Origin of the sequence: Oceaniglobus trochenteri, assembly GCF_020529025.1 — a bacterium.
In the GTDB taxonomy this organism is placed as follows: domain Bacteria; phylum Pseudomonadota; class Alphaproteobacteria; order Rhodobacterales; family Rhodobacteraceae; genus Oceaniglobus; species Oceaniglobus trochenteri.
Map to the genome: position 1 here is coordinate 390568 of NZ_JACNMM010000003.1, position 55200 is coordinate 445767.

General features: G+C 67.0%; 55 protein-coding genes and 1 riboswitch (2 of these 56 cut by a window edge). Of the genes, 24 read left to right on the forward strand and 31 right to left on the reverse strand.

The features are described 5' to 3' along the window. The 5 genes in view from H7828_RS06160 to H7828_RS06180 are tightly spaced (at most 1 nt apart) and all read left to right on the forward strand, a layout consistent with a single transcriptional unit that may run on beyond the window. Nucleotides 1–241, forward strand: the end of a protein-coding gene (locus tag H7828_RS06160) for a branched-chain amino acid ABC transporter permease (protein WP_226780128.1). Its footprint begins 686 nt before the window's first position; the window shows 241 of its 927 coding nt (coding positions 687–927); its start codon lies beyond the left edge, outside the window; it ends in the stop codon at nucleotides 239–241. Beyond that, the gene (locus H7828_RS06165) at nucleotides 241–1176 is read left to right on the forward strand and encodes a branched-chain amino acid ABC transporter permease (protein ID WP_226780129.1); all 936 of its coding nucleotides are present in this window, start codon (nucleotides 241–243) and stop codon (nucleotides 1174–1176) included. Before H7828_RS06160 ends, H7828_RS06165 begins: the two co-directional genes overlap by 1 nt. Continuing rightward, nucleotides 1173–1871 (forward strand): ABC transporter ATP-binding protein, encoded by a 699-nt coding sequence (locus H7828_RS06170; protein ID WP_226780370.1) that lies wholly within the window; start codon nucleotides 1173–1175, stop codon nucleotides 1869–1871. The genes H7828_RS06165 and H7828_RS06170 overlap by 4 nt, the downstream gene beginning before the upstream one ends. Further along, entirely contained in the window at nucleotides 1864–2559 is a 696-nt protein-coding gene (locus H7828_RS06175) for an ABC transporter ATP-binding protein (protein WP_226780130.1), read from the forward strand. The genes H7828_RS06170 and H7828_RS06175 overlap by 8 nt, the downstream gene beginning before the upstream one ends. Before the next feature lies 1 nt (nucleotide 2560). After that, the gene (locus H7828_RS06180) at nucleotides 2561–3724 is read left to right on the forward strand and encodes an amidohydrolase family protein (protein WP_226780131.1); all 1164 of its coding nucleotides are present in this window, start codon (nucleotides 2561–2563) and stop codon (nucleotides 3722–3724) included. A 148-nt stretch (nucleotides 3725–3872) separates the two neighbouring features. On the opposite strand, the gene H7828_RS06185 is transcribed toward H7828_RS06180, so the two are convergent. Then, nucleotides 3873–4160 (reverse strand): HU family DNA-binding protein, encoded by a 288-nt coding sequence (locus H7828_RS06185; RefSeq protein WP_226780132.1) that lies wholly within the window; start codon nucleotides 4158–4160, stop codon nucleotides 3873–3875. 128 nt (nucleotides 4161–4288) lie between these two features. Beyond that, nucleotides 4289–5773, reverse strand: coding sequence for an AMP nucleosidase (locus H7828_RS06190; protein ID WP_226780133.1), 1485 nt, complete (start codon nucleotides 5771–5773; stop codon nucleotides 4289–4291). Between the two features lie 138 nt (nucleotides 5774–5911). Between H7828_RS06190 and H7828_RS06195 the strand changes: the two genes are divergently transcribed. From H7828_RS06195 to H7828_RS06205, 3 genes are all read left to right on the forward strand, one after another. After that, nucleotides 5912–6895 (forward strand): DNA topoisomerase IB, encoded by a 984-nt coding sequence (locus H7828_RS06195; RefSeq protein WP_226780134.1) that lies wholly within the window; start codon nucleotides 5912–5914, stop codon nucleotides 6893–6895. A gap of 86 nt (nucleotides 6896–6981) precedes the next feature. Then, nucleotides 6982–7878: a DMT family transporter gene (locus H7828_RS06200; RefSeq protein ID WP_226780135.1), complete on the forward strand. Its 897-nt coding sequence runs from the start codon at nucleotides 6982–6984 to the stop codon at nucleotides 7876–7878. Between the two features lie 69 nt (nucleotides 7879–7947). Beyond that, complete coding sequence (locus H7828_RS06205) at nucleotides 7948–8319, forward strand: PRC-barrel domain-containing protein (RefSeq protein ID WP_226780136.1); 372 nt, start codon at nucleotides 7948–7950, stop codon at nucleotides 8317–8319. 34 nt (nucleotides 8320–8353) lie between these two features. Here H7828_RS06205 and aroC read toward each other — a convergent pair whose 3' ends face one another. Further along, nucleotides 8354–9457, reverse strand: a complete 1104-nt coding sequence (gene aroC, locus H7828_RS06210) for a chorismate synthase (RefSeq protein WP_226780137.1) — start codon at nucleotides 9455–9457, stop codon at nucleotides 8354–8356. Between the two features lie 68 nt (nucleotides 9458–9525). Continuing rightward, entirely contained in the window at nucleotides 9526–10374 is an 849-nt protein-coding gene (locus H7828_RS06215) for a DMT family transporter (protein WP_226780138.1), read from the reverse strand. Nucleotides 10375–10472: 98 nt separating this feature from the next. Beyond that, nucleotides 10473–10579: riboswitch (TPP riboswitch) on the forward strand. 57 nt (nucleotides 10580–10636) lie between these two features. Here H7828_RS06215 and thiB point away from each other — a divergent pair. Genes thiB through H7828_RS06230 form a run of 3 tightly spaced genes read left to right on the forward strand, consistent with a single transcriptional unit; the run spans nucleotide 10637 to nucleotide 13896 of the window. Continuing rightward, nucleotides 10637–11614, forward strand: a complete 978-nt coding sequence (gene thiB / locus H7828_RS06220) for a thiamine ABC transporter substrate binding subunit (RefSeq protein WP_226780139.1) — start codon at nucleotides 10637–10639, stop codon at nucleotides 11612–11614. A gap of 4 nt (nucleotides 11615–11618) precedes the next feature. After that, nucleotides 11619–13217, forward strand: a complete 1599-nt coding sequence (locus H7828_RS06225; protein WP_226780140.1) for an ABC transporter permease family protein — start codon at nucleotides 11619–11621, stop codon at nucleotides 13215–13217. Further along, nucleotides 13204–13896 (forward strand): thiamine ABC transporter ATP-binding protein, encoded by a 693-nt coding sequence (locus tag H7828_RS06230; RefSeq protein WP_226780141.1) that lies wholly within the window; start codon nucleotides 13204–13206, stop codon nucleotides 13894–13896. Before H7828_RS06225 ends, H7828_RS06230 begins: the two co-directional genes overlap by 14 nt. Nucleotides 13897–14068: 172 nt before the next feature. On the opposite strand, the gene H7828_RS06235 is transcribed toward H7828_RS06230, so the two are convergent. The 17 genes from H7828_RS06235 to H7828_RS06315 all read right to left on the reverse strand — a co-directional run bounded on the left by H7828_RS06235 (nucleotide 14069) and on the right by H7828_RS06315 (nucleotide 28192). Continuing rightward, nucleotides 14069–15421, reverse strand: a complete 1353-nt coding sequence (locus H7828_RS06235; protein ID WP_226780142.1) for a lytic murein transglycosylase — start codon at nucleotides 15419–15421, stop codon at nucleotides 14069–14071. Nucleotides 15422–15488: 67 nt separating this feature from the next. Then, on the reverse strand, nucleotides 15489–17741 hold the full coding sequence (rnr, locus tag H7828_RS06240) for a ribonuclease R (RefSeq protein ID WP_226780143.1): 2253 nt from the start codon (nucleotides 17739–17741) through the stop codon (nucleotides 15489–15491). A gap of 31 nt (nucleotides 17742–17772) precedes the next feature. Next, the gene (locus tag H7828_RS06245) at nucleotides 17773–18345 is read right to left on the reverse strand and encodes a TIGR04282 family arsenosugar biosynthesis glycosyltransferase (RefSeq protein ID WP_226780144.1); all 573 of its coding nucleotides are present in this window, start codon (nucleotides 18343–18345) and stop codon (nucleotides 17773–17775) included. After that, a complete protein-coding gene (locus H7828_RS06250; protein WP_226780371.1) occupies nucleotides 18342–18758 on the reverse strand; it encodes a GNAT family N-acetyltransferase in 417 nt (138 codons plus the stop codon). The genes H7828_RS06245 and H7828_RS06250 overlap by 4 nt, the downstream gene beginning before the upstream one ends. Next, on the reverse strand, nucleotides 18758–19909 hold the full coding sequence (gene dapE / locus H7828_RS06255; RefSeq protein ID WP_226780145.1) for a succinyl-diaminopimelate desuccinylase: 1152 nt from the start codon (nucleotides 19907–19909) through the stop codon (nucleotides 18758–18760). The genes H7828_RS06250 and dapE overlap by 1 nt, the downstream gene beginning before the upstream one ends. Nucleotides 19910–19971: 62 nt before the next feature. Further along, nucleotides 19972–20340: a hypothetical protein gene (locus H7828_RS06260; RefSeq protein ID WP_425354937.1), complete on the reverse strand. Its 369-nt coding sequence runs from the start codon at nucleotides 20338–20340 to the stop codon at nucleotides 19972–19974. A gap of 9 nt (nucleotides 20341–20349) precedes the next feature. Further along, the gene (locus tag H7828_RS06265; RefSeq protein ID WP_226780146.1) at nucleotides 20350–20595 is read right to left on the reverse strand and encodes a GlsB/YeaQ/YmgE family stress response membrane protein; all 246 of its coding nucleotides are present in this window, start codon (nucleotides 20593–20595) and stop codon (nucleotides 20350–20352) included. Between the two features lie 82 nt (nucleotides 20596–20677). Then, the gene (gene dapD / locus H7828_RS06270) at nucleotides 20678–21505 is read right to left on the reverse strand and encodes a 2,3,4,5-tetrahydropyridine-2,6-dicarboxylate N-succinyltransferase (protein ID WP_226780147.1); all 828 of its coding nucleotides are present in this window, start codon (nucleotides 21503–21505) and stop codon (nucleotides 20678–20680) included. A gap of 150 nt (nucleotides 21506–21655) precedes the next feature. Then, nucleotides 21656–21835 carry a Trm112 family protein gene (locus tag H7828_RS06275; protein ID WP_226780148.1) on the reverse strand — a complete coding sequence of 60 codons (180 nt, stop codon included), beginning with the start codon at nucleotides 21833–21835 and terminating at the stop codon, nucleotides 21656–21658. Further along, nucleotides 21832–22476, reverse strand: coding sequence for an LON peptidase substrate-binding domain-containing protein (locus H7828_RS06280; protein ID WP_226780149.1), 645 nt, complete (start codon nucleotides 22474–22476; stop codon nucleotides 21832–21834). The genes H7828_RS06275 and H7828_RS06280 overlap by 4 nt, the downstream gene beginning before the upstream one ends. A gap of 27 nt (nucleotides 22477–22503) precedes the next feature. After that, nucleotides 22504–23424, reverse strand: coding sequence for a thioredoxin (gene trxA / locus H7828_RS06285; protein ID WP_226780150.1), 921 nt, complete (start codon nucleotides 23422–23424; stop codon nucleotides 22504–22506). Nucleotides 23425–23493: 69 nt separating this feature from the next. Continuing rightward, a complete protein-coding gene (locus tag H7828_RS06290; RefSeq protein WP_226780151.1) occupies nucleotides 23494–23799 on the reverse strand; it encodes a hypothetical protein in 306 nt (101 codons plus the stop codon). Further along, nucleotides 23789–24835, reverse strand: a complete 1047-nt coding sequence (locus H7828_RS06295) for a hypothetical protein (protein ID WP_226780152.1) — start codon at nucleotides 24833–24835, stop codon at nucleotides 23789–23791. Before H7828_RS06295 ends, H7828_RS06290 begins: the two co-directional genes overlap by 11 nt. Next, nucleotides 24832–25233 (reverse strand): hypothetical protein, encoded by a 402-nt coding sequence (locus tag H7828_RS06300; protein ID WP_226780153.1) that lies wholly within the window; start codon nucleotides 25231–25233, stop codon nucleotides 24832–24834. The genes H7828_RS06295 and H7828_RS06300 overlap by 4 nt, the downstream gene beginning before the upstream one ends. Next, nucleotides 25230–26717 carry an FAD-binding oxidoreductase gene (locus H7828_RS06305; protein ID WP_226780154.1) on the reverse strand — a complete coding sequence of 496 codons (1488 nt, stop codon included), beginning with the start codon at nucleotides 26715–26717 and terminating at the stop codon, nucleotides 25230–25232. The genes H7828_RS06300 and H7828_RS06305 overlap by 4 nt, the downstream gene beginning before the upstream one ends. Nucleotides 26718–26724: 7 nt before the next feature. Then, nucleotides 26725–27513, reverse strand: coding sequence for an exodeoxyribonuclease III (locus H7828_RS06310; RefSeq protein ID WP_226780155.1), 789 nt, complete (start codon nucleotides 27511–27513; stop codon nucleotides 26725–26727). 253 nt (nucleotides 27514–27766) lie between these two features. After that, on the reverse strand, nucleotides 27767–28192 hold the full coding sequence (locus tag H7828_RS06315; RefSeq protein WP_226780156.1) for a hypothetical protein: 426 nt from the start codon (nucleotides 28190–28192) through the stop codon (nucleotides 27767–27769). A gap of 207 nt (nucleotides 28193–28399) precedes the next feature. Between H7828_RS06315 and H7828_RS06320 the strand changes: the two genes are divergently transcribed. Further along, a complete protein-coding gene (locus H7828_RS06320; protein ID WP_226780157.1) occupies nucleotides 28400–28693 on the forward strand; it encodes a hypothetical protein in 294 nt (97 codons plus the stop codon). Continuing rightward, a complete protein-coding gene (locus H7828_RS06325) occupies nucleotides 28665–29369 on the forward strand; it encodes a winged helix-turn-helix domain-containing protein (protein ID WP_226780158.1) in 705 nt (234 codons plus the stop codon). The genes H7828_RS06320 and H7828_RS06325 overlap by 29 nt, the downstream gene beginning before the upstream one ends. A gap of 8 nt (nucleotides 29370–29377) precedes the next feature. Here the strand turns inward: H7828_RS06325 and H7828_RS06330 are convergent, their stop codons facing one another. After that, nucleotides 29378–30325 (reverse strand): magnesium transporter CorA family protein, encoded by a 948-nt coding sequence (locus tag H7828_RS06330; protein ID WP_226780159.1) that lies wholly within the window; start codon nucleotides 30323–30325, stop codon nucleotides 29378–29380. Nucleotides 30326–30494: 169 nt separating this feature from the next. Between H7828_RS06330 and H7828_RS06335 the strand changes: the two genes are divergently transcribed. Continuing rightward, nucleotides 30495–31385 (forward strand): metallophosphoesterase, encoded by an 891-nt coding sequence (locus tag H7828_RS06335; protein ID WP_226780160.1) that lies wholly within the window; start codon nucleotides 30495–30497, stop codon nucleotides 31383–31385. 3 nt (nucleotides 31386–31388) lie between these two features. After that, complete coding sequence (locus tag H7828_RS06340) at nucleotides 31389–32564, forward strand: acetyl-CoA C-acyltransferase family protein (RefSeq protein ID WP_226780161.1); 1176 nt, start codon at nucleotides 31389–31391, stop codon at nucleotides 32562–32564. Between the two features lie 146 nt (nucleotides 32565–32710). Here H7828_RS06340 and pbpC read toward each other — a convergent pair whose 3' ends face one another. Genes pbpC through H7828_RS06355 form a run of 3 tightly spaced genes read right to left on the reverse strand, consistent with a single transcriptional unit; the run spans nucleotide 32711 to nucleotide 40720 of the window. Then, nucleotides 32711–34741, reverse strand: coding sequence for a penicillin-binding protein 1C (gene pbpC, locus H7828_RS06345; protein ID WP_226780162.1), 2031 nt, complete (start codon nucleotides 34739–34741; stop codon nucleotides 32711–32713). Next, on the reverse strand, nucleotides 34731–35291 hold the full coding sequence (locus tag H7828_RS06350) for a putative glycolipid-binding domain-containing protein (protein WP_226780163.1): 561 nt from the start codon (nucleotides 35289–35291) through the stop codon (nucleotides 34731–34733). Before H7828_RS06350 ends, pbpC begins: the two co-directional genes overlap by 11 nt. Continuing rightward, nucleotides 35288–40720 carry an alpha-2-macroglobulin family protein gene (locus H7828_RS06355; RefSeq protein ID WP_226780164.1) on the reverse strand — a complete coding sequence of 1811 codons (5433 nt, stop codon included), beginning with the start codon at nucleotides 40718–40720 and terminating at the stop codon, nucleotides 35288–35290. Before H7828_RS06355 ends, H7828_RS06350 begins: the two co-directional genes overlap by 4 nt. Before the next feature lie 152 nt (nucleotides 40721–40872). Between H7828_RS06355 and H7828_RS06360 the strand changes: the two genes are divergently transcribed. Continuing rightward, nucleotides 40873–43335: a PAS-domain containing protein gene (locus tag H7828_RS06360; RefSeq protein WP_226780165.1), complete on the forward strand. Its 2463-nt coding sequence runs from the start codon at nucleotides 40873–40875 to the stop codon at nucleotides 43333–43335. Here H7828_RS06360 and yaaA read toward each other — a convergent pair. From yaaA to H7828_RS06375, 3 genes are all read right to left on the reverse strand, one after another. Next, entirely contained in the window at nucleotides 43320–44093 is a 774-nt protein-coding gene (gene yaaA, locus H7828_RS06365; RefSeq protein ID WP_226780373.1) for a peroxide stress protein YaaA, read from the reverse strand. The genes H7828_RS06360 and yaaA overlap by 16 nt on opposite strands. 49 nt (nucleotides 44094–44142) lie before the next feature. Next, complete coding sequence (recQ, locus tag H7828_RS06370) at nucleotides 44143–46191, reverse strand: DNA helicase RecQ (protein ID WP_226780166.1); 2049 nt, start codon at nucleotides 46189–46191, stop codon at nucleotides 44143–44145. Between the two features lie 164 nt (nucleotides 46192–46355). Continuing rightward, nucleotides 46356–46643 (reverse strand): YggT family protein, encoded by a 288-nt coding sequence (locus H7828_RS06375; RefSeq protein ID WP_226780167.1) that lies wholly within the window; start codon nucleotides 46641–46643, stop codon nucleotides 46356–46358. A 168-nt stretch (nucleotides 46644–46811) separates the two neighbouring features. Between H7828_RS06375 and H7828_RS06380 the strand changes: the two genes are divergently transcribed. Then, on the forward strand, nucleotides 46812–47342 hold the full coding sequence (locus H7828_RS06380; protein WP_226780168.1) for an acyl-CoA thioesterase: 531 nt from the start codon (nucleotides 46812–46814) through the stop codon (nucleotides 47340–47342). Here the strand turns inward: H7828_RS06380 and H7828_RS06385 are convergent, their stop codons facing one another. Beyond that, nucleotides 47343–47708: a hypothetical protein gene (locus H7828_RS06385; RefSeq protein WP_226780169.1), complete on the reverse strand. Its 366-nt coding sequence runs from the start codon at nucleotides 47706–47708 to the stop codon at nucleotides 47343–47345. Between the two features lie 108 nt (nucleotides 47709–47816). Between H7828_RS06385 and H7828_RS06390 the strand changes: the two genes are divergently transcribed. The 7 genes from H7828_RS06390 (at nucleotide 47817) to H7828_RS06420 (ending at nucleotide 54674) form a co-directional block, all read left to right on the forward strand. Beyond that, entirely contained in the window at nucleotides 47817–49154 is a 1338-nt protein-coding gene (locus H7828_RS06390) for an MFS transporter (protein WP_226780170.1), read from the forward strand. Then, nucleotides 49151–50068, forward strand: coding sequence for a penicillin-insensitive murein endopeptidase (mepA, locus tag H7828_RS06395; protein WP_226780171.1), 918 nt, complete (start codon nucleotides 49151–49153; stop codon nucleotides 50066–50068). Before H7828_RS06390 ends, mepA begins: the two co-directional genes overlap by 4 nt. Next, a complete protein-coding gene (locus H7828_RS06400) occupies nucleotides 50044–50928 on the forward strand; it encodes an esterase-like activity of phytase family protein (protein ID WP_226780172.1) in 885 nt (294 codons plus the stop codon). Before mepA ends, H7828_RS06400 begins: the two co-directional genes overlap by 25 nt. A gap of 120 nt (nucleotides 50929–51048) precedes the next feature. Continuing rightward, a complete protein-coding gene (locus H7828_RS06405; RefSeq protein WP_226780173.1) occupies nucleotides 51049–51669 on the forward strand; it encodes a queuosine precursor transporter in 621 nt (206 codons plus the stop codon). A gap of 271 nt (nucleotides 51670–51940) precedes the next feature. Then, on the forward strand, nucleotides 51941–52417 hold the full coding sequence (smpB, locus tag H7828_RS06410) for an SsrA-binding protein SmpB (protein WP_226780174.1): 477 nt from the start codon (nucleotides 51941–51943) through the stop codon (nucleotides 52415–52417). A 215-nt stretch (nucleotides 52418–52632) separates the two neighbouring features. Next, nucleotides 52633–53487: a 3-mercaptopyruvate sulfurtransferase gene (gene sseA / locus H7828_RS06415; protein WP_226780175.1), complete on the forward strand. Its 855-nt coding sequence runs from the start codon at nucleotides 52633–52635 to the stop codon at nucleotides 53485–53487. Between the two features lie 2 nt (nucleotides 53488–53489). Then, nucleotides 53490–54674, forward strand: coding sequence for an amino acid aminotransferase (locus tag H7828_RS06420; RefSeq protein ID WP_226780176.1), 1185 nt, complete (start codon nucleotides 53490–53492; stop codon nucleotides 54672–54674). On the opposite strand, the gene H7828_RS06425 is transcribed toward H7828_RS06420, so the two are convergent. Both H7828_RS06425 and truB read right to left on the reverse strand, forming a co-directional pair. After that, the gene (locus H7828_RS06425; protein ID WP_226780177.1) at nucleotides 54671–55186 is read right to left on the reverse strand and encodes a DUF1643 domain-containing protein; all 516 of its coding nucleotides are present in this window, start codon (nucleotides 55184–55186) and stop codon (nucleotides 54671–54673) included. The two genes, H7828_RS06420 and H7828_RS06425, sit on opposite strands and share 4 nt — an antisense overlap. Then, nucleotides 55183–55200, reverse strand: partial view of a tRNA pseudouridine(55) synthase TruB gene (gene truB / locus H7828_RS06430; RefSeq protein WP_226780178.1) — the final stretch only. The gene runs 885 nt beyond the window's last position; 18 of the gene's 903 nt are visible here — the last part of the coding sequence; its start codon lies off the right edge, out of view; it ends in the stop codon at nucleotides 55183–55185. The genes H7828_RS06425 and truB overlap by 4 nt, the downstream gene beginning before the upstream one ends.

Consider the following 55200-nt stretch of genomic DNA (forward strand, 5'->3'; position numbering starts at 1 on the left):
GATCCAGCAGGCCCATTACCTGATGGGGGCCGATCCGCTGCTTCTGTCCTTCATCGTGGTGATCATCGGCGGGCTCGGGTCGCTGCCCGGCACGGTGATTGCCGCCATTCTGATCGGGATGAGCGACGGCGTGATCTCGGTCTTCTTTTCCCCCACGCTGGCCAAGATCCTTGCCACGCTGGCGGTGGCCATGGTGCTGGTCTTCCGGCCCCAGGGCATTCTGGGCAAGAAGGCGCACTGATGGGACGGGGGCTGGTTCTGCATCTCTGCACCATCGCGCTGCTGGCGGCGGCGTTCTTCGTGTTGCCGGCCTATCATTCGGGCAACCTGGCGCGGATCATGGTGCTGGCGATCTATGCCATGGGGTACAATCTGGCCTTCGGCTATACCGGGCTGCTGTCGCTGGGCCACGCCTTGTTCTTTGCCGCCGGGATGTACGGGCTGTCGCTGGCCATGACGCATCTTGCCATCCCCGCCCTGCCGGCCCTTGGGCTGGCGCTGGTGGCCGCCGGAGTGGTGGCGGGCATCACCGGGGCGCTGGCGCTGCGCACGCGGGGGGTGGCCTTCATGATCGTGACGCTGATGTTCGCGCAGGCGGGATACCTCACCGCGCTCTATTTCAGCGAATGGACCAGGGGCGAGGAAGGCTTCGTCATTCCCCAGGCCATGCGCAACATCGCCGGCATCGACCTGAGCGGCGAGACGGGGCGCTATTTCGCCGCGCTGTTCCTGTTTGCGGTCGTCCTGCTTCTGATCGGTGCGCTGGTGCGTGCACCCTTCGGGCGCACCCTGATCGCCATCCGCGAGAACGAGGCGCGGGCGACCATGCTGGGCTATGACGTGCAGCGGCTGAAGTGGATCGCGCTGGTGGTCTCGGGGATGATCTCGGGGCTGGCGGGGGCCGCCTATGCCCTGCTGTTCGGCTATGCCGGTGCCAGTTTCGCCGCCGTGCCCTATTCGATCTTCCCGCTGCTCTATGTCCTGCTGGGCGGGGCGGGCACCACCCTTGGGCCGCTGATCGGGGCGGTGTTCATGTTCTACCTGATCGACCTGTCCAGCGGTCTGACCGACGCCTACATGCTCGTGGCGGGCGTGGTGCTGGTGGCGCTGACGTTGTTCCTGCCCCAGGGCATTCTGGGCACGCTGCGCAAGAGGGGGCTGCCGTGGCTTCCGTGATCCTGCAAACCCGTGGCCTGACCAAGACATATGCCGGTGTCACCGCCAACACCGACGTTGATTTCGACCTGCCCGCCGGGCAGATCCGCGCGCTGATCGGGCCGAACGGGGCGGGAAAATCCACCTTCGTCGGCATGCTCTGCGGGCGGATCGAGGCGACGCGCGGCACGGTTTCCTTTGACGGGCAGGACATATCGCACCTGCCCGCGCACAGGCGTATCGCCCTTGGCATTGCCTATACCTTCCAGATCACCTCGGTCTTTGCCGGGCTGTCGGTGCATGAAAACGTCGCCCTTGCGGCACGGCGCGCGGGGGGCAGCGCGGCGCGGGTGGCCGATGTGCTGAACCGGGTCGGTCTGGCCGACAGGGCCGGGCAGGTGGCGGGCGATCTGTCCTACGGCCATCAGCGGATCCTCGAGATCGGGATGGGCCTGGCCCAGAACCCCCGGCTGTTCATCCTGGACGAACCCACCCAGGGCCTGGCCGAATCCGAGATCGCGGATTTCAAGGCGCTGATCACCGGGCTGAAGGATACCACCATCCTGCTGATCGAACACAACATGTCGGTGGTCATGGAAACCGCGCAGTATATCACCGTGCTGAACCAGGGGCAGATTCTGGCCGAGGGCACCCCCGACCAGATCCGCGCCGACACCCATGTGCAGGCCGCCTACCTGGGAACCGAGGATGCTTGAACTTGCCGACATCCACGCCGCCTATGGCCGGGTGAACACCCTGTTCGGCGTATCGCTGACGGCGAAACCGGGGGAAATCACCTGCCTGCTGGGGCGCAATGGGGCCGGGAAAACCACCGTCATGCGGGCCATCATGGGGCTGCTGCCGGTCAGCGCCGGAACGATCACGCTGGACGGGGCGCCGCTGCATGGCCTGCCGCCCGAACGGATCGCGAAACAGCGGGTCGGCTATATCCCCCAGGGCCGCCGTTTGTTCGCCGAACTGAGCGTGGCCGAGAATATCGACATCGGCCTGATGACCTGCGGCGAAGGGCGCGACACCCGCGACTGGGTGCTGTCGATCTTTCCCCGGTTGCGCGAACGCCTGTCCCAGCGGGCCGAAACCCTGTCGGGCGGTGAACAGCAGATGCTGGCCACCGCCCGCGCCCTGTGCCTGCGCCCGCGCGTGTTGCTGCTGGACGAACCCACCGAAGGGCTTCAGCCCAGCATGATCGACCAGATCCGCCAGGTGGTGCTGCGGATGAAATCCGAAGGTGTTGCCGTGGTGCTGGTGGAGCAGCGGATGGAGGCGATCCTGTCGCTGGCCGATCTCGCGGTCTTCATCGAAAGCGGGCGCACCATCGAAACCCTGCGCGGCGATGCCCTGCGCGCGAACCCCGAAACCCTGACCCGCCACCTGGGAGTGTGACATGTCCGAAAAGCTCGTCATCAAGAACATCGGCCTGATGCTGTCCGGCAAGATGGAGCAACCGATCTACGAGGCCGACACGATCATTGCGGTGGATGGCAAGATCACCGAATGGGGCCGCGAAAAGGACATGGACCTGGAGGGCGCGACAACCACGGTCGATGCCAATGGCGTCACCCTGGCGCCGGGCCTGATCGACAGCCACGTTCACCCGGTGGTGGGCGATTACACCCCCCGCCAGCAACAGCTGCACTGGATCGACAGCACGCTGCACGGTGGCGTCACCACCCTGATCTCGGCGGGCGAGGTGCATATGCCCGGCCGCCCGAACGATCCGGTGGGTACCGTGGCGATGGCGATCGCGGCGCAGCGCTGGTACGAGAACCTGCGCCCCTCGGGGATGAAGGTGCATGCCGGGGCGCCCCTGCTTCAGAAGGGGCTGGAGGAACATCATTTCAAGCAGATGGCCGATGCGGGCGTGCGCCTGATCGGCGAGGTGGGTCTGGGCACCATCAAGGACGGCAAGACCGCGAACGAGATGATCGGCTGGGCCCGCGAGTACGGGATGCAAAGCACCATCCACACCGGAGGCCCCTCAATCCCCGGATCGGGGTTGATCGACGCCGACATGGTGCTGGAAACCGGAACCGATGTGGTGGGCCATATCAACGGCGGCCATTCCGCCCTGCCGGATGATCAGATCGTCTGCATCTGCGAAAGCTGCAAGGCGGCGCTTGAAATCGTGCACAACGGCAACGAACGCGCCGCGCTTCTGACCCTGAACACGGCGCGCGAGCTGGACAAGCTGGATCAGGTGATCCTGGGCACCGACGGGCCGGCCGGATCGGGGGTGCAGCCCCTGGGCATCCTGCGGATGATCGCCATGCTGGCGAGCCTTGGCAACGTGCCCGCCGAAATCGCCTTCTGCTTTGGCAACGGCAATACGGCGCGCCAGCGCAAGCTGGATACCGGGTTGATCGAAAAGGGCATGTGCGCCGATTTCGTCCTGATGGACCAGGCCCAGCACGCGCCGGGCAAGACGATCCTTGAATCGGTGCAACTGGGCAACCTGCCCGGCGTGGGGATGACCGTGATCGACGGGCGCATCACCAGCCAGCGTTCGCGCAACACGCCGCCCGCCACGCGCCTGCCGCAAACGGTGTGAGGGTCGCAAGCGCCTGACAATGAGTATTTGGACAAAGAAGAAATCCATGCTGTTTCTCTTTTGCAAAAATACTCACTGCCCCACGCCAGACGAAAACGGGCCGCCCGGTGTGGGGCGGCCCGTCTGACATCAAGCGATGTCGAAAGGCTTATTCGTTCACGCTGTCCTTGAGTGCCTTGGCGATGGTCATCTTCACCACCTTGTCGGCCTCTTTCTTGATCTGCTCGCCGGTGGCGGGGTTGCGCACCATCCGCTCGGGGCGTTCGCGGCAATAGATCTTGCCGACGCCGGGCAGGGTGACAGCGCCACCGCCCGAAACTTCGCGGGTGATGATGGCGATGATGCTGTCCAGCGCGGTGCCGGCGGCTTTCTTGTCGGTTCCCATTTCATCGGCCAGGGCGGCGACGAGCTGGGTCTTGGTCATTGGTTTTGCCATGTATGGTCTCCTCAATATGCCCTCACTAGGCATCATTGGCGCAATTTAGCCCTATATAGAGGGCCGACACAACGACTAGTGGTGCAATTTCCTCATAAAACAGGCATTTTGCGCCGGTTTTTGCCACGTCAGAGAAAAGCCGTTTCCTCAAACGAGCGCAACTTGCGCGAATGTATCCGGTCCAGCGGCATTCCGTTGAGGGATTCCATGGCCCTGATGCCGATGAAAAGGTGTCGCGCCACCTGTGTGCGGTAGAAATCGCTGGCCATTCCGGGCAGTTTCAATTCGCCGTGCAGCGGCTTGTCCGAAACGCAGAGCAGCGTGCCATAGGGCACCCGGAAGCGGAATCCGTTGGCCGCGATGGTGGCGCTCTCCATGTCGAGCGCGACGGCACGGCTTTGCGACAGGCGCTGCACCGGGCCGGACTGGTCGCGCAACTCCCAGTTGCGGTTGTCGAGGCTGGCGACGGTGCCGGTGCGCATGATCCGTTTCAGATCGAAGCCTTCCAGCTCGGTCACCTGGGCGACCGCCTGTTCCAGCGCGATCTGGATCTCGGCCAGGGCGGGGACGGGCACCCAGACGGGCAGGTCGTCGTCCAGCACCTTGTCTTCGCGCAGATAGGCATGGGCCAGCACGAAATCGCCCAGCCGCTGGGAATTGCGCAGCCCGGCGCAGTGGCCGACCATGATCCAGGCATGGGGGCGCAGCACCGCGATATGGTCGGTGGCCGTCTTGGCGTTGCTGGGGCCGACGCCGATGTTGACCAGGGTGATCCCGCCGCCATCCGCCTTTTTCAGGTGGTAGGAGGGCATCTGCGGCAGCTTGGCCGGGGTCGGCATCGGGGCCTCGGGATCGGTGATCTCCTGGTTGCCGGGGCCGACGAAACTTTCGTATCCGCTGTCCGGGTCGGCCAGGACGCTGCGGGCATAGGCCTCGAATTCCTCGATGTAGAACTGGTAGTTGGTGAACAGGACGTGGTTCTGGAAATGCGCCGGGCTGGTGGCCGTGTAGTGGGACAGGCGCGCCAGCGAATAGTCGATCCGCTGGGCGGTAAAGGGGGCCAGGGGCGCCGCGCCGTCGGGATAGGTGAAGCCGAAGCCGTTCACGATATCGTCGTTCGTCGTGGCCAGGTCGGGCACGTCGAAGACATCGCGCAGGGTGAAATCCATGGTCCCTTCGTGCGGAACGGTCACGGTGCCGTCGCCGGCCATGGCGAAATGCACCGGGATCGGCGTGGTCGAGGGGCCGATCTGGACACCGACGCCGTGGTTCTCGATCAGCAGGCCCATCTGCTGGCGTAGGTAGGCCGCGAAAAGATCGGGCCGCGTGATGGTGGTGGAATAGATGCCAGGCCCCGCCACATGGCCAAAGCTGAGCCGGCTGTCCACTCCGGCAAAGCTGGTCGTGGTGAAGCGGATCTCGGGATAGAAGGCCCGATAGCGCGACGTGGGCGCGTCCCCCGAAATCGCGGCCAGGAAATGACGGCCCAGGAACTGGCAGGCCTCGTCGTAAAGTTCCTGCAGGCGCAGGACGGCGGCGGCGGGGTCGGTGAATGTCTCATGCGCCCGGGTTTCGGGCGTGACGATGGGAAGGTTCTTTGTGGGGGCGTACATGGCGCATCCTTTCTTGTTGGTCTTCCCATGGTCCGGGAATGGCATTGCCTATCGCAGAATGCCCCTGTCGGGCAAGATCTGCGGGAACCGCCGCATCGGCCCCCGCGTTCGCCGATGACAGCCGGAAATGACAGCGCCGTGACAGAGCCAGACCTGATCCATTATCCCGATAGCCGCCCGGGCATCACCCGCCACCGGGCCGGGCGCGGATTTTCCTATCGTGCGCCGGACGGCACCCGGATCGAGGATGCGGACGAACGGGCCCGCCTGGCGGCGATGGCCGTGCCCCCTGCCTATGAGGACGTGTGGATGTGCCCGGTTGCGCGGGGCCACCTTCAGGCGACGGGGCGCGATGCCAAGGCGCGCAAGCAGTACCGCTATCACCCCGACTGGACCGCCTTTCGCGCCCGCAAGAAGTTTGACGACCTGCCCCGTTTCGGCGCCGCCTTGCCCGCCCTGCGCCGCCGGATCGCCGCCGATCTGCGCCGTGAAGATGCCGACCGCCCCTTTGCCATCGCCGCCGTTCTGGCGATGATCGACCGGATGTCGCTGCGCATCGGCAATGCCGGGTATGCGCAGGGCAACGGGGCCTATGGCGCGACGACCCTGAGATCGCGCCACATGCGGGTGGACGACGACGGCGCGATCACCCTGCGGTTCACCGCCAAGGGCGGGCAGAAGGTGCGCCGCCCGGTGCATGATCGGACCCTGCAACGCACGCTGCACAGGCTTGACGATCTGTCGGGCGCAACGCTTGTCGGCTGGGTGGACGATGACGGCACGGCCCATTCCGTCAGTTCCGACGCGGTGAACGCCGCCCTGGCCGAGATGACCGGCGAAGAGGGGCTGACCGCCAAGACCTTCCGCACCTGGAACGGCACGGTCGCCGCCCTTCACGCCGCGCTGACCGACGGAAAGCGGACGATCAAGGCCATGTCCGAAGCCGCGGCAAAGCGTCTGGCCAATACCCCCGCCATCGCGCGCAAAAGCTATATCCACCCCAGCGTCATCGCCCTGAGCGAGGCGGATGCGAAGGACATCGACAGCATCCGCGACACCATGCCCGACATTGCCGGCCTGCGTCAGGACGAACGGCGCATGATGGCGCTTCTTGGCGGTTAGGGCGCGCGGCCACGTTTCCTGCTGACGCCGCCCGCCGTTCGGGTTAGCCCTTGCCCCGGGAAGACAGGCGGAACCGGAGCAGCAGCATGGACATCAAGTCAATCGTCATGGGCATGGCCTTTGCCTTCATGTGGTCTTCGGCCTTCACCTCGGCGCGGATGATCGTTGTCGATGCGCCACCGCTGATGTCGCTGTCGCTGCGGTTCCTGGTATCGGGCATCCTGGGGGTGGGCATAGCGCTGGCGTTGGGCCAGACTTGGCGGCTGACGCGCGGGCAGTGGCGGGCGACGGTGGTTTTCGGCATCTGCCAGAACGCGCTTTACCTCGGGTTGAACTTTGTCGCGATGCAGAAGATCGAAGCGGGGCTTGCCTCGATCATCGCATCGTCGCTGCCGCTGATGGTGGCCTTTGCGGGCTGGATGTTTCTTGGCGAACGCACCCGCCCCCTTGGCCTGGCGGGGCTGGCGGCGGGCATGCTGGGGGTGCTGCTGATCATGGGGTCGCGCCTTTCGGGCGGGGTGGATATCGGCGGACTGGCGCTTTGCCTGCTGGGGGCAATGGCGCTGACGGTGGCCACGCTTTCGGTCAGGGGCGCGTCATCGGGGGGCAACCTGTTGATGGTAGTGGGCCTTCAGATGTTCGTGGGCAGCATCTGCCTTGCGCTGGTTTCGGCGGCGACGGAAACCTACGAGGTGCAATGGTCGCTGCGGCTGGTGCTGGCCTTTGCCTATACCACACTGGTGCCGGGGCTGATCGCGACGCTGGTCTGGTTCATGCTGGTGGATCGCATCGGTGCGGTGCGGGCGGCAACCTTCCATTTCCTCAACCCCTTCCTTGGCGTGACCATCGCCGCGCTGTTGCTGGGCGAGACCCTGGGCTGGATCGACCTGCTGGGCGTGGCCATCATCACCGCCGGGATTGCGGCCGTTCAGATATCGAAGGCGGCGCGCGTCGGGGCGGCATCGCCGGGCATCGGCAAATAGGGCCGGATCGGAACAAATTTCATGCCGATACGTTGTTCAGGCAACGCATCCGGAATGGAGGACTTTCCGATGACCACCAACACCGTTACCGACACCGCCTCGACCCATGTATCGTCACGCGACGTGACCGGAACCGAGGTTTACAGCCCCACGGGCGACCATATCGGCACCATCGACCATGTCATGATCGACAAGGAAAGTGGCAAGATCGGCTATGCCGTGATGGGGTTCGGCGGCTTCCTTGGCCTTGGCGAAGAACATATGCCGGTGCCTTGGGCCAAGTTGAGCTATGACACCGACAAGGGCGGCTATGTCACCGACATCACGAAAGAGCAGCTGGAAAGCTTGCCGCCGCGCGAGGACGATTGGGCGCGCGATCGCGACCGTCGGTGGGAAATGCAGGCGCATGGCCATTTCGGCCTGCCCTATTACTGGATCTGATCCAGCGGAACGATAACCCGATAACGGGGGCCGGTCAGCCGATCGGCCCCCTTTCGCCGCCGGTCTGGCCGCGATCCAGAAGCAGGTGATCGAGGATCACGCAGGCCATCATCGCCTCGCCCACCGGAACGGCGCGGATGCCAACACAGGGATCGTGGCGGCCCTTGGTGACGATCTCGGCGGCCTTGCCCGACTTGGTGATCGTCTGGCGGGGCTTCAGGATGCTTGAGGTGGGTTTCACCGCAAAGCGCACCACCACGTCCTGCCCGGTGGAGATGCCCCCCAGGATGCCGCCGGCATGGTTCGACGAAAACACCGGGCGGCCATCGTTGCCCATGAAAATCTCGTCGGCGTTGGCCTCGCCGGTCAGGGCGGCGGCGGCCATGCCTTCTCCGATCTCGACGCCCTTCACGGCGTTGATGCTCATCATCGCGGCGGCCAGATCGGTGTCGAGCTTGCCGTAGATCGGCGCACCCAGCCCGGCGGGAACGCCCCGCGCCACAACCTCGATCACCGCGCCGCAGGAATTGCCGTTCTTGCGCAGGGTGTCGAGGTATCCGGCCCAATAGGCCGCGGCGTCGGCATCGGGGGTCCAGAAGGGATTGCGGGCGATCTCGTCCCAGTCGAACTGTTCACGGTTGATCGCATGGGGGCCCATCTGCACCATGTAGCCGGTGATCGACAGGTCGGGGAGCATCTTGGCCAGGGCGGCGCGCGCCACGCCCCCGGCGGCCACGCGCGCGGCCGTCTCGCGGGCCGAAGACCGCCCGCCGCCGCGCGGATCGCGGATGCCGTATTTCTGCCAATAGGTGATGTCGGCATGGCCCGGGCGGAATTTCTCGGCGATCTCGCTGTAGTCCTTCGACCGCTGGTCGGTGTTCTGGATCGCAAGCTGGATCGGTGTGCCGGTCGTCACCCCCTCGTACATCCCCGAAAGGATTTCCACGGCGTCGGGTTCGCGCCGCTGGGTGGTATACTTGTTCTGCCCGGGCTTGCGCCGGTCCAGCCAGTGCTGAAGCGCCTCGGCGGTGACGGGCACGCCGGGGGGGCAGCCGTCGATGGTGGCGCCCAGGGCGGGGCCGTGGCTTTCGCCCCATGTGGTGACGCGGAACAGGTGACCGAAGGTGTTCAGGCTCATGAGGGCGGATCGCTTTCTTGTCTGGCGCTGTCGTTCCTAACGCCGGGGCGGGCGCAAGGAAAGTGGGTTCAGGCCTTGGGAAGCCGCAGCAGGGCGGCGCCGGCAAGTGTCATCATGGTGGCCGCCACCTTTCCCAGGTTCAGCCTTTCGTTCAGGAAGGCCACGCCGATCACGAGGGCAAAGACGATGCTGGTTTCGCGCAGCGCGACCACGAGGGCGATGGGTGCCTGCGTGAAGGCCCAGATCACGATGCTGTAGGCAACGAACGAGGCGCTGCCCCCGATCAAAAGCACCCCCCGCGCCGAGCCCCATAGCGCGGGAATGCTGCGGCGGGCGGTGATCGCCATGTAGCCCAGAAAGACCGCCGCATCGCCAATCGCGATCACGGCGAAAAACCCGAAGGCCGTTCCCGCCAGCCGCGCCCCGATGCCATCGACGATCGAATACGAGGCGATGAAACACCCGGTGATCAGCGCCAGCCGCGCCGCAGGGCCGTTGCGCAAGCCGTCGCTCTGGCGGACCAGCGCGATGCTCAGGATACCGCAGGCGATCATCGCGATGGCCAGGATTTCAACCGGCGCCAGCACCACTCCCAGCCCGAAGAACGACACGACGGCCACGATCAGCGGCGCCGACCCCCGCGCGATGGGATAGACCTGCGTCAGGTCGCCCCGCCGATAGGATTGCACCAGGAAGATCTGGTATCCCGCGTGCAGGAATATCCCGGCAATGGCATAGGGCCAGCTTTCGGGCGCCGGCACGGGCGACAGCAGCAGCGCCAGCGTGGCCAGCGGAACCGCACCGACGGTGATGGCGCACATGCTCAGCCGCTTGTCTGCTCCGCCCTTGAGCAAGGCGTTCCACGAGGCATGAAGCAGCGCCGCCAGCAGAACGGCGCAAAAGACGAGAAGGGTCATGTGAGGGCCTTGCGATGCAATGTCGGCGCGACGCTAGGCCAAAGCGCCGCCGCGGGCAATGGCCGCCCCTTGCCGCAGGCCCCCCGACCCTTTATGCAGAAGAGACCTCGGGGAGCCCTTGTTTCTGGGCTGAGATGCACATCGCTGCGGACCCGTCGAACCTGAACCGGTTAGGACCGGCGGAGGGAAGGTGAGATCGCATCTCTCCCACTTCCGATCATCAATTCGCCCCGCTTCCGGGGCCAACGAAGGATCGAACACCATGAAATACCTGTTGCCCCTTGCGCTTCTGGCCACCCCCGCCCTGGCCCAGGATCGGCCGGTGCTGACCGTCTATACCTACGACAGCTTCGTCTCTGACTGGGGGCCGGGCCCGGCCATCGAAAAGGCCTTCGAGGCAGAATGCGCCTGCGATCTGCAATTCGTGGCCGCCGGTGACGGCGCCGCGCTGCTGGCCCGCCTGAAGCTGGAGGGCGAACGGACCCGCGCCGACGTGGTGCTGGGGCTTGACACCAACCTGACGGCCGCCGCCGCCGAAACGGGCCTTTTCGGGCAGCACGACCTGGGCGATCTGTCGCTGGACCTGCCCGTCGACTGGGAGGACGACATGTTCGTGCCCTTCGACTGGGGCTATTTCGCCTTCGTCCACAACACCGGCATCACCCCGCCCACCAGCTTTCGCGAATTGGCCGACAGCGACCTGAAGATCGTGATCCAGGACCCGCGCAGCTCCACCCCCGGGCTGGGCCTCTTGCTTTGGGTCAAGGCCGCCTATGGCGACGAGGCGCCCGCGATCTGGGAGGGGCTGGTCGACAACATACTGACCGTGACCAAGGGCTGGTCGGAATCCTATGGCATGTTCACCGAGGGCGAGGCCGACATGGTCCTGTCCTACACCACCTCGCCCGCCTATCACCTGATCGCGGAAGAGGACGACACCAAGGCCGCCGCCCCCTTCACGGAAGGGCATTACCTCCAGATCGAGGTGGCCGCGACGGTGGCTTCTTCCGACCGGATCGACCTGGCCAATGATTTCCTGGCCTTCATGCTGACCGATGGCTTCCAGTCGGTGATTCCCACGACCAACTGGATGTATCCGGCCGTTCTGCCCGCTGCTGGCTTGCCCAAGGGCTTCGAAACCCTGACCGACCCCGAAACCGCCCTGATCTTTCCCGCAGGTGAGGCCGAAGAGGCCCGCGATGTCGCGCTGGCCGAATGGCTGACGGCGCTCAGCCGCTGATCGGATGAAAGCGCGGGCCAAAGCGGCGCCCCCGGTCCGCCGGGATCGGGGGCTGGCGGTCTGGGCCGGGGGGCTGGCGGCGGGGTTCATCCTGCTGCTGACCTTCGGATCGGTCGTTGCCGTGCTGTCGCGGGCCGAGGGCGGCCTTACGCTTGGCGCGGGCGACTGGGCGGCGATCCGGTTCACCGTTTTGCAGGCGGCGCTTTCGGCGGCCCTGTCCGTGGGGCTGGCCGTGCCGGTGGCGCGGGCGCTGGCGCGGCGGCGCTTCGCCGGGCGGGCGGTGCTGGTCACGCTGATGGGCGCGCCCTTCATCCTGCCGGTGATCGTGGCGGTGCTGGGGCTGGTCATGGTCTTCGGGCGCGCGGGATGGGTGTCGCACCTGCTGGCGCTGTTCGGGCTGGCGCCCGTCAACATCTACGGGTTGCACGGGGTGGTCATCGCCCATGTGTTCTTCAACCTGCCGCTGGCCACGCGGCTGATCCTGCAGGGCTGGTTGGCCATCCCGGCGGAACGGTTCCGCCTTGCCGCCACCCTTGGCATGGGGCCGGGCGACATCGCCCGCCACCTTGGACGCCCGATGCTGCGGGCCACCCTTCCCGGCGCCTTCATGGTGATCTTCCTGATCTGCACCACCAGCTTTGCCGTGGCGCTGGCGCTGGGGGGCGGGCCGCGGGCGACGACGGTGGAACTGGCCATCTACCAGGCGTTCCGCTTCGATTTCGACCTGTCCCGCGCCGCGCTTCTGGCGCTGATCCAGCTGGCGATTTCCGGCGCGGCGGCCCTGCTGGCGCTGTGGGTCGCGGTGCCGCAGGCCACGGGCGCCGGGCTGGACCGGACGGTCGAACGTTGGGACGCGGCGACGCCGGGTTTGCGGCTGCTGGATGGCGGGCTGATTGCCCTGGCCGCCCTGTTCCTGCTGCTGCCACTGCTGGCCGTGGCCCTGCGCGGGTTGCCCGAACTGGCCAGCCTGCCGGCGCCGGTCTGGGCGGCGGCCTGGCGCTCGCTCTGGGTGGCGGGTCTGTCGGTGGTGCTGGCGCTGACGCTGGCCATGGCGATGACCCTGGCCATCACCCGGCTGCGTCACCGCCCGGCGCTGTCGCGCGGGGTCGAGGTGACGGGCTATCTCGCCGTGGCGGTTTCGCCGCTGGTCATCGGAACCGGGCTGTTCCTGATCCTCTTTCCTCTGGTGGATCCGGTGGCACTGGCCCTGCCGGTGACGGCGCTGGTGAACGCGGTGATGGCCCTGCCCTTCGCGCTGCGGGCGCTGGTGCCGGCGGCGGCCGAGGTCGAATCGCGCTTCGGTCCCCTGGCCGACAGCCTTGGGATGACCGGCCTGAACCGCCTGCGCCGCCTGACCCTGCCGCGCCTGCGCCGCCCGCTCGGCTTTGCCGCGGCGCTCACCGGGGCGCTCTCGATGGGAGATTTGGGGGTGATCGCGCTTTTCGCCGATCCGGATGGCGCAACCCTGCCGCTGCTGCTGTTTCGCTACATGGGCAGCTACCGGATGGAGACGGCAGCGGGCGTCGCGCTTCTTTTGCTGGGGCTGAGCCTGCTGATCTTCTGGTGCCTTGATCGCGGAGGGCGAGTGAATGCTGACCTTTGACGGGTTGCTGATCGAACAGGGTGATTTCCACCTTGCGGTGGACATGGTCGTGCCATCGGGCGCGCAGGTGGCGATCATGGGGCCCTCGGGCGCCGGGAAATCCACCTTCCTTTCGCTGGTGGCGGGGTTCATGGCGCCGGTGGCGGGCCGGTTGCTCTGGCGGGGCACCGACCTGTTGCCGCTGCCCCCGGCGCAGCGCCCGGTCAGCATGATCTTCCAGGACAACAACCTGTTTCCCCACCTCACCGCCTTCGGCAACGCCGCCCTCGGGGTGCGCCCCTCGGGCCGGCTGGACCGGGGCGAAACCGCGATGGTGATGCGCGCGCTTGCCAGCGTCGGGCTGGAGGGGCTGGAACACCGCAAGCCGGCAACCCTTTCGGGCGGGCAGCAAAGCCGCGCCGCCCTGGCGCGGATGCTGGTCCAGGATCGCCCGCTGGTCCTGCTCGACGAACCCTTCTCGGCCCTCGGCCCGGCGCTGCGGGCCGAGATGGTGGGCCTTGTCTCGGATCTCTGCGCCAAGCGGCGGGCAACCCTGCTGATGGTCACCCACGACCCGGCCGATGCCGCCCGCCTTGACGGCAGCCTCTGCATCGTCGCCGCAGGAAAGGTAAGCGCCCCGGCCCCCGCCCGCGCCACACTGGCCAATCCGCCCGAGGCCCTGCGCAGCTACCTGGGATAGGAAGAAAGAACTTTCCGCCTCCGGCGGGGATATTTCCGGACCAAAGATGGCAGGCAGTGGCGCCCCATCTTTGGTCTTCAAATATCCCCGCCGGAGGCTGCGCCCGAAGGGCGCGTGGGGCGCGCCGAAGGCGCGCCCGGATCGGCGGCGCCAGCCGCCGAAATGGCGGGGGTCAGCGCAACCGGTTCAGGATGGCAAGCGAGGCATAGCCGTCGGGGGCCTGCCCGACCGAGCGCTGGAAATCGCGCACCGCCTGGATGGTCAGCGGGCCGATCCGCCCGTCGATTCCCTTGGTGTCGAACCCCTTGCCGGTCAGCAGCCGTTGCATTTCCTGGCGTTCGTCGAACGTCAGCGCGCGGTCGCCGCGGGGCCAGTCGCTCTGGATCGGGGCGCCCCCGGCGATCCGGTCGGCCAGGTGGCCGACGCCGATCACATAGGCATCGGCGGTGTTGTAGCGTTCGATGACCGCGAAGTTGTCGAAGACCAGGAAGGCCGCCCCCTCCGCCCCGGCGGGCAGCAGGACCGACGCCCTGCCGTGGTCGGCGACCGGCTTGCCATCCATGCCCAGCACCCCAAGCTGCGCCCATTGCGACGGCAGCCTGGTGTTCTCGCGGTTGGCGCTGGCGTAGTCGAAGCCTTCGGGCAACCGCACCTCGACACCCCAGGGCTGCCCCCTGGTCCAGCCGAACCGCGATAGATAGGCGGCGGTGCTGGCCAGCGCATCGGTGGGGTCGTCGCCCCAGATGTCGCGCTTGCCGTCGCCGGTGAGATCGACGGCATAGGTCAGGAACGAGGTCGGAATGAACTGCGTATGGCCCATGGCCCCGGCCCAGCTGCCGGTCATCGCGCGGGGGGGCACGTCGCCGGCCTCGAGGATCTTCAGCGCCGCCACCAGCTGTTCCTCGAAAAAGGCGCTGCGCCTGGCGTCGTAGGCCAGCGTGGCAAGGGATTGGACCACGTCGTTGCTGCCCTTGAAGGTGCCATAGGCGGATTCAAGGCCCCAGATGGCCGTGACCACCTCCTTGTCGACGCCATATTTCGCCTCGATCCGGTCGAGAACAGTGTCGTGCCGGGCCAGGGCCTTCTTGCCGTTGGCGACGCGCAGGTCCGAGGCAGCCGTGTCGAGGTAATCCCAGATCGTCTTGGTGAATTCGCTTTGGTTGCGGTCGCGTTCGATGACCTTGGGGTCATAGCTTATGCCCTGCACCGCCCTGTCGAAGACGGCCCCGCTGATTCCCTGGGCCAGGGCGCGGGCGCGGAAATCGCGCAGCCAGGCCGCGAAGCCGGGTGCCCGCGAGGAGGAATCGACCGTCGCCTCGGCCTGGGCAGGACGGGCACGGGGGGCGCGATGCGATGCCGTCGCGGCCCCCGGCGCGGCAACGGCCCGGGCCAGGACGACATCCGCACGCTTGGCCGGGCGCGGCGATTGTTCGACCGGCGCGGCGCGGGCGGTTGCCGCACCCAGCGCCAGGATCACCCAGATCGCGATCAGCTTGAAACCCATGATCTTCCCCGCCTGTTCCATACCGCTTTATTGTAGCTAAAGATGAAACAATCGCAAAGATCCGGCAGGCCGTATCGGCAAGGACCGGCTATTTCCGGCTGCGTTTGACCTTGCGCTTGATCTTGGCCGCCTTGGCCTTGCCCTTGCCGATCTTGCGGCCCGGCACCCGGCGCCTGCCGCCCGGCTTCGGCCCCTGGGGCAGGGTATCGCCCGCCACGTCAAGCAGTTCCAGCATCAGCCCGCCGGTCACCGGCACCGCTTCGGTCAGGCGGACGGTGACACGTTGCCCGGGCGACAGGATCAGGCCGGTATCCGATCCCATCAGCGTCTGGCTTTCGGCATCGTAGTGGAAATACTCGGCCCCGATGCTGCGCACCGGCACCAGCCCGTCGGCGCCGGTTTCATCCAGCCGCACGAAGGCGCCGAACCGCTGGATGCCCGAGATCCGCCCCGTCAGTTCGGTTCCCACCCGTTCCGACAGGTAGGAGGCCAGGTAACGGTCGGTGGTGTCACGCTCGGCCACCATCGAGCGGCGCTCGGTATCCGAGATGTGCTTGGCGGTCGCTTCCAGGTTCTCGATTTCCGAGACGCTCAGCCCGTCCTTGCCCCAGCCATGGGCGGTGATCAGGGCGCGATGCACGATCAGGTCTGAATAGCGCCGGATGGGCGAGGTGAAATGCGCATAGTTCTTCAGCGCCAGCCCGAAGTGGCCGAAGTTTTCGGGAAAGTAGTAGGCCTGGGTCATGGCGCGCAGGGTCGAGATGTTGATCAACTCGCCAAAGGCGGTGTCTTGGGCCTGTTCCAGCAGGCGGTTGAGCGTTCTCGTCTGCAACACCTGGCCCTTGGCCAGGGTCAGCCCCGAGGCCTGCGCCACCTCGCGCAGCGCGTCGAGCTTTTGCGGGCTGGGTTCCTCGTGCACCCGGAACAGCAGGGGCGTGCGGCGCTTCACCAGTTCCTCGGCGGCGGCGACATTGGCCAGCACCATGCATTCCTCGATCAGGCGGTGGGCGTCCATCCTTTCCTTGAAGGCGACGGTCTTCACCCTTCCGTCCTCGCCCAGCACGATCTGGCGTTCCGGCAGGTCAAGCTCCAGGGGCTGACGCTGGGCGCGGGCCTTTCGCAGGGCGTGATAGGCGGCATAGAGGTGTTCGATGTGATCCATCATCGGCACCAGGCGGTCGGAGACATCGCCGTCGATGGCGGCCTGCACCTCCTCGTAGGGCAGCGAGGCCTGGGAGCGCATCATGGCCCGGTGGAACCGGTGGTCGATCTTGTTGCCCTCGGCGTCGATCCGCATCTTCACGGCGATGCAGGCGCGATCCACGTTTTCGTGCAGCGAACACAGATCGCCCGACAGGATGTCGGGCAGCATCGGCACGACCCGGTCGGGAAAATAGGTGGAATTGCCCCGGTTGCGCGCCTCGCGGTCAAGGGGGCTGTCGGGCGTCACGTAATGGGCCACATCGGCGATGGCCACCCACAGGATATGCCCGCCCTTGTTGCCCGGGTCGTCGTCGGGGGCGGCGAAGACGGCATCGTCGCGGTCGCGGGCATCGGAGGGGTCGATGGTGACAAGGGGCAGATCGCGCAGGTCGGTACGCTCGCCCATGGGGGCGGGGGTGGCGGCATCGGCCTGTTCGATGGCGGCATCGGGGAAGGCATCGGGGATGTCGTGCTGGTGGATGGCGATCAGCGACACCGCGCGCGGCGCCGAGGGGTCGCCCAGCCGCTCCACGATCCGGGCCGAGGGCAGGCCCATGCGCTTGGGTCCGGCCTGTTCCGCCTCGACCAGTTCGCCGTCCTTCGCGCCGTGGGTGGCGCCGGGGGCGACGGTCCATTCCTTGTCGGCACCCTTGTCGATGGGCACAATCCGCCCGCCTTCGCTGCGCGCGCGGAACACGCCCAGAATACGACGCGGGTTGGTGCCGATGCGGCGGATCAGCCGCGCTTCGTAACGATGATCCTCGCCCTTCACCTCGGCCAGGCGCGCCAGGATGCGGTCGCCCTCGCCCAAGGCGGGGTCGCTGTCGCGCAGGACCATCAGGATGCGCGGCTCGGGGCCTTCGCCCTGCCACTCCATCGCCTTGGCGTGCAGGTCGCCGTCGCGGTCGGGGGCCAGGACTGTCAGCACCGACACCGGCGGCAGGCTTTGGGGATCGCGATAGGTCTTGCGGCGCTTTTCCAAATGCCCCTCGGCCTCAAGCTCTTTCAGCAGGCGCTTGAGGTCGATGCGCGCCGCCCCCTTGATGCCGAAGGCGCGGGCGATGTCGCGCTTGGCGGTCAGGGTGGGATTGTCGGAAATCCACTGAAGGATCTCGGGCTTTGAAGGGATCTGGGTCATGCCCGTTGGCTAGCACGGGGCGGGCGGGGCGTCATGGCAAATCGTCTGCGGTATCGACATCGTGCAGTGTCTCCACCACGGCCCAGCGCAGCCCGGGGGCCGAGGCCAGCGTATCGGCCATGGCCTGCGCGCTGGACCAGCGCACGCCGTGAAACAGACCGGCCGGCATTGCGGCGGTACGCTTCAGCCCGATCAGCCAGTATCCGCCATCGGGCGCCGGGCCGATCACCGCGTCGTGGCCCCCAAGGGCGGCGAAGGCGCGGGCGATGTGGGGGCGGGTGATGCCCGGAATATCGGCGCCGATCACCATGGCGGGCCCCGGCGGGGCACCACGCAGGGCGCGCGCCATCCTGTCGCCCAGATCGCCCGCGCCCTGGGGGATGCGGCGCAGGTGGGCCGGCCAGATGCGGCTGGACAGGCCTTCGCGGTCGGGGGCGACGGCCAGCACCGTTTCCCAGCGCGGATCTTCCAACCGCCGCAGCAGGCGCCTTGTCTGGTGGCGAAACCACCAAGCGGCGGCCACCATCCCGATATCGCGCCCCAGCCGGGTTTTCACGCGGCCGGGGCGGGGCTCCTTGACCATGACGATCAGGGTTCGGGTCAAAGGGTGAAATCCATGTCGCGATGATCGATTCCCGCGTCGTCGTAGACGGGGCCATGAGCGGTAAAACCCAACCGTTCGTAAAAGCCGATGGCATGCACCTGCGCGCCCAGCCGCGCGATCCTGATGCCGGGCTGGCGGCGCAATTCATCCAGCGCCGCGCGGATCAGCGCCGCGCCCAGCCCGGTGCCCCGGTGCGACGGCAGCACGCAGACCCGCCCGATCTTGCCCACCTCGCCCTTCGGCAAAAGGCGCGCGCTGCCCACGGGCAGGTCATCGACCCGGGCCAGAAGGTGCAGCGCGACGCCGTCCAGATCGTCAAGCTCGTCCGCTTCGCTCACGCCCTGTTCCTCGATGAACACGGAGCGGCGCAGGGCGTGACAGGCGGCGATATCGTCGGTCAGGGCAATGTGGATCATGCGAAGTAATCGCGCAGGATGCGCCCGTAGATCGCCTTGAGCTGGCGGATGTGTTCCACCTCGACGCATTCGTCCACCTGGTGCATCGTGCGCCCCACCAGCCCGAATTCCACCACCGGGCAATGGGCCTTGACGAAACGCGCATCCGAGGTGCCGCCGGTTGTCGACAGAACCGGGTCGATCCCGGTTTCGGCTTTCACCGCCCGCCCGATGGCATCCGACAGCGGGCCGGGTGGCGTGATGAAGCTTTCGCCCGAAACCTTCAGTGTCATGTCGAAGGTCACGCCCGTCTCGCCGCTGACCCGATCCGCCTCTTCCCGCAGCCAGGCGTCAAGCTTGTCCGAGGTCTGGGCATCGTTGAAGCGGATGTTCACCGTGGCCCGGCATGTGCCCGGAATCACGTTGTTGGCCGGATTGCCGGTGTCGATCGTGGTCACCGCCAGGGTCGAGGCGTCGAAATGCTCGGTTCCGGCGTCAATCTCGTGGCTGGCCAGCCGGTCCATCAGCCGCGCCATGGCGGGCAGCGGGTTTTTGGCGCGGTGCGGATAGGCGGCATGGCCCTGCACGCCGGTGGCGGTGAAATAGGCGGTCATCGAACCGCGCCGCCCGATCTTCATCATCTCGCCCATGGTGTCGGGGCAGGTGGGTTCGCCCACAAGGCAATGATCCATCCGCTCGCCGTTCTCGCCCATCCAGTCAAGGATCGCAGAGGTGCCGTCGATGCCGTCGCCCTCCTCGTCTCCGGTGATGGTCAGAACGACGGCCCCCTCCGGCGGTGTGTCGCGCACAAAATCCACGGCGGCGGCGGCAAAGGCGGCAACCCCCGATTTCATGTCGCAGGCGCCGCGCCCGTACATCACGCCGTCCACCACCGCAGCGCCAAAGGGGTCGTGGGTCCAATCGGCGCGGTTGCCCACCGGAACCACATCAGTATGGCCGTTGAACCCGAAGACGCGGCCATTGCCCTGCGTTCCCCAGCGGGCGTGCAGGTTGGATATGCCGCCCCTCTCGATCCGGGTACAGGTGAAACCCGCCTGTTCCAGAAGCCGCTGAAGAAGGGTGATCGCCCCGCCTTCCTCGGGCGTGACCGAGGGACAGCGGATCAGGTCGGCGGTCAGGGCGACGGCGTCGCAGGGCGTGTGGGACATGATGGCAGGGCTCCTCGCTTTGGCCCTTGGATACCGGGCCGAAGGCGGGGCCGCAACGGGGCTCAGCCCTTGGTCTTGTCCTCGAAGAAGGGGGTCATCTGCGCGACGATCACGGCGTTCTCGGCCCGGGCGCGTTCCATCAGCGCCTGTTCCTCATCGTCGATGTCGTGGCCTTCGTCCAGCCGTTCCTCAAGCGTGCCGTAGCCTGTCACGTCAAGGGGGGCCATGTCGGCCTGTTTCAGGATCGCGACGGTTTCGCGCACCGCCTCGGCCTCGTCCACGCCGCTGGCATAGCACATCAGCGCGGCACCCGTCGCCCCGTCGGGAAGGCCGTCGCCGGTCTTGCGACCGACCTCGACCAGAAGGGTATAGACGTGGTGGATTCTCTCGGATTTTGCCATGGCGCATGTCGTGTCAGGAACATGCGCCATGGGCAAGCCCTATCGTTTGACGGCGCGCCAGACGGCGATCAATCCGCAGGCACCGACAAGCCCGACAATCAGCTGCGGCAGCCAGCTGCGTTCGGCATAGATGCCCAGGGCACCCAGGATCAGGTTCAGAACCACCGCGCCGACGATGCCAAGACCGATGTTCATGATCAGGCCGGTGTCGGCCTTCATGATGATGCTGGCGATCCATCCTGCCAGACCGCCGATGATGATTGCCCCGATCAGACCGATACCCATGTTCGCACTCCCGTTTTGTTTTTCATACCACAAGACAATCCGGTGACGGCGGATTAGTTCCCGTCACCGGTGCCCTGCGGGATCAGTCGCGCAGGAGTTCGTTGATCCCGGTCTTGCTGCGGGTCTGGGCATCGACCCGCTTCACGATCACGGCGCAATAGAGGTTGATGCCGTTCTTGCTGGGCATCGAACCGGCCACGACCACCGAATAGGGGGGCACTTCGCCGAAGGTCACATTGCCGGTCTCGCGGTCGACGATCTTGGTGGACTTGCCGATGAACACGCCCATGCCCAACACGCTGCCCTCGCGCACGATGCAGCCCTCCACGACTTCCGAGCGGGCGCCGATGAAACAATTGTCCTCGATGATGGTCGGCCCGGCCTGCATGGGTTCCAGCACGCCGCCGATGCCGACGCCGCCCGACAGGTGCACGTTCTTGCCGATCTGCGCACAGCTGCCCACGGTGGCCCAGGTATCGACCATGGTGCCCGAATCCACATAGGCGCCAAGGTTCACGAAGGACGGCATCAGTACGACGCCCGGCGCGATATAGGCCGACTTGCGCACGATGCAGTTGGGAACGGCGCGGAATCCGGCCGCTTTCCACTGGTTCTCGCCCCAGCCGGCGAACTTGCTGTCCACCTTGTCCCACCAGCCGGCCCCCTGCGGCCCGCCGGCCTGCATCTCCATGTCCTTGATGCGGAAGCCCAGCAGCACCGCCTTCTTGGCCCACTGGTTCACGTTCCAGTCGCCGTTCTCCTGGCGTTCGGCCACGCGCAGCTTGCCGGAATCCAGCGCGTTCAGCGTGTCCTCGATGGCCTCGCGGGTTTCGCCCTTGGTGGCAGGCGTGATGGTGTCCCGTGCGTCCCAGGCGGATTCGATGGCGGTTTCCAGGGCGGCGTTCGACATGGGGCGGCTCCTTGCTGCAGTGATCGGTTCTCCGCCATAGACACCAAACCGCCAAATTAGGCAATGCGCAGCCCGGGGCACGGCCCCCCGGGTTTCTTCTTTGCCCAAATACTCCCGCCGGAGGCGTCCCGCACCCTCGGGGCCGCGCCATCAGTCAAGCGCGCGCGCCTCGCTTTCCAGCATGACCGGAATCCCGTTGCGGATCGGATAGGCCAGGTGCGCGGCCTTGCTCACCAGTTCCAGGCGCTCGGCATCGAAGGTCAGGGGGGCGCGGGTCTGGGGGCAGACCAGCGCCTCGAGCATGCGGCGGTCGTGAAGGGGGTCGGTCATTGCATGATGTCCTCGGCATCGCCCCGGCGCAGGGCGAATTCGATCAGGGTTACCAGGGTTTCGCGCCGGGTGGTCAGCGACGGTGCCTCAAGCAGGGCCTGCTTGTCCTCGGGTTCGAAGGGGCACAGCATGGACAGCGAATTGATCAGCAGTTCATCCTCGGCCTCGTGCAGGGAATCCCAGTCGGTCTTCAGGTCCTCGGAATCGAAGAACCGGCCCAGCAGTTTCAGAAAGGCGTCGCGGTCAAAGCCGTCATCGCGCTCGGTCGGTCCCATGTCGCGCGAAAAGCCGTCCCAGGACACGTCGCAACGGGTGTAGGGTTGAAAACCCTCGACCTCGCCGGTGACGCGGAACCGGGAAATGCCGGTGAGGGTGACCATATAGCGCCCGTCCTCGGTTTCCGAAAAGGCGGTCAGCCGTCCGGCACAGCCGATGGCATGCAGGCGCGGCTTGTCCGATCCGGGCACGTCGCGCGGCTGGATCATCCCGATCAGCCGCCCGGGGGTCTTCAGGGCGTCGTCCAGCATGGCAAGATAGCGCGGCTCGAAGATGTGCAGCGGCAACCGCGCCCGGGGCAGAAGCAGCGCTCCGGGCAGCGGAAAGACGGGCAACGTGGCGGGCAGGTCTTTAATCGGAAACATGTCCGTCAAGATAGGGCGCGGCCCGCGTTAAGCAAATATCATCGACGACAGTTTCCGCCGCCCGCTCAGCACCACCGGATCCTTTGCGGGCAGGGCGTCGAAGATGGTGAAAAGCTGGGTCTTGGCGGCGGCATCGTTCCATTCGCGGTCGCGGCGGAACAGCTCCAGAAGCTCGGCAACGGCGCCTTCGGCATCGCCCTTGGCGTGCAGGGCGGTGGCCAGGTCGAAACGGGCCTGGTGGTCGTCGGGGTTCGCCTCGACGGCGGCGCGCAGATCGTCGATCGGGCCGGCGCCTTCGGCCTGTCGGGCCAGTTGCAGCTGGGCGGCCGCGGCCTCAAGCTCGGGCGCGTGGGAAATGTCAGCGTCGGCGCCGTTCAGCACGGCCTCGGCCTGGTCCAGATCGCCCAGCGCGATATGGGCGCGCACCATGCCGCCGTAGGCGGCGGCGTTCTTGGGGTCTTCGCCCAGGATGGCGGCGAAGGTCTGGGCGGCGTCGGTGACGGCCCCCTCGGCCAGCATCTGCTCGGCCGCCTCAAGCGCTTCGGCCAGGCCATCGTCGGGGGCGGCACCGCCACCGGCGGCGATCACGCGCTTGACGAAGGCCTCGATCTCGGATTGCGGCTGGGCGCCCTGGAACCCATCGACAGGCTGGCCCTGGTAGAAGGCATAGACTGTGGGAATCGACTGGATGCGCAACTGTCCGGCGATATTCTGGGCTTGGTCGACGTTGACCTTCACCATCTTCACCGCGCCCTTGGCGGCAGTGACGGCGGCTTCCAGCATGGGGCCAAGCGTCTTGCAGGGGCCGCACCAGGGGGCCCAGAAATCGACGATCACCGGCACGTCCTTGCTGGCCTCGATGACATCGGCCATGAAGGTGGCTTCGGTGGTGTCCTTGATCAGGTCGGCGGCGGCGGGGGCGGCGGGGGTCTGGCCGAATTCCAGCATGGCAGGCGGTCCTTTGCGCAAAGTCCTTGTTGCCGTTCTAGATGGCGTAAGCGGCCCCGCGTTGCAAGGTCAGCCCGCGGGTTTGCCGGGCCGGGGCAGGGGCAGGCATCCGGTCAGACCCGCCGGCAGAACCAGGCGCGCCCCGGCGGCATAGAGGGCGCGGGCAAACCGGGGGGTGTCGTTCTTCAGTGTCAGGTGAAGCGGCCCGGCGGCGATGATGCCGGTGCCGTCGGGCAGGCGGGCGGCAAATCCGTCGGGCGGCAGGATCACCACCGCCGCCGGTGCGGCATCGCTGAACAGCATGACCGAGGCCATCACCGCAATCCACCCCGCGAAGAGCAGCGGCAGCGCGATGAGCAGCCGCCTAGTAATCATGGATATGCTCCAGCCGTGCGCCGGGCGGAATATCGCGCAGCAGTGCGGCCAGATCGCGCAGCTTCACGATGAGAAGCGAACGTGTATCGCCATACCCCTGCCGCGCAAAGGCATGCACCGCGCCGGGCAGAGGGGCGGGGGCGGTCAGCGTCAGCAGGATGTCGTCGTTGCCCGCGATCTCGGTGATCTCGGCCCCCCGGGCGGCCAGGTCGGCCAGGATGCGGGTGAAGGCGCGATAGCGCGGCGTTTCGATCTCGATCCCCTCGTCGCGGGTGGCGATCACCGTCACGCCGTCGATCCTGCACAGGGCTTCGGGCGCCAGGCCGGTCACGACGCTGCGGATTGTCAGCCGGTCGGCCCCCACCTGCCCGACGGCCTGTTCGATCAGACCGGCATAGGCGGATTTGGCGCCATATTCCAACCCCACCGCCAGGGCGCGTTCGCGGTCGCGGAACACGGAGGTTTTCGCGTCCTGCAGGGCCGTGGCGTCGCGGGTGAAATCCCACTTGTACCAGGGCACCTGTTGCAGGAAGCGGGCGTAATCGGCCGCCTGGCGCGCGGTCAGGTCGTCCAGCGGTGCGCGGGTGTCGCCGCGTATCCATGTGGCGATGCGGCCCAGGGTTTCCTCATAGGCGGCCTTCAGCGCCATTTCCGCGGTAAAGCTGACCCCGATGGTATAGATCGTCGCCTTGGTTTCGCCGGTCACACCGCCATGCCGTGCCGACAGTTCGTTCAGCGGGCAAAGCGCCTGCCAGAACCCCATGACCGCCTGTCGAAAGTCGAAATCATGGGGGTCGCCGGTGCCAATCACCCGGGCGTAATCGTCATAGGCGTGAACGATGTGCCATTCCGGATAGGTCATCAGGCTGCGCGATTCCGCGCGGTGGTGTTCGGGGGGCAGGATCGCGGGATAGCCGGGGGTTTCGCCGCTGCCGCGACAGGCCAGTTCGACCCAGGCGATGGGCGACAGCAGAACCGCCGCCACCATGAATAGGGCCAGAAGAACACCGCCCAGCCATTTGCCCAGCGTCTTCATCGCCGCGCCAGAAACAGGCCCGACAGCAGGGCGACACCGCCCAGCCCGATATGCGGCAGGTTGGCCAAAATGCGGAAGGTGAGGGGATAATCCTGCACCCCGTAAAAGAAGATCCCGAAATCGAGGTAGCCCACGCCGGTGGCCAGCCCCAGCGCCCCGTCGGCCAGGTAAAGCGCGCCGAAGGTCAGCAGGTAGAACCGCGATGCCCGGTGCGACACCAGCGCCGCCGCCCCTGCCCAAAGCGCCGAGGCCAGGTGAAGCGCATCGTCGAAGGCATCCAGTTCGAATATCCCGAAGGTCAGGCCTTCGCTGTCGCGCACCCCGGGGATGTAGTTCAGCGCCGCGACGATCAGCAACACGACGAAATAACCAAGGCAGATCTTGCGCAGCAGGGTCATAGCGGCTCCAGGTATCTGTCCCACAGGGCGTTGCGGAAGCGCAGGTCGGGGTCGATCTCGCGCTTCTTCGCGGCGAATTCGGGCGCGCGGGGATAGGCGCGCAGGAACTGCTCCTGCGTGGCGTGCAGGCGATAGGGCAGGTAATAGCTGCCGCCGATATCAAGCACGCCGTCGATCAGGGCGCGGGTCATGCGGGCCATGTCCTCTTCGCCGCGGGTCGTCATTTCCTGCGAAAACAGCATGACGGCGGCGATGCGCGGTTCGGGCGCATAGGACAGCCAGGATTCCGTGTCGGCCTGCACATAACGCAGGGTGATGTTCAGAAGCTCCTGATAGCTTGACGGGATGACCCGCTGGCACACCCGCACGAAGTCGGCAAAGCGGTCGGGAGCGATGAAATATTCGTGCAGGATGTCGGTGCGCGACGGATCGCCGTCATCCAGGGTGACGACCGGTTCGTTGATCAGGCTGTTGCGCGTGGCCGCGCCGCCGGTGATGACGGGCGACAGGGTGGATTCCACGAACCAGCGGCCCTTTTTCACCGTCTCGTTGCCCAGCTGCGCGCGGAAAATGTCGCGCGCGATATGGGCCAGGGTGCCTGACCCGCTGGCCGGCGGAAGCTCGGTCTGATCCGCCGAGGGGCGATAGGTGATCAGCAGGGCATCCTGAAAGAACCGGTCACGATCGACGTTCAGGCGGCCATAGGCCATGTCGATGCTGCCGTCGCTCAGCGCATCGGCGAAGGCAAGGCCCAGGTTCTCGCCCGGCAGCTTCACGAAATCGGGTTCCAGCCGCCGGTTGGGGGCCATTTCCACCGTCAGGTCGGTGATGAGGCCGGTCAGCCCGTATCCCCCCATGGTCATCGCGAAAAGATCGGCGTTTTCCTCACGCGAACAGGTGATCCAGTCGCCATCATGGGTCACCATGCGGAATTCGCGCACCGTGCTGCCCATGGGGCCGTGGGGCACGGGCCAGCCGTGGGCGTTGACGGCGAAGGTGCTGCCGACGCCGAAATCGTTGTTCGACTGCATGACCTTGGGGGAAAATCCCAGCGGGTCGAGCGCGGCGATCACCTGGCCCCAGCGGGCACCGGAATGCACGCGGTAGGTGCCGTTCGCCGTGTCGGGTTCGACAAAGCCGTTGTCGCAGGTGATGGCATGGCCGCCGCGCGGGATGGATTGCCCGCCCATGGAGTGGCGCGCCGCCGAAAGGCAGACGGGGCGGCGGCTTTCGCGGGCCTCGTCCAGTTCGCCGCGCAACCGGGCCACCAGCACATCGCCCACGTCATCGTTCAGTGTGACATGGCGGAAGATCGGTGTTTCGTTCAGCCCGCTGGCATCGTTCAGCGTGTCGGCATTGGCCGGCGGGATCAGCGACGTGGTGCCGTCGCGCGTGGGCAGGGCCGGGCCGAAGCGCCCCGCGCCCCAGGCCCCCACGGCGGCCCCGCCCCCGAACAGCAAGGCACGACGCGTCAGTTTCCACATGGCGCCCTCACAGATCGAAGGTGGCGAAGACGGGGGCGTGATCGCTGGGCTTGTCCCAGCCGCGCGCATGGCGCAGCACGCGCGATCCATGGGCCGCCCCGGCAATGTCGGGCGTGGCCCAGAGATGATCGAGCCGCCGGCCCTTGTCGGCGCTGTCCCAGTCGGGCGACCGGTAGGACCACCAGGAATAAAGCTGCCCCTCGGGAATGTCGGCGCGGGTCACATCCACCCATTTGCCGGCATCCTGCGCCGCGCCCAGGTGTTCCACCTCGACCGGCGTGTGGCTGACCACCTTCAGCATCTTCTTGTGATCCCAAACGTCATCCTCGCGCGGGGCGATGTTGAGGTCGCCCACCAGAATCGCCTTTTCGGGCCGTTCGGCATGGAAGGCGTCGCGCATGTCGGTGAGGTAATCCAGCTTCTGGCCGAACTTGTCGTTGATCTCGCGGTCGGGCTTGTCGCCGCCCGCGGGCACATAGAAGTTGTGGATCGTCACGCCGTTTTCCAATTGCCCGGCGATGTGTCGGGCATGGCCCAGCCCGGCGTGATCCAGCGCCGACACCTCGGCAATCGGCAGTTTCGACAGGATGGCGACGCCGTTGTACCCCTTTTGGCCACGGGCGATCATGTGGGTATATCCCAGCGCCTCGAAGGCCTCGCGCGGGATCTTGTCGACCGGGCTCTTGCATTCCTGAAGGCACAGGATGTCGGGGGTTTCCTCTTCCATCAGGCGCAGGACCAGCGGCTCGCGCAGGCGGACCGAGTTGATGTTCCAGGTGGCAAGGGTGAAGGGCATGGATTGATCCGTATCTTGGTGGCGTGGAGGGGCCGGGGAACGGCCCCGGCAAGGGCCGCCGGGCGGCGCGGGGTGTTGCACCACATATGCCCGACATCGGCCGTCATCGCCAGTGCGATGCGCGCGCGATGCGGGTCGCGCGCCGGGTGTCGCCACAGCAAAAAGGGCAGGTGGCGTGATGCCACCTGCCCGACATGCCCTGCCCCGGCTGGAGATGTGCGGATAAGGCCGCGACAGGACAATTCCTGAACTGTCAGCCCCGGCGCCAGCCGTAGCTGTGCAGGCAACGGGGCGAATACCCGTTGTCGCGGCGGTTCTTGTGGCCCCCGCCCACGCGGATTTCACAGGCCGCGGGCAGGCGGTTCGCGTGGCGCATCTTCCGTTGCAGGCAGCGCTTGGCGAAATACCGCTCGGTCCCGTGGCGGGTTTCGGTGCGGCGCAGGCATTCGGAGGGCACGATCTTCACCTCCGGGCGGGGGCGGTAATCGGGGCGTTCGGCCTCGGCCTCGCGCTGGCGCTTGTCACGGAAGTGGTCATAGGTCGCGCCCAGGATGATCACCGTCGCGACGCCCCCCAGAAGCCGCTTGAGGTTGTCGTTGTCCGCTTGTGCGGGGGCGGCGCCCAGGGTGGACAGGGCAAGGGCGGCGGACAGGATCGTGGCGATGAGGGGGCGTGACATGAGAATTTCCTTTCGGCTTCGGATCAGGGTGATGCCGGGCCGGGGAATGCCCGACCTGGCCTGTTCCCAACATCGGCCCGGGGGCGCCAGACAGGCAATATCGCGCCGCGGTTATCGGATAGCGGCGGCGCAAACCCCTGCCGTTATTGAATATCCGCAGCTTTGCGCCCATCGTGACAGCTGTACCCGGAAACCAGAGGTTGCCCCATGTTCCGCCTGTTAGCCCCCTTCGTTCTGGCCCTGTCGATGATCGGCATCGCGGCCGGGGCAGATGCCGCCTGTTACGCCGATTACAAGGCCAAGACCGACGACCCCCTGCGCCTGCATTACGGCGTGATCCGCCTGCCGGCCGAATCCTGTTCGGTGGGGGCCGCGCGTTCGGTCATCGCCGCACGGATCGGGGCCGATGGCTGGACCTTGCTGAACGTGCTGTCGGTTTTCGACGATTCGGGGCTGGAAGAAAGGAAGGCGAATGCCGGGCAATATTTCCTTCGCTACTGATGCGCGGCGCTCGACCGCGCGGATCGTCGCCTTCGGAATCGGGGCCATCGTCGCGATCCTGCTGATCGCGGCGGTGCTGCTGTTCGTGAACCTGCCCGATGCCAACGCCTTCAACGCCCGGGTCGAACAGATATTCGTGAACAACGACGCGCTGACCCAGGGGGGCGACATCAAGCTTCTGGAAATCCTTGCCCAGTCCGGCACCGCCTTTTCCGACGTGCTGAGCAGTTACCGGGTGGTGATCTTCGTGCTGCTGGTCTTTGCCACCGCGCTTCTGATCGCCTCGCTGGTGTTTCTGGTGACGCTGATCGCCCTGAACCGCCGGATGGGCGAAATCGAAAGGGCGGGGATACAGGTGTCATCGCTGCTGATCTCTCGCGAGGAACGCACGGTCTATCTGAACAACATTGAGTTCAAGCTGACCGAGGCCGCCATCGAAACCCTGTCGGCCCTGGCCGAGGCGCGGATGGACGACGACGTTTTGTCCGGCGCCGAGCTTGAATCGGTGATCTCGGGGCGAAAGGCCGCCGATTGCGACGAGGCGGCAGGCGCCACCCGGATAAAGCGGCTGCGCGACACCCTGGGCAACCAGATGGTCAGCGAGCTTCTGGTCAAGAACATCGCACGGCGCGGTTACATGCTGTCGATCGACAAGGGCGTCATACGCATGGTGTGACGCGGCGCCTACAGCCAGCCGCGCCGCTTGAAGAACAGATAGGGTACCACCGCCGAAACCACCATCAGCCCCAGCGCCATGGGATAGCCATAGGGCAGCGCAAGTTCCGGCATGTTGACAAAGTTCATCCCGTAGACCGACGCGACCAGGGTGGGCGGCAGGAACATCACCGCCGCCACCGAGAAGATCTTGATGATGCCGTTCTGTTCGATGCTGATCAGCCCCAGGGTGGCATCCAGAAGGAAAGTCACCTTCTGGGAGATGAAGCCGCAGTGGTCCAGCAGCGAACGGATGTCCTGGCCCAGGGTGCGCAGCGCCTCGTGGCGGGCGGGGCCGGGGCCTTGCAGGCGGGGCTCGAGAAAGGTGGCAAGGCGCGACAGGGTCATCAGGCTGTCGCGCAGGTTCGAGGTAAGATCGCCCTTGCGCCCGATGGTTTCCAGCGTGGTCTTGTAGTCGGGGCTGGGAGCGGTGCCCTTGGGGGCGAAAACCTGGCGCGACACGGCGTCCACGTCATGGCCTGCCCGCTCGAGGATGTCGGCCAGCCGGTCGACCACGCCATCCAGCAAATGCAGCAGCGCGCCCTCGGCATCGACGATATCAAGATCGCCCCGTTCGAACCGCGCCGCGGCAGCGCCGAACACCCGCGGATCGTGATAGCGGATCGTGATCAACCGCCCGGCCGAAAGGATGAAGGTCACCGGTTTCATCAGCAGATCGTCGGTGTCGGTGCGTGACGGGATCAGCGCGGTCATGAAGGCGGCCTTGCCCTCGACGTAGAGACGCGATGAAATCTCGATCTCGACCATGTCATCCAGGGTGGGCAGCGCAAAGCCGCAGGTCTGTTCGACCGCCTCGATCTCGGGGGCGGTGGGTTCGAACAGGTCCAGCCACAGCGCATCGGCCAGGGTTTCGGACTGGCGCAGAAGGGGGCCATCGGGGGCAAAGGCGCGGATCATGGCGTGGCTTTCGGATCTTGTCGCGACAGGGCAATCCCCTGCCTGTCTGACCGCCCGCCGCGCGGCAATCAAGCCCCGCCTTCGCGCGGTTTTCACCCCGACCCTTGGCAAGCAGGACGAAACAACCGATATGAAGAGGGATGAAAACACATGGCCAAGGGCGGTGAGGATGGGCGGACTGCCCCTGAAGGGATTGAATGGACATGTGCGCGCCCGCCGCGGCTGGCGGAGGCTGTTCGTCTTCAGCGGCCTGCCCGATTTCGTGCACCACGACGTGACCACGCCACGGTGGAGCGGCCCGCCGCTTTCCATCGCGCTTCTGTCGGATTTTCACACCATGTCGCCCTGGAACGGTCTGCCCGCGCTCGAGGCGCTGGTGGAGCAGGTGAATGCCCTGCCGGTCGACCTGATCCTGCTGCTGGGCGATTACATCCCGGCGCGCCCCACCCCCGGGCTGGGCGCCACGCCCGAACAGACGGCCGAGGCGCTGGCGGGTCTGAAGGCGCCCCTCGGGGTGCACGCGGTTCTGGGCAACCACGACTGGCGCGACGACGACGTGGCCCGCAACAGCGACTACCGCGAAAGCGGCGTTCTGAACGCCCTGACGGGCGCCGGGCATTCGATGCTGCTGAACGATTCGATCGCGCTTGACCACCACGGGTTCAAGTTCTGGCTGGTGGGCTACGACAGCCAGCAGGGCCACAAGCACTGGCGCGACGGCACCGCGCGCCACGATCCCGAACGCGCCTTCCGCGACGTTCCCGAGGATGCGCCGGCGATCCTCATGGCGCATGAACCCGACTGCTTTGCCCTGCGCAACCCACGGGCATTGCTGCAACTTTCCGGTCATACCCATGGCGGACAGGCCAACTTCTTCGGCTGGCGTCCGCTGACTCCTTCGGAATATTCCGACCGCTATGCCTATGGACATGTGCAGGAAGATGGCCATCATCTGGTGGTGTCGGGTGGCATCGGATATTCCCACGTTCCGCTGCGCATTGCCCAGCCGCCCGAGGTGACACTGGTAACGCTGCGCGGCGACCTGCCCGAAACGGAGTGACCCATGAACGACATCGTGATCCTGTCCGGCGCCCGCACCGCGATCGGCACCTTTGGTGGTGCCTTTTCCGGCACACCCCCCACCGACCTGGCCGCGACGGCAAGCCGCGCCGCGCTGGAAAGGGCGGGGCTTGCCGCTGACAGGATCGGCCATGTGATGTTCGGCCATGTCATCAACACCGAACCGCGCGACATGTACCTGTCGCGGGTGGCGGCGATGGCGGCGGGTGTACCAGACAGCGTTCCGGCGATGAATGTGAACCGGCTGTGCGGATCGGGGGTGCAGGCCGTGGTTTCGGCCATGCAGGCGCTGGCGCTGGGGGATGCCGATTTCGCCCTCGCAGGCGGCGCCGAATGCATGAGCCGCGCGCCCTATATCCTGCCCTCGGCGCGCTGGGGCGCGAAGATGGGCGATCAGCCGGTGGGCGACATGATGCTGGGGGCGCTGAACTGCCCCTTCGGCACCGGCCACATGGGTGTCACCGCCGAAAACGTGGCTTCCGAACACGGGATCAGCCGCGATGATCAGGATGCCTTCGCGCTGGAAAGCCAGCGCCGCGCCGCCGCCGCCATCGCCGAGGGGCGCTTTGACGAACAGATCGTGCCGGTCGAGCTGAAAAGCCGCCGCGAGACGGTGGCCTTCCGCACCGACGAACACCCCAAGGAAACGACAGCCGAAGGGCTGGGCAGGCTGCGCCCCGCCTTCCAGAAGGACGGGACGGTGACGGCGGGCAATGCCAGCGGCATCAACGACGGTGCCGCCGCCCTGGTGCTGGCGCGCCACGATGCGGCCGAAAAGGCCGGCCTTGCCCCGAAGTTCCGCCTGCTGGGCTATGCTCATGCCGGGGTGCGCCCCGAGGTGATGGGCATCGGCCCGGTTCCGGCGGTGCGCGCGCTGTTCGACCGCACCGGCCTTGGCCCCGATGATTTCGACGTGATCGAAAGCAACGAGGCCTTCGCGGCCCAGGCCATTGCCGTCAGTCGCGAACTGGGTCTTGATCCGGCCCGGGTGAACCCCAACGGCGGCGCCATCGCGCTGGGCCATCCGGTGGGGGCCACGGGGGCGATCATCACCGTCAAGGCGATGTACGAACTTGAGCGTACCGGCGGACATCGTGCCCTTGTCACCATGTGCATCGGCGGCGGCCAGGGCATCGCCCTGGCGCTGGAGCGGCTTTAACCCGCAGGCGTCCAAAAGGCGGCGCTGACGCGCCACGTCTTTATCTGATTAGCGCGCCCCTTGGCGGGGCGCCTTTCCATTGTCGCTGCGCGGGCCGCGATGTGCCTCCGGCGGGAGTATTTCGTGCAAGAAAGAGAGGGCGCGGGTCAGTCCAGCCGCACGCTGCTGCGGGCCGAGCGGCCGGCGCCGTCGATCACCGAAAGGGTGACGAAGCCCGCGCCGGGCCGGTCGATCCAGGCCTCGCGTTGATCGAGGCGGCGCACCACCGGGCGGCCATCGGCGAGGATCGTGAAGGGGGGGCGGCCCTCGCGCAGTTTCACCACCAGCGGTGCGCCGTTCAGCGCCAGGCGCGCGCCGTCGGGCGGGAAGGCGATCAGCGGCGCGTCGGGGTCGGGGGCGAAGGCGGCGGCCCGGCTTTTGAAGTGGCGCAGGGGGGCGGGCAGATCGGCGGTGCCCACCATCAGCGTTGCGGGGGGCGGTGCGGGCAGCGGCACCCGACGGCCCGGCAGGCGGCCGAAAGCCTGGAACAGCACCGGCGCGGCGACATCGCCCCCGAAGGCGCCGGGCACGGGTGTGCCGTCGGGGCGGCCCATCCAGACGCCGATCACATGCTGTCCGTCCCATCCCAGCGCCCAGGCATCGCGGTAGCCGTAGGATGTGCCTGTCTTGTAGGCGATGCCCCCCTTCGGTGCGCCGGGGGGCGGGGCCAGGCCCGACAGGATGTCGCCCAGGTGCCAGGCGGCCTCGGGCGAGAGGATGCGCGCGCCCGGCGGGGTATCATCGGCGGTGGCGTGAAGCCGAAGGCCGACCCCGCCCCCCGCGATCATGGCATAGAGTTGCACCATGCCCTCAAGGGTGACGCCGACGCCCCCCAGCGCCAGGGCCAGCCCGGGTTTGCCCGGCAGTTCGGCCTGCATCCCGCTGCGCCGCATGTCCGAGAGAAGGCGGGCGGGGCCGATCGCCTCGGTCAGTTGCACCACCGGCAGGTTCAGCGACAGCTGCAGCGCCTCGCGCAGGGGAAGCGTGCCGCGAAAGTAGCCGTCGAAGTTTTGCGGGGCATAGGTGCCGAAGGTCATCGGCACATCGTCGATCAGGGTTTCGGGATGGGCCAGCCCCTGGTCGAAGGCCAGGCCATAGACCAGCGGTTTCAGGGTCGAGCCGGGCGAGCGCAGGGCCTGGGTCATGTCCACGAAACCCTGCCGCGGGTCGTTGTCATAGCGGGCCGAGCCGACATGGGCAAGGATTTCGCCGCTGCGGTGGTCGGCGACGATGATGGCGATTGACATCCTTTCGCCCCGGGCACGCACCGCCTGGCGGGCCAGATCCTCGATCGCGATCTGGGTGGGGCGGTGCAGGGTTGTCATCCGAACGCCGCCCCCCGCGCCAACAAGACGGTCCGAGAGGTGCGGCGCCAGGGCCGGAAAGGGGCGGCGCGCGCCGGGCACCTGTTCGCGCCGGGCGGTGCGGGCGGTTTCGGCGCCGATCACCCCGGCGGCCTGCATCCGCGCCAGCACCCGGTCGCGGGCGGCGCGGGCGGTTTCGGGGTGGCGGTCGGGGCGGCGGGTTTCGGGCGACTGCGGCAGCGCCACCAGCAGCGCGGCCTGCGCCGGGGTCAGGCGGGCCGGTTCCTTGCCGAACCAGGTCAGCGCGGCGGCGCGCAGCCCCTCGACATTGCCGCCATAGGGCGCGCGGTTCAGGTAGAGCGTCAGGATCTCGTCCTTGCTCAGCCGGCGTTCCAGCGCGAGGGCCAGGCGCACCTGGCGCAGCTTGCCCGCGATTTCGCCGGTCGGGCCGTCTTCCAGCAGGCGGGCCACCTGCATGGTCAGCGTCGAGGCGCCCGAGGTCAGCCGCCCGCGTGCGATGCTTGTGGCCGCGGCGCGCAGAACCGCGCGGGGATCGACGCCGTGGTGGGTGAAGAACCTCTTGTCCTCGTAGGCCAGCAGCATCCGGGTAAAGCTGGGATCGACGGCATCAAGCCCGAGGCGCAGCCGCCAGCGCCCGTCGGCCACGGTATAGGCGCGCAGCAGATCGCCGTTGCGGTCGCGGATCTCGGTGCCGGTTTCGATGGCCAGGGTCGGCAGGGCGGTGGCGTCGATCCAGTCATCGAACCGGTCGCGGGAATAGCCCACCAGCGCCAGCACCAGGGCCAGCGCCAGAAGCCAGCGTTCAGGGCGCATCGACCGTGCCATCCCAGCCGGTGGGATAGTGGGTGACAAAGCCCGAGGGATGGGCGACCAGATCGGCGTCGAACCCCGGCGCCCCATAGCGCAGGGTCTGGGCGTCGATCCGGTGATAGCGTTGCGACAGGGGCTGCACCCGTCCGGCGGGCCAGGAGAGCCAGAGCGCCGTCACCGCCTGTGGCTGATCCAGCGTGGCCTCCAACCGCCGCAGCGGCAGCAGGTTGGTGGCCGGGGTGAAGCCCAGGTCGATGTCGATGCAATCGTCGGTGCCGGGCACCGCTGTGCCGTTCACCGTCCAGGCGCCGTTGCGCTGGAACCGCCAGCCCAGGGCCGAGGCGCCGAAGGTGCCGGTGACATCGGCGCCGGTGGTGTGCCAATGCCGGTCGCAGCGCACCACATAGTCCAGCGCCGCGTTTACCCCCGCCTGCACGAAGCGGGCGTGACCGATCAGCATGTAACCCTCGGGCTCGGCCACCAGGCGGCACTTGTCGTCGCCCTGGCCATCGAGACGACGCCAGTTTGCGGTGGCCAGGACCTGGCCCTTCACTGGGTCACCGTCACTTGCCCGGTTTCGGTGCGGGCGCGGAAACGGGGGCGGTACATGTCCTCGACGCTGGCGGCGGGGTGATGGAAGGTGCCCGGCGAAATGGCCCGCACCACATAGGCCAGCCGGAAGGCGCGGTCGGATTGCCAGTTGATCGCCGTCAGGAAGCGGTCGGTGCGGAATTCGCTGTTCTCGACCTCTTCCACCGTATCCAGCCAGTCGAAGGACCCGACGTCGCCCGAGCGGACGAGGTTGGGGTTGTCGATCTCGAAGCCGGCAGGCAGCGGATCGTTCACCATCAGGCGGGCGCTGGTTTCGGCGAAGGGCTGCACCGTCAGCACGGTGACAAGGCGGGTGCCCACCGGCACATTCGCCGGGTCTGCCGGGCTTCCCTCAAGGGTGAAATAGGTGCGTTCGATGGCATAGCCTTCGCCGCCCTTGGGCTCGGGCACCTCGGGGATGCCGAAGGTGGTGAGGGTGACGGTGGCCTCGGCGCTGCCGGTGTTGGCGATCAGCACCGGTTCGCCCGCGGTCTGGGCTTCAAGCACGCGGATCAGCGGGCCGTCGGGCACCGTGCCGTTCACCGTCAGCGCGCCGCCCGTGGTGTCGCCCAGCAGCGCGTTGGCGGCCAGCAGCGACCAGACCGCCTCTTGTGTCGAACGCTCGGGGCCGCCTTGCAGGGGGGCGATGGCGTCGATCATCAGGTCGCGGTTCAGCGCGGTGCTGCCGGATTCCACCGCAAGGGTCAGGACGGCGGCGTTGTCGCGCAGGCGGGTGCCGTAATCGGCCCGCCAACTGCGCGGGTCGTTCACCGGCTGGGTCAGCATCCGCCCCGCCTGCAGGAACAGGGCATCGGCGCGGGTCGGGTCGCCATAGCTGGCCAGGGCCGCGCCCAGTTGCGCCACGGCCAGGGGGGTTGCCAGGTCGTCGGCCTTCACGTCGGCGTAATAGCGCAGATCGCCGATGTTCGCCGCGCCCTCGCGGGCCAGGACGTGCAGCGCATAGGCGATGTCTTCGCCGCCCTCGTCGAAATCGGGGGCATAGTTCACCCGGTTGCGCAGATTGTCGAGCGCCTGGCGGAAGGCGATGTCGGGCACGGCGATGCCCTGGGCGCGGGCCCGTGACAGGAAGTCGGTGACATAGGCATCCAGCCAGAAATCACCCGAATCCGGGCGCCACATGCCAAAGCTGCCCCCCGGCGCCTGGTTGTCCAGCACCCGGGTCACTGCCTGTTCGATCCTTTCGCGCAGCTTGTCGCGCGTGCCAAGGCCCATGGCGCGGGCCACATCGTCGAGATAGAGCAGCGGCAGGGCGCGGCTGGTGGTCTGTTCGGTGCAGCCATAGGGGTAGCGATCCAGCGCTTCGAGAAGGCCGGGGGTGTTGAACCGCGCCAGCGGCCCGGCGGTGAGGGTTGCGGTGCCGGTGCCGGGGCGCAGGCCCGCGAAGACATCGGAATCGAAGGTGAAGGTATCCCCCGCCGCCAGCGAAAACCGGCTGGTGCGGTGGGTTTCGGGATCGTTCAGGCGCACCGGCAGGGTCAGTTGCTTGGTCAGTTGCTTGCCGTCGGGCGTGGTGAGGGACAGGTCGATTGTGTAATCGCCCACCTCTCCTGCGGTGACTGGCACGCTGAAGACCTGTTTCTCTCCCTCGGCCAGCGGGAACTGTGCCGGCAGGGCGCCGGTGTCCAGCGTGACGCCGGCACCACCGACGCTGAGCGCGGCAAGCCCCGTGGGCCCGGTGGCATGGACCACCTCAAGCAACATGCGCGAGCTGTCTCCGGGGGCCAGGAACCGGGGCAGGGTGGCGGTGACCACGACCGGATCACGCACCAGCACGTCCTGTTCGGCCTGTCCCACACCACTGTTGGACCAGACGACGGCCATCAGGCGCACCGTGCCGTTGAAGGCGGGCAGGTCGAAGGTGGCGCGGGCCACACCGTCCTGGCCCACCTGAACCGGGCCGCTGACGAAGGCCAGTAGGTCTTCGGTCGGGGGGGGCGATTGCATCCGCATGCCGCCCGCCGCATCACCGCCCGACCGCACCCGGCCCATGGCGCCGGAATTGCCGTCGATCAGGCGACCGTACATGTCGCGGATCGCCACGCCCAGCTTGCGCTGGCCGAAATAGTACTCCGACGGATCAGGGGATTCGAAACCGGTAAGGTTCAGGATGCCCACGTCGATGGCGGCAATGCTGGCCCAGGCGGTTTCGCCCGGTGCGATGCCCTCGACCCTCAGCGCAACCTCGAAGGGCTGGCGCGGCTGGGCCTCGGCGGGGACGTCGAAGCTGGCCTGCAACTGTGCCGCACCCGGATCGACCGGGGCATAGGACAGGCCCAAGGCGCGCGCCGGGGCGGTTTCGCTGTTCGCATCGCCGCCGGGGCGCAACACGGTGGCCGCCACATAGGCGCCCGGGCCCCAATCCTCGGTCACGGGGATCTGCACGGTGTTCTCACCCTCGGAAACCTCAACCGCGACCATGTCGATCAGGCGGTCCGACATGACCGTGACAAGGGCCTTGCCGGCATAGCGCGGGACAAGGCGCAGGGTGGCGGTGTCGCCCACATCGTAGGCGGCCTTGTCCAGCGACACCTCAAGCGTGTCGGGCGTATCGACGGCCGAGGCGGCGGTGTACCACCCGGCGTAGAATTCGACCGAACTGGCGGCATATTCACCGCCCAGCCGTTCAACCGTGATCTCGTAGCTGCCCCATTCGACCGGTGCGGCAACACTGACCGGTTCGCTGCCCAGTGTCACATCGCCGCTGGCGATCCGGGTGCGGCGGGTGATCGGCTCCCACTCCCACCGGCCGTTCAGCGAATACCACTGGTACTGGCGTTCGACGCGGTTGATGGTCCAGCGGGCCGGCATCGCCTGGGTGGCATTGGCGGCGACCAGGCTGAAACGCGCCTCGGTGTTCTCGGGCAGGGTGCCGTCGAAGGCGGGCTTGATGCCGATCATCGCGCCGGTGGGGGCGATGGCGCGGGTGATGCTGCGCTCGATGGGCCGGCCCGAACCTTCCTTGATTTGCGCGGTGATCCGCGCCTCAAGCGGGCGACCGGTGGGTTCGACCTCGGGCAGCACCAGCGGCAGGACGGCGCGGCCATCGGCATCGGTGGTCGTGCTGTCGAGATAGCGGGTTTCGCTTTGCCGGGGCGCGTCGTGGCGCCCGAAGCTGTAGCCGGGGAAACCCTCCAGCGTGTCGGACGGGCTGACGCGCAGATTCGCCTCGACCGCAAGCCCCGCACCGGGGGTGCCAAACAGATAGCGCGCGTCAATGGTCAGGGTCGTGCGGGCCGACAGAGACAGCGGGCCTTCGGGCAACGTCAGGTCGGCGTCGATACGTTCGGGCAGGAAATCCTCGATCAGGACAGGCTGGCTGGCCAATGCCTCGGCCTTGGGGTCGGCGTGGATGTCCAGCCGCCAGGTGCCGCGCGCCACGTCGCCCCCCGTGGGCAGGCGGAACATGTGACCGCCCGCCTGGCCATCGGCCGAAAGCGTCCGCGAATACTCCACGCCATCGGGGCGATAGAGGATCGCGGTCAGCGGCACGCCGTCGATGGCCTTTGCGGCACTGTCTCGCAGCAGGGTGGTGGCGACCACGGTATCACCGGCGCGATAGGCGCCCCGGTCGGTGGTCAGGAAGACATCCATCGGCCCGGCGGGGGCGCGCCCCTCTACACCGCGATCCGACAGGTCGAACTCGGGGTCGGTGAGGGGCAGGAAGGCCATGTCGTCGCTGCCGTTCTCGACCAGCAGCAGGGCCGGGGCCGCGCCGCCGGTGCCACGGGTCAGCCCGGCGGCGAAAAGGGCGTGCCCGGAGGCGTCCGCCGTGGCGGTGCCCAGCACGGCATTGGCCCGCGACAGCAGCGTGAGCTTTGCCCCCGCAACCGGATCGGCGCTGGACAGCGCGCGCACGAAGGCATGCAGCCCGTCGTTGCCCGCCAGCGTGGTCAGCCCCAGGTCGGAAACGACAAACCACTGGGTGGCGGGCGGGTTTTCATAGGTGTCGGCCCCGGGGATCATGGCCTGAAGCGCATAGACGCCGGTGGTCAGATCGCCCGCGACCTCGCCCAGGGGCAGGCGGGTGGTCATGTCGCGGTTCAGTTCGCGGCTGACCTCGCCCGTGCCTTCCCAGACCAGCTGGCTGACCTCGGTGGCGAATTCATCCTGGCGGTAGTCGGGCACCGGCTGGCCGAACATCCGGTCCTGGATCGCGCGGATCAGGTTGCGGTCCGACACGCGGAACAGCTTCAGATCGACTTCGGACAGGTTGACGGTGACGATGGGCAGGGCCACGTCGCCCCCGGCGGGCAGGATGTAGCCACGCCCTGAGAGCCGCGCCACCGGCGATCTGTCACGCACATAGAGGTTCAGCGTCACCGATTTTGCCAGTTCCTCGCCCGAGGCGGCGGGCAGCCCCTCGCGGAAGGTGACGCGGTAACGGGTGCCATGTTCGACCCCTTCAAGGCATAGGCGCGAGTCTTCGGCCTGCACCGCAAGCCCAGTAACCTCGGTCTGAACGAAGGTGGCGTAATCGACGCCGGCCTGCACCAGGGGTTCGTTGAACTCGGCGCAGATGCGCGGGCTGGCCAGGTCGCTTTCGACCTGGTGGTCGGCGATGCGGAAGCCGAACTTGCCGATGGCATCGTCCAGCTTCGCGGCCAGGTCGTCACGCGGGGCCAGGCTTTGCGCCAGGCGCAGGGCGGGAATCATGTCGCGGCCCCGGTCGTTGCGTTCAAGCGCGTCGGCCATTACCGACAGGGCGGCCACCCGCACCGGCACCGTATCGGCGCGCAGATACCCGTTGATCGCGGCGTTCAGCGCGGCTTCGCGATAGGTGCGGCGCTGGCGGGAATCGCTGGTTTCGATGTTCAGCGACAGGCGGGCATATTCGGTCCAGAGATCGGCGGCATCGGTCAGGCCAAGGGCCATGCCGGTATAGCGCAGGGCGTTCAGGGTGCTGCCATTGGCGCGGGCATCGCGGGCCGATTGCAGCAGTTCGACAGCCGTCAGCCCGGTGTTGGCGTGGCGGCCGGGCAGGGCGACGGCTTCGGCCATGGCATCGGAAAAATCGCGCGGATCGAGAAACGCCAGTTCGTCACGGCGCTGTTGCGACAGAGCCAGCGCTTCGGGGGGCTGGCCCGTCACCTCGGCGGAAAAGGCGCCCTGGTAGGGTAGGCGGTCAGTCACCGAAGACTTGGTGAAACAGGCGTTCGAGCGGCTGTTGAAGGTGAAGGCGCGGCATTGATTGTCGGTCAGGCAGGCCGTGCGGCAGACCTGGTAGGTGGTGTCGAAGATGGATTGCAGATCGCCGCCGAAGAAATCGGTGTCCTGGCTGACCGACAGGCGCCGCTCGGGGATGGCGGGATCTGCCAGCGCGGGCAGCGCGGCCATGAGGCCAGCAAGAATCAGGGAAAACAGGCGGGTCATGGCAAAACCTCTTTGGAATGCGACATCTCATGCTGCCACGGGGCAGACGCGGCAGACAAGGATTCGCTGCCGTTCGACTTTAAGGCGATGTTTACATGAATCGCCCATGGTCGGGGAAACGGCAATGCAAAACGCATCCAGGGATGGGAAAGATGGATCTCGCTTCGCTTCTGGCCAACGAACGCCGGGCCCGTCTTGCCGCCGAGCGCCTGCTGGAGATGCGCCAGGGCGAATTGAAGGCCGCCAACCGCAAGCTGGCCGAACACGCACGCCTGCTGTCAAACCAGGTGATCGCCAAGCGTGACGAGGTCGCGACGATCCAGAACCAGACCGAAAGCCTGCGTGACGAATACGCCCAGACCCGTGATGACCTGGCGCGCGCCCATTCGGCGGCTGAACTGGCCGAGGGGCGGTTGTGGTCGGCGCTGCAATCGGTGCGCGACGGCTTTGCCCTTTTCGATGCCGATCAGCGCCTGGTTGTGGCCAATCGGTCGTATCTGACGGTCTTTGACGGGCTGGAATCCGTGCGCCCCGGTATCACCTATGCCGAAATCGTGCGCATCATGGCCGACGAAGGCATCATTGATCCACAGGGCCCGCCCGACCGCTGGGTACAGGCGATGATCGATCGGTGGGAGGCGCCCGATCCGCCCTCGGTGGTGCTGCGCCTGTGGAATGGCCAGTTCGTGAAGCTGGTCGATCGCCGCACGCCCGACGGCGGCAAGGTGACCCTGGGCGTGAACCAGACCGACCAGTTGCGCATGTGGGCCGCGGTCGAGGCGATTCCCGATGGTTTCGTCCTGTTCGACCAGGACGACAGGCTGGTGATGTGCAACCAGCGCTACCGCGAAATCTATCCCGAAAGCGCCGAGGCGATGGTGCCCGGCGCCACCTTCGAAGAGATCCTCCACTGCGGCCTGAAGAACGGCCAGTTCACCGAGGCCCTGGGCCGCGAGGAGCAATGGCTGGAGGAACGTCTGAGCGAACACCGCCTGGCCAACCGGGTGCTGGAACAGCCGCTGGCGGGGGGCAGGTGGCTTCGCATCCTGGAAAAGGCCACGCCCGACGGGGGCCGGGTGGGCCTGCGCGTCGATATCTCGGAAATCAAGTCGCAGCAGGCCGCGCTTGAGGCCGAACGTGAACGCGCCGAGGCGGCCAGCCGCGCGAAATCGGCCTTCCTTGCCAACATGAGCCACGAGATCCGCACGCCCATGAACGGGGTCGTGGGCATGGCGGACCTGCTGCAATCCAGCGCGCTGACCGCGGAACAGGCGCTGTGCGTCAGCACCATCAGATCCTCGGGCGAGGCCTTGCTGGCCATCCTGAACGACATCCTCGATTTTTCACGCCTCGAGGCGCGCAAGATGCCGCTGGCGCCCCGGCCCTTCGACCTTGAGGATTGCGTCCACGAGGTGGTGCGCCTGTTGCAGCCTTCGGTGGTGGATCGCGATATCGCCATGGGTGTCGTCTTTGCCCCCGACCAGCCGCCGGTGGTGCGGGGCGATCCGGGGCGCATCCGGCAGATCCTGACCAACCTTGTCGGCAATGCCCTGAAGTTCACCGAAGCCGGCCGCGTCGATGTGCGCGTCGGCCCGGGGGATGACGGGGTGGTGCGGATCACGGTCGCGGATACGGGCATCGGCATCCCCGAGGACAAGCTTGATCATGTCTTCGGTGAATTCAACCAGGTCGAGGATGACCGCAACCGCCGCTATGACGGCACCGGCCTGGGCCTGGCCATCAGCCGCCAACTGGCCGAACAGATGGGCGGCGCGATCACCGTCACCTCGCGCATGGGTGAGGGCAGCCGTTTCACCGTGACGCTGCCCTTGCCCCCGGCCGAACTGCCCGGGGGGGCGGGCAGCATCGGTGGCCATGTCACCCGCGCCGTGATCGTCGCCCCCCCGGGGGATGCCCGCGCGGGTCTGGCGGCGCAACTCTCTGCGCTGGGGCTGGCCTGCGACGAACGGGATGCGGGGCTGTCGGGCCTTGGCGCGGGCGATGCGGTCTTCGTTCTGGCCGAGGGCCGGGAAACAGCGCCCCCCGCCATCGACGGCCCGCGCCCCTTGGCGCTGATCCTGGTCACGTCGAAACCGGTGCGGGGCGGACAGGCCGAAGGCTTCGACCGGGTCCTGTCTCGGCCGCTGTCGCGCAATGCGATCCTCGCCACCCTGAATGGCCTGACCGCCCCCGGGCCCGCGATGCCGCCCCCGCCCGGGGGGGCGATGCTCAGGGTGCTTGCGGCCGAGGACAACAAGACCAACCAGCTTGTCCTGCGCAAGATGCTGAAGGATGCACAGATCGACCTGACCCTGGTCGACAATGGCGCCGAGGCGGTGGCGGCCTTTCGCAGCGGCCCGCCCGACCTGGTGTTCATGGATATCTCGATGCCCGGCATGGACGGACGCGAGGCCGCGCGCCTGATCCGCGCCTTCGAGGCCGAGAACCACCTGCCCCGCACCCCGATCGTGGCGATGACCGCCCATGCCATGTCCAGCGACAAGGCCGAAATCGCCGCCGCCGGCATCGACCACCACCTGTCGAAACCGCTGAACCGCGCCAGCCTGCTGGATCACGTCGCGGCGGTGCGGGCCGGGCTTCAGGTTGCGGGATAGTCGCGCAGGAACACCGGGCGGTCCGGCTCGGACATCTCCAGGGCATGGGCATAGCCGCCGGTATCGAACCCTAGGATGTCCTGCGGGTCGGTCAGGCGGTTCTGCACGATGTAGCGCGCCATGGCGCCCCGGGCCTTCTTGGCGAAAAAGCTCACGATCTTCGCCTTGCCGTCCTTCAGCTCCATGAACTGCGGCGTGACGACCCGGGGCGTCAGGCGTTTCAGATCGACGGCGCCGAAATATTCCTGGCTGGCACAGTTCACCAGGCTGTCGCTGCCCGTCTCGGCGGCCTGGGCATTCAGCGCCCTGGCAATGGTATCGCCCCAGAAATCATAGAGCGTCTGGCCGCGCCTGGTTTTCAGGCGGCTGCCCATCTCCAGCCGATAGGCCTGGATGGCATCGCGCGGGCGCAGGACACCGTAAAGCCCCGACAGGATGCGCAGGTGATCGCGCGCCCATTCCATGTCCTCGGGATCAAGGCTGGCGGCGTCCAGCCCCATGTAGGTATCCCCCGCAAAGGCCAGCGCCGCGGGCTTGCTGTTGTCTTCGGTCGGCTCTGGTTCGAAGGCGCGGAACCTGTCACGGTTCAGGCGGGCCAGGTCATCGGAGAGCCCCATCAGCCCCTTCAGCTGCGCCAGCGTCAACTGGCGCGCATGACCGGCCAGGCGGTTTGCCTCGGCGTGGAAGTCCGGTGTGCTGACCGCCCCGCGCTCCACATCCCAGTTCAGCCGTTTGGCCGGCGAAATCACCACAAGCATCTGCATCCCCCGTCTGTTGACCGTCCAGATAGCAGCCAGGCGCGCAGGCTCAAGCGCTTTGCAGCAGTTCCAGGAAGGCGGGGCCGAAACGGGCGGCCCTCTGGGCGTCCATTCCGGGGGCATGTTCCAAGGCATCCAGGGAATCGGGGCGCCGTTCGGCGATCCAGCGCAGGGTGCTGGTGGTGCAGCTCAGCGGCTTGTCGATCCCGTCGGGGCCGCGGGCCAGGCCCAGTTGCGCCTCTTGCAGGGCATCGAACAGCGCGCCGGCGTCGCGCCCGGCCAGCTTGCGACGGGCCGGATGCATGGGGGCGGCGGCCTCGCCGGTGATCACCTCGAGGAATGTCGCGCCGTAGCGTTCCAGCTTCTTGGCGCCCACGCCGGTGATCCCGGCCATCTGGTCCAGGCTGGTGGGGCGCCGCTCGGCCATCTCCACCAGGGTGCGGTCGGCGAAGATCACGAAGGCGGGCACGCGCTGGGCCTCGGCCAGGGCGCGGCGTTTCGCCTTCAGTGCCGAAAGCAGCGGCGCGTCCTCCTCGCTCACCATGGCCTTGACGGCCGAGCGTGCGGATTGCGCCGCCTTGATCACGTCGCGGCGCAGCTCGATCGTCGCCTCGCCACGCAGGATCGGGCGGGCGCCTTCGGTCATGCGCAGGGCCCCGTGGCGTTCGGGATCGGGGCGCACCAGGTCGCGGCCCATCATCTGGCGGAAGATCGCCTGCCACTGCCCCTTGGAATACTTCGTGCCGACGCCGAAGGTGGGCAGCTTGTCATGCCCGCGCGCCGCCACCTTGTCGGTGCGGTTGCCCAGCAGGATGTCGATCAAATGGCCGGCGCCGAAATATTCCTCGGTGCGCAGGATCGCCGAAAGACCCATGCGCACGGCGGTGGTGCCGTCGAAGATCTCGGGGGCCTTGTCGCAGAGATCGCAATTGCCGCAGGGGGCGCTGTCCTCGCCGAAATAGGCCAGCAGGCGCTGACGGCGGCACCCCAGCGCCTCGGCCAGGCCTAGAAGCGCGTTCAGTCGCCCGTGATCGGCGCCCTTGCGTTCGCTGGGGGCCAGTCCCTCGTCGATCTGGGTGCGGCGCAGGCGGATGTCGTCAGGGCCATAGAGCGTCAGCGTCTCGGCAGGTGCCCCGTCACGCCCGGCGCGGCCGATCTCCTGGTAATAGCTCTCGATGCTCTTGGGCAGGTCGGCATGGGCCACCCAGCGGATGTCGGGCTTGTCCACGCCCATGCCGAAGGCGACGGTGGCACAGACGATCAGCCCGTCTTCCTGGCTGAACCGCCGCTCCACCTCGCGGCGTTCGTCGGGGTCCATGGCGCCGTGGTAATGGCAGGCCGAATGCCGCTCGGCCCTCAGGGCGGCGGCCAGGTCGGCCGTCTTGGCGCGGGACGAACAATAGACGATCCCCGATTGCCCGCGCCGGGCGTCGGCATAGCTCAGGATCTGCTTGCGCGGGCCGTTCTTGGGCGCAAAGGCCAGGTGGATGTTGGGCCGGTCGAACCCGCCCATGAACAGCCGTGGCGCCACCCCGTCGAACAGCCGCTGCACGATCTCGGCGCGGGTTTCCTCGTCGGCGGTGGCGGTGAAGGCGGCCAGGGGCACGTCCAGCGCCTGGCGCAGGGCCCCGATGCGCAGATAATCGGGGCGGAAATCATGCCCCCACTGCGACACGCAATGCGCCTCGTCCACGGCGATCATCGTCACCCCGGCCTGGCGCAGCAACCGCTCCGTCCCGCCCGAGGCCAGCCGCTCGGGCGCCATGTAAAGCAGCTTCATGCTGCCGTCGTTCAGGGCCGCGAAGACGTCGTCCGTCTCTTCCTCGGTGTTGCCGCTGGTCAGGGCACCGGCCACCACCCCGGCCTCGCGCAATGCGCGCACCTGGTCGCGCATCAGCGCGATCAGCGGGGAAATCACCACGGTCACCCCCTCGCGGCAGAGGGCGGGCAACTGAAAGCACAGGGATTTTCCGCCACCCGTGGGCATGATCGCCAGGGTGTTTTCCCCGGCCCGCACGGCGTTCACGATTTCGGCCTGTCCGGGGCGGAAGGCGGAAAATCCGAAAACGGACGACAGAAGGTCGCTGGCCTGGGTCATGAAATGCGCTTTGTCCTGCTCAACCGTTTGTCAGACTTGAGAATCTCACATGAAGAATCCGTAAACAAGGCGCCATCGCCCCCATCTTTGGTCCGCAAGTATCCCGGGGGTGTGGGGGCTGGCCCCCACTTTAGGCTGTGTGTGGGGGGCAGCCCCCACGCGGGTCAATAGAAGGCGGCGGCGTTGTTGATCAGCACGATCCGCAGGGCATAGACCCCGATCAGCGCCATCAGGGGGGCCAGGTCGATCCCGCCCATGTCGGGCAGGACGCGCCGGATCGGCGCATAGAGCGGTTCAAGCAGGCGGTTCAGCCCGTACCAGATCTGCGCAACGATCGGCTGATGCAGGTTCAGGACCTGGAAATTGATCAGCCACGACATGATGATATGGGCGATCATGATGAACCAGACCACGTCGAGGATCAGCATCAGGATTTGAAAGATCGAGGTCATGGTCCGTCCGTTTCATGCAACAAGGTTCGCGATTACCTAATGTCCCCAGCCGCCGGGGGCAAGCGCGTGCCGCAACGTCGCCTTTGACGAACCCCGCCGCGAGGGGCAGGTCAGGGGCGAACGCGCCCCGTTCGCGAAGCGGTGGCGCATTGTAACCCGGGAATGCCCATGTATCCTGTCGTCCGCCTGGCCAAAGAGCTTTTGATCCACCGCAAGGCGCCCCGGCTGGGGCTGTTCGACACCCATGTGTCCCACCACATCTGCTGGCCCCAGGACATCGACGTGTGGATGGAGTTGAACAACGGGCGCACGCTTACCCTTTACGATCTGGGGCGCATGGTGCTGTTCCAGCGCACGGGCATCATTGCGGTGATGCGGCGCAATGGCTGGGCCGGCACGGTGGCGGGCAGTTCGGTGCGCTATCGCCGCCGGGTGCGGATGTTCCACCGGGTCGAGATGCGCACGCGTATCCTGGGCTGGGACGCGCGGTTCCTCTACATGGAGCAGAGCATGTGGCGGAACGGCGAATGCACCAGCAACGCCCTGTTCCGCAACGCCGTGACCAGTGCGAAAGGCATGGTGCCGATGGCCGACACCGCCCAGGCCATGGGCGCCGATCCGGTCAGCCCAACCCTGCCCGAATGGGTGCGCGCCTGGGCCGAGGCCGACGCGCAGCGCCCCTGGCCGCCGCTGACCTGATCAGGCGCGCCGCATCCCGGCCATCACCAGCCCGCCGGCCAGGCTCAGGAACACCCACTGGGGCAAAACGACCAGCCCGGCCAGGCCCGCCTGCCACAGCCCCACCAGGGCAAAGCACAGCGCGCCGCCGATCCAGACCGCGGCAAGCCCCGGTGCATCCGGCCCGCCGCGCCAGAAGCGCCAGGCGCTGAAGGCCAGAACAAACCCGAGGAAATGCCAGCAGGCGTGCAGGGTGCCGCGGACCGCCGGGGTCAGGCCGGGGGTGTCCAGCAGGGGCAAGAGGGTGTCGTAGGTGCCGACCAGGATGTGGACCGCCGCCGTCACCCCGGCCAGTATCGCGCCCGCGCGCACCATTCTTCGTCTCATCGCGCCCTGCCTTCCCTGATTTTCGCGGCCACGCCAGTTGCGCGACGGCGTTTCCCATTGCCTTGACGTCACAGAGCGGGTTTGATCCGCCCAAGACAAGGGGGCGGGATGTCGCAAATCACCAAACGCAAACGGATCTGGGGCTGGTTCTTTTTCGACTGGGCCAGTCAGCCCTACAACACCCTTCTGCTGACCTTCATCTTCGGACCCTACATCAACGAGGTGCTGGGCGATGGCACGGCGGCGCAGTCGGCCTGGGGCTTCGGCATCGGAGCGGCGGGGCTGGTCATCGCGCTGCTGGCGCCGGTTCTGGGGGCGCTGGCCGATACCTCGGGGCGGCGGGTGCGCTGGATCTGGGGGTTCTCGGTGCTTTACGTCGTCGGATCGGCGGGCCTGTGGTTCGCCGCGCCGGAGGAATTTCACCTTGTCACGATCATGGCCTGTTTCGCCATCGGGCTGATCGGCATGGAGTTCGCGACGATCTTCACCAACTCCATGCTGCCCGAACTGGGCACCCGGGAGGAGATCGGCCGGCTGTCGGGCAACGGCTGGGCCTTTGGCTATGTCGGCGGGCTGATCAGCCTCGTGATCATGCTGGTTTTCTTCGCCGAAAGCGCGACCACCGGGAAAACCATCGTCGGGCTGGCCCCGGCGCTGGGGCTTGACCCCGAGGCGCGCGAAGGCACCCGGTTCGTCGGGCTGCTGACCGCGATCTGGTATGCGGTCTTCATGATCCCCTTCTTTCTCTACGTGCGTGATCCGCGCCGCATTGCCGCCCCCGCGGGGGCCTTCGGTGTGGCGCTGCGCGGGCTGGGCGGCACGATCCGCAACCTGCCCGCCCGGCCCAGCCTTTTCGCCTACCTGGTGTCGTCCATGCTGTACCGCGACGCGCTGAACGGGATGTATGTCTTCGGGGGCATCTATGCGGCGGGCGTTCTGGGCTGGGGTGTCGTCGATACCGGCATCTTCGGGATCATCGCCATCATCGCAGGGGCGATCTTTGCCTGGCTCGGCGGGCGGGCCGACAGCTCCTATGGCCCCAAGCCGGTGATCGTGCTTTGCGTGTTGGTGCTGATCCTGGCGGCCATCGGCGTTGTCATGGTGTCGCCCGACGCCCTGTTCGGCGTTCCGGTGGCCGAAGGGTCGCGCCTGCCCGACAACGCCTTTCTCGTGCTGGGCGCCACCATCGGCGCGGCGGGGGGCGCGATGCAATCGGCCAGCCGCACGATGCTGGTGCGCCAGGCCAACCCGGCCCGCATGACCGAGGCTTTCGGGCTTTACGCCCTTGCGGGCAAGGCCACCTCATTCGTGGCGCCGCTGCTGATCGGGGCGGCCACCTATGTCAGCAGTTCGCAACAGATCGGGGTGTCGCCCCTGATAGCCCTTTTCGCATTGGGGCTGATTCTGCTACTGTGGGTAAAACCCGACGGAGATCGAGCAGAATGAGATCCATCAAACCGCTTTTCGCACTGGTGTTCCTGTGCGCCCTTGCCGCCTGTGGCGGGCGCGAACGCCCCGGCGCCGCCCTTCCGACCCCCGCCTTCGCGGGCGACGTGGCAACCCGCAATGCCATCGCCAAGCAGTTGTTCGGCGCCGAAAGCGTGGCGTCGCGGCAATCGCCCGATCCCTACGGCTCTTACGCCAAGGGGTGTCTTGCCGGGGGCATGCAACTGGCCGAGACGGGCCCCACCTGGCAGGCCATGCGCCTGAGCCGCAACCGCAACTGGGGCCATCCAGAAACCATCGCCTATATTCAGGATCTGTCGCGCAAGGCGGCCGGGCTGCCGGGCTGGAACGGCCTTTACGTCGGCGACATCAGCCAGCCCCGCGGCGGGCCGATGCTGACCGGTCACGCCAGCCATCAGATCGGGCTGGATGCCGACATCTGGCTGCGCCCGGCCGACCGGCTGAACCTTTCGGTGAACGAGCGCGAGAACATTTCGTCGATCTCGCTGCGCCGGGCCGCCGGCGCCTATACCAACGACAACTGGACGCGGGCGCACCACGAACTGCTGAAGGCGGCGGCCAGCGATCCGCGTGTGGCGCGGATATTCATTTTTCCCGGCGCCAAGGTGCGGATGTGCAACGATGAAACCGGCTCCAAGGCCTGGCTGAACAAGATCCGTCCCTGGTACGGGCATCACTATCATTTTCACGTCCGGCTGAAATGCCCGCGCGGCGCGCGTGGCTGTGTCGACCAGGATCCGCAACCGGCGGGCGATGGCTGCGCCGATGCCCAGGCCTGGGTGAACAACATCCTGAACCCGCCGCCGCCCGATCCGAACTACAAACCCAAGCCCAAGCGCGAAATCCGCATGGCCGATCTGCCGGGACAATGCCAATCCGTCCTGTCGCAGTAATCCTTGCGCTGCTTGCCGCGATCACGGCCCCGATGGCAGATGCCGCCGGGGCCGAATTTCTGTCGCGGTACGTCTGGGAACGGCCCGACCCGGTGCATGGCGGGTTCTCGGGGATCGAACTGCGCGCGGATCGGGCCGGGTTCATCGCGATCTCGGACCGCGGGCGCATCGCGCAGGGGCGGCTTGTGCGCGAGGACGGTTTGATCGCCGGGGTGGCCGACCTGCAGTTCGAACGCCTGCGCGATCGCAAGGGCAACCCGGTGGCCACCCGGATCGAGGATGCCGAGGGCCTGGCCCTGGCCCCGGACGGCAGCCTTTACGTTTCCTTCGAGGGTGCGCACCGGGTCTGGCGCTATCCCGCCTTCGGAGCGGCGGCGCAGGCGCTGCCGTCGCACCCGGATTTTGCCGGGTTGCAGATGAATTCCTCGCTGGAAGCGCTGGCCATCGATACGACAGGAGCCGTCTTCACGCTGCCCGAACGCTCGGGCAGTCTCAGCCGTCCGTTTCCCCTGTACCGGTTCAAGGACGGACGCTGGACGGTGCCCTATCAGGTGCCGCGCGTGGGGGAACACCTGCCGGTGGGGGCCGATTTCGGGCCCGATGGAAAACTCTATCTGCTGGAGCGCCGGTTCAGCGGGCTTCTGGGCTTTTCGTCGCGCATTCGCCGGTTCACCCTTGGGCCGAAGGGGGCGTTGGGCGAAGAAACCCTTCTGACCACCCCCAACCTGACCCATGGCAACCTTGAGGGGTTGACCGTCTGGCGCGACAGGGCGGGCGCGATCCGGCTGACCCTGATCGAGGACGACAATTTCAGCATGTTCCAACGCACCCAGTTCGTGGAATATCGCGTTACCGAATGACGCGGTTCCGGGGGGGCGTGACGGAATGGCTTGCCTTGCGGCGGGCGCGGCGGTAGCAGGGCGCGTCCCGCATGGCGCGGGGCCAAGTCTCCGAACCCCTTGTCAAAACGGAACACATCAATGACCCGCATCCTTCCCGGCATCATCGCCATGGCCACCGTCGTGCTGGCCTCGAACATCCTCGTGCAATATCTCTGGGGCAACTGGCTGACGCTGGGGGCTTTCACCTATCCGCTGGCCTTCCTGGTGACGGATGTGATGAACCGGGTTTACGGTGCCGCGATGGCGCGCCGCGTCGTTCTGGCCGGTTTCGTGACCGGGCTGGCCTGTTCGCTGGTGGGCACCCAGATCATGGGCGAATTCGGCCCGCTGGTGACATGGCGTGTGGCGCTTGCCTCGGGGACGGCCTTCCTGGTGGCGCAACTGGCCGACGTGGCCATCTTCGACCGGCTGCGCGGCGGGGCCTGGTGGCGGGCCCCCCTGGTCAGCACCCTGATCGGGTCGGCGCTGGACACTGCCCTGTTCTTCACCATCGCCTTTTCCGCCGCGCTGAGCTTTGTCGAGCCGGGCAACGACGTGGCCTGGGCGAACGAGGCGCTGCCGCTGCTGGGCCTGGGTCCGGTGGCACCGCTCTGGGCCTCGCTGGCGCTGGCGGACTGGGGCGTGAAACTGTCCCTCGCGCTGATCGCACTGATACCCTTCCGCCTCATCGTGGCGCGATTGCTGCCGCGGGTGGCGTAAAAAAGTTTGACATGTACGGGATGTGTGCCACCTTCGCCTTATCGGCAATCAATGAAAGGAGGTGGTCCAGTGTCTAGAATGAACCAGGAGCTTGAGGTCGGAACAGTCATGGGGGCCGTCGCCCAAGGGCAGTCCTGAGGGCAGAACATCCATGATTGGGCAACCGTTCTAACCGGACCCATCTCCGCGACATTCGAAGGGCCACCGTCATCCGGTGGCCCTTTTCGTTTGTCCAGTTGAAGCGGCGCGCGTTGATCGCTATCTGGGACGGATGGCCAAGGCAAAAGAACAGACGAACTACAAGGTGATCGCCGAGAACCGCAAGGCGCGGCACGACTATGCCATCGAATACGATGTCGAGGTCGGGATCGTGCTGCAGGGGTCGGAGGTGAAGAGCCTGCGGGTGAACAGCGCCAACATCGCCGAAAGCTACGCGGCGGTGGAGGATGGCGAGCTGTGGCTGGTCAACTCCTATATCGCCCCCTATCTGCCCGCCAAGACCTGGGGCCACGAGGACCGGCGCCGTCGCAAGCTTCTGGCCAAGAACAAGGAACTGAGCCGGATGTGGAACGACACCCAGCGCAAGGGCATGACCATCGTGCCGCTGGTGATGTACTTCAACCACAAGGGCCTGGTGAAGCTGAAGGTGGGCGTCGCCAAGGGCAAGCAGAACCACGACAAGCGCGCCGATGCGGCCAAGGCCGACTGGCAGCGCCAGAAGGCGCGGCTGCTGCGCCACAACGGTTAGCGGTGATCCAAAGGCGGCGCTGACGCGCCACGACATTCTTTGCGGGCGCCCTTGGCGGCTGTTCCGGCGCTGCGGCGGTGTGCGTGCCTGCTGCTGCCGGTGGCATGAGTATTTTCAGCAAGAAAGAGAGGGGCGTGGGGCGCCGGGCGGCCCTTGTCTTGGGGCGTCGGTGGGTTTACGCAGGGGGCGGTTTTCAAAGCCCGGAGACGTGTTTCATGGCCCATGACGATCCGACGACGCTGGTGTCCACCGCCTGGCTCGAGGCCCATCTCAGGGACCCCGACCTGCGGATCCTGGATGGCAGCTGGTACCTGCCCGACATGGGCCGCGACCCGCGGGCCGAATACGAGGCGGCGCATATCCCGGGCGCGCGGTTCGTCGCGCTGGACGATGTATCGGACAGCCGGTCGGAGCTGCCGCACATGGCGCCCCCCACCGAGAAATTCGTCAGCCGGATGCGGGCGCTGGGGGTGGGCGACGGCCACCAGGTGGTGGTCTATGACGGGCTGGGGCTGTTTTCGGCGGCGCGGCTCTGGTGGTTGTTCCGCCTGGTGGGCAAGGTGAACGTGGCCGTTCTGGACGGCGGTTTTGCCAAGTGGCGGGCCGAGGGGCGTGCCGAGGAGGATTTGCCCCCCGTGGTGCGCGACCGGCACATCACCGTGACCCGTCAGAACCACCTGGTGCGCGACGTGACCCAGGTGGCGGCGGCCAGCAAGCTGGGCGATCACCAGATCGTCGATGCCCGCGCCGCGCCGCGCTTTGCCGGTGCCGCGCCCGAGCCACGCAAAGGGCTGCGGGCGGGGCATATCCCCGGCGCGGTGAACCTTCCCTACAAGACCTTGCTGAACGAGGATGGCACGATGAAAGCGGCGCCCGCCCTGCGCGCCGCTTTCGAGGCCGCGGGGGTGGATCTGAACCGCCCGGTCATCACCACCTGCGGGTCGGGGGTGACGGCGGCGATCCTGTCGCTGGCGCTGGAGGTTCTGGGCCACCGCGATCACGGACTTTACGACGGCTCTTGGGCCGAATGGGGCATGTACAACGACCTGAAGGTCGCCACCGGAGAATGAAGATGCTTGAGACATTGAAGGCGCAACCCGCGGACAAGATCCTGGCCCTGATGCAGGCCTACCGCGACGATCCGCGCGACACGAAGATCGACCTGGGCGTGGGGGTTTACAAGAACGCCGATGGCCAGACCCCGGTGATGCGCGCGGTGAAAGAGGCCGAGCGGCGCCTGGTGGCCGAGCAGGACACCAAGGCCTATGTCGGGCTTCTGGGCGATCCGGCCTATTCGGATGCCATGCGCCAGATGATCCTGGGCGATGCGGTTCCGGCCGACCGGGTTTCGGCGGCCGCCACGCCGGGTGGCACCGGGGCGATCCGCCAGGCGCTGGAGCTGATCCGCATGGCCGCCCCCGAGGCGACCGTCTGGCTGAGTGCGCCGACCTGGCCGAACCATCCGTCGATCATCCGCTACCTGGGGATGAAGATGTCGGAGTATCGCTATTTCGACGATGCCACGCGGGGCGTCGATTTCGACGGCATGGTGGCTGATCTTGACGGTATCGCCGAGGGCGACGTCGTGCTTCTACACGGCTGCTGCCACAACCCGACGGGGGCCAACCTGACGCTGGAACAGTGGCAGAAGGTGTCGGACCTGTTGAACGCGAAGGGCGCGATTCCCTTCATCGACATCGCCTACCAGGGCTTCGGCGACGGGTTGGATGCCGATGCCGCGGGCACCCGGCTGATGGCGAAGAACGCGCCGCAGATGTTGATCGCGGCCAGTTGCTCGAAGAATTTCGGCATCTACCGTGAACGTACCGGCCTGGTCATGGCCATCGCGCCCGAAGCGGGGATGAAACCCGTTACGCAGGGCACGCTGGCCTTTCTGAACCGCCAGAACTACAGCTTTCCGCCCGATCACGGTGCGCGGGTCGTCACCACGATCCTGAACGACCCCGAGTTGAAGGCCGACTGGATGGCCGAGCTGGAAGAGATCCGCAACGGGATGCTGGCCCTGCGCCGGCAGCTGGCCGACGAGCTGCGCCAGCGCAGCAATTCCGACCGCTTCGATTTCATCGCCGATCACCGCGGCATGTTCTCGCGGTTGGGCGCGAGCCCCGAGCAGGTGGAGCGGATGCGCGAGGAGAACGGCATCTACATGATCGGCGACAGCCGGATGAACATTGCCGGGCTGAACGCCAGGACCATCCCGATCCTGGCTCAGGCGATCGTCGACGCCGGAGTCTAGGGCGCTTCGTCCCAGGGGCGGGGCTGTTCGGCATATCCGATGTAAAGCGGATGTTTCGGATGGCCCGCCTTGGACAGCCCGAGGTGAAACAGCGGCCGGGCGGTGGCGCGCAGCAGCGTTTCAACCGCCGGGCCTCGGTTCAGGTGGGCGCCATGGGTGCCCCAGGCGCAGAGCACCGTATCGGCCCAAAGCGCGGCATCGCGGATCGCGGCGTCATTGGCCGGGCCGACAGGATCGGCGGCGGCGCGCATCTTTTTCGGGTCGGTATCGCGCCAGGCGAAGATGTTGGTCACCCGGAAACCGCCATACCCCAGCGCCCGCGCCCTTCGTTCGCAGCGTTCGACAGTGGGGTCGTTCTGCACCTCGGTCGCGGTCGAGGGGTTGAGCATGACGAAGGCGATCCTGCGCCCGGTGTCGTCCCACACGCGGGTCAGGTCGTAGCGATAGTGTTCGCAGTCGGAATAGGTGGCGATGCTGTGGGCATCGCCCTTCAGGTGCCGTCGGGTGATCACGTCACGAACACGCG

Excerpts from the sequence above, each read along its gene's own strand:
- H7828_RS06165 (WP_226780129.1), top strand. The coding sequence starts at position 241 with ATGGGACGGGGGCTGGTTCTGCATCTCTGCACCATCGCGCTGCTGGCG.
- H7828_RS06175 (WP_226780130.1), top strand. The coding sequence starts at position 1,864 with ATGCTTGAACTTGCCGACATCCACGCCGCCTATGGCCGGGTGAACACC.
- H7828_RS06180 (WP_226780131.1), top strand. The coding sequence starts at position 2,561 with ATGTCCGAAAAGCTCGTCATCAAGAACATCGGCCTGATGCTGTCCGGC.
- H7828_RS06185 (WP_226780132.1), bottom strand. The coding sequence starts at position 4,160 with ATGGCAAAACCAATGACCAAGACCCAGCTCGTCGCCGCCCTGGCCGAT.
- H7828_RS06190 (WP_226780133.1), bottom strand. The coding sequence starts at position 5,773 with ATGTACGCCCCCACAAAGAACCTTCCCATCGTCACGCCCGAAACCCGG.
- H7828_RS06200 (WP_226780135.1), top strand. The coding sequence starts at position 6,982 with ATGGACATCAAGTCAATCGTCATGGGCATGGCCTTTGCCTTCATGTGG.
- H7828_RS06205 (WP_226780136.1), top strand. The coding sequence starts at position 7,948 with ATGACCACCAACACCGTTACCGACACCGCCTCGACCCATGTATCGTCA.
- aroC (WP_226780137.1), bottom strand. The coding sequence starts at position 9,457 with ATGAGCCTGAACACCTTCGGTCACCTGTTCCGCGTCACCACATGGGGC.
- H7828_RS06215 (WP_226780138.1), bottom strand. The coding sequence starts at position 10,374 with ATGACCCTTCTCGTCTTTTGCGCCGTTCTGCTGGCGGCGCTGCTTCAT.
- thiB (WP_226780139.1), top strand. The coding sequence starts at position 10,637 with ATGAAATACCTGTTGCCCCTTGCGCTTCTGGCCACCCCCGCCCTGGCC.
- H7828_RS06225 (WP_226780140.1), top strand. The coding sequence starts at position 11,619 with ATGAAAGCGCGGGCCAAAGCGGCGCCCCCGGTCCGCCGGGATCGGGGG.
- H7828_RS06230 (WP_226780141.1), top strand. The coding sequence starts at position 13,204 with ATGCTGACCTTTGACGGGTTGCTGATCGAACAGGGTGATTTCCACCTT.
- H7828_RS06235 (WP_226780142.1), bottom strand. The coding sequence starts at position 15,421 with ATGGAACAGGCGGGGAAGATCATGGGTTTCAAGCTGATCGCGATCTGG.
- rnr (WP_226780143.1), bottom strand. The coding sequence starts at position 17,741 with ATGACCCAGATCCCTTCAAAGCCCGAGATCCTTCAGTGGATTTCCGAC.
- dapE (WP_226780145.1), bottom strand. The coding sequence starts at position 19,909 with ATGTCCCACACGCCCTGCGACGCCGTCGCCCTGACCGCCGACCTGATC.
- H7828_RS06260 (WP_425354937.1), bottom strand. The coding sequence starts at position 20,340 with ATGGCGCATGTTCCTGACACGACATGCGCCATGGCAAAATCCGAGAGA.
- H7828_RS06265 (WP_226780146.1), bottom strand. The coding sequence starts at position 20,595 with ATGGGTATCGGTCTGATCGGGGCAATCATCATCGGCGGTCTGGCAGGA.
- dapD (WP_226780147.1), bottom strand. The coding sequence starts at position 21,505 with ATGTCGAACGCCGCCCTGGAAACCGCCATCGAATCCGCCTGGGACGCA.
- H7828_RS06275 (WP_226780148.1), bottom strand. The coding sequence starts at position 21,835 with ATGACCGACCCCCTTCACGACCGCCGCATGCTCGAGGCGCTGGTCTGC.
- H7828_RS06280 (WP_226780149.1), bottom strand. The coding sequence starts at position 22,476 with ATGTTTCCGATTAAAGACCTGCCCGCCACGTTGCCCGTCTTTCCGCTG.
- trxA (WP_226780150.1), bottom strand. The coding sequence starts at position 23,424 with ATGCTGGAATTCGGCCAGACCCCCGCCGCCCCCGCCGCCGCCGACCTG.
- H7828_RS06290 (WP_226780151.1), bottom strand. The coding sequence starts at position 23,799 with ATGATTACTAGGCGGCTGCTCATCGCGCTGCCGCTGCTCTTCGCGGGG.
- H7828_RS06295 (WP_226780152.1), bottom strand. The coding sequence starts at position 24,835 with ATGAAGACGCTGGGCAAATGGCTGGGCGGTGTTCTTCTGGCCCTATTC.
- H7828_RS06300 (WP_226780153.1), bottom strand. The coding sequence starts at position 25,233 with ATGACCCTGCTGCGCAAGATCTGCCTTGGTTATTTCGTCGTGTTGCTG.
- H7828_RS06305 (WP_226780154.1), bottom strand. The coding sequence starts at position 26,717 with ATGTGGAAACTGACGCGTCGTGCCTTGCTGTTCGGGGGCGGGGCCGCC.
- H7828_RS06310 (WP_226780155.1), bottom strand. The coding sequence starts at position 27,513 with ATGCCCTTCACCCTTGCCACCTGGAACATCAACTCGGTCCGCCTGCGC.
- H7828_RS06315 (WP_226780156.1), bottom strand. The coding sequence starts at position 28,192 with ATGTCACGCCCCCTCATCGCCACGATCCTGTCCGCCGCCCTTGCCCTG.
- H7828_RS06320 (WP_226780157.1), top strand. The coding sequence starts at position 28,400 with ATGTTCCGCCTGTTAGCCCCCTTCGTTCTGGCCCTGTCGATGATCGGC.
- H7828_RS06325 (WP_226780158.1), top strand. The coding sequence starts at position 28,665 with ATGCCGGGCAATATTTCCTTCGCTACTGATGCGCGGCGCTCGACCGCG.
- H7828_RS06330 (WP_226780159.1), bottom strand. The coding sequence starts at position 30,325 with ATGATCCGCGCCTTTGCCCCCGATGGCCCCCTTCTGCGCCAGTCCGAA.
- H7828_RS06335 (WP_226780160.1), top strand. The coding sequence starts at position 30,495 with ATGGGCGGACTGCCCCTGAAGGGATTGAATGGACATGTGCGCGCCCGC.
- H7828_RS06340 (WP_226780161.1), top strand. The coding sequence starts at position 31,389 with ATGAACGACATCGTGATCCTGTCCGGCGCCCGCACCGCGATCGGCACC.
- pbpC (WP_226780162.1), bottom strand. The coding sequence starts at position 34,741 with ATGCGCCCTGAACGCTGGCTTCTGGCGCTGGCCCTGGTGCTGGCGCTG.
- H7828_RS06355 (WP_226780164.1), bottom strand. The coding sequence starts at position 40,720 with ATGACCCGCCTGTTTTCCCTGATTCTTGCTGGCCTCATGGCCGCGCTG.
- H7828_RS06360 (WP_226780165.1), top strand. The coding sequence starts at position 40,873 with ATGGATCTCGCTTCGCTTCTGGCCAACGAACGCCGGGCCCGTCTTGCC.
- yaaA (WP_226780373.1), bottom strand. The coding sequence starts at position 44,093 with ATGCTTGTGGTGATTTCGCCGGCCAAACGGCTGAACTGGGATGTGGAG.
- recQ (WP_226780166.1), bottom strand. The coding sequence starts at position 46,191 with ATGACCCAGGCCAGCGACCTTCTGTCGTCCGTTTTCGGATTTTCCGCC.
- H7828_RS06375 (WP_226780167.1), bottom strand. The coding sequence starts at position 46,643 with ATGACCTCGATCTTTCAAATCCTGATGCTGATCCTCGACGTGGTCTGG.
- H7828_RS06380 (WP_226780168.1), top strand. The coding sequence starts at position 46,812 with ATGTATCCTGTCGTCCGCCTGGCCAAAGAGCTTTTGATCCACCGCAAG.
- H7828_RS06385 (WP_226780169.1), bottom strand. The coding sequence starts at position 47,708 with ATGAGACGAAGAATGGTGCGCGCGGGCGCGATACTGGCCGGGGTGACG.
- H7828_RS06390 (WP_226780170.1), top strand. The coding sequence starts at position 47,817 with ATGTCGCAAATCACCAAACGCAAACGGATCTGGGGCTGGTTCTTTTTC.
- mepA (WP_226780171.1), top strand. The coding sequence starts at position 49,151 with ATGAGATCCATCAAACCGCTTTTCGCACTGGTGTTCCTGTGCGCCCTT.
- H7828_RS06400 (WP_226780172.1), top strand. The coding sequence starts at position 50,044 with ATGCCAATCCGTCCTGTCGCAGTAATCCTTGCGCTGCTTGCCGCGATC.
- H7828_RS06405 (WP_226780173.1), top strand. The coding sequence starts at position 51,049 with ATGACCCGCATCCTTCCCGGCATCATCGCCATGGCCACCGTCGTGCTG.
- smpB (WP_226780174.1), top strand. The coding sequence starts at position 51,941 with ATGGCCAAGGCAAAAGAACAGACGAACTACAAGGTGATCGCCGAGAAC.
- sseA (WP_226780175.1), top strand. The coding sequence starts at position 52,633 with ATGGCCCATGACGATCCGACGACGCTGGTGTCCACCGCCTGGCTCGAG.
- H7828_RS06420 (WP_226780176.1), top strand. The coding sequence starts at position 53,490 with ATGCTTGAGACATTGAAGGCGCAACCCGCGGACAAGATCCTGGCCCTG.